Source organism: Amycolatopsis vastitatis, from assembly GCF_002234595.1.
GTDB classification, from domain to species: Bacteria; Actinomycetota; Actinomycetes; order Mycobacteriales; family Pseudonocardiaceae; genus Amycolatopsis; species Amycolatopsis vastitatis.
The window spans coordinates 169422-225842 of sequence record NZ_NMUL01000038.1 but is presented as its reverse complement, the minus strand read 5'-3'; the positions used below and the strand labels follow the sequence as shown (position 1 = coordinate 225842).

The 56421-nt window shown below is 71.1% G+C and carries 53 protein-coding genes and 1 pseudogene (2 of these 54 running past the window's edge); 33 read left to right on the top strand and 21 right to left on the bottom strand.

The window, feature by feature from the left end; genetic code table 11:
- The 5 genes in view from CF165_RS53685 to CF165_RS32415 are tightly spaced (each overlapping or abutting the next) and all read left to right on the top strand, a layout consistent with a single transcriptional unit that may run on beyond the window.
- A protein-coding gene (locus CF165_RS53685) for a sugar phosphate isomerase/epimerase family protein (protein WP_093951383.1) crosses the window boundary here: on the top strand, positions 1 to 55 show its end. The gene continues 767 nt to the left of window position 1, outside the view; 55 of the gene's 822 nt are visible here — the last part of the coding sequence; the start codon falls outside the window, past its left edge; it ends in the stop codon at positions 53 to 55.
- Positions 52 to 597: an EboA domain-containing protein gene (locus CF165_RS53680; RefSeq protein WP_093951382.1), complete on the top strand. Its 546-nt coding sequence runs from the start codon at positions 52 to 54 to the stop codon at positions 595 to 597. Before CF165_RS53685 ends, CF165_RS53680 begins: the two co-directional genes overlap by 4 nt.
- Positions 597 to 1448: a TatD family hydrolase gene (locus CF165_RS32425; protein ID WP_093951381.1), complete on the top strand. Its 852-nt coding sequence runs from the start codon at positions 597 to 599 to the stop codon at positions 1446 to 1448. The genes CF165_RS53680 and CF165_RS32425 overlap by 1 nt, the downstream gene beginning before the upstream one ends.
- The gene (gene eboE / locus CF165_RS32420) at positions 1445 to 2572 is read left to right on the top strand and encodes a metabolite traffic protein EboE (RefSeq protein ID WP_093951380.1); all 1128 of its coding nucleotides are present in this window, start codon (positions 1445 to 1447) and stop codon (positions 2570 to 2572) included. The genes CF165_RS32425 and eboE overlap by 4 nt, the downstream gene beginning before the upstream one ends.
- Positions 2569 to 3948 carry an alkaline phosphatase family protein gene (locus CF165_RS32415; protein ID WP_093951379.1) on the top strand — a complete coding sequence of 460 codons (1380 nt, stop codon included), beginning with the start codon at positions 2569 to 2571 and terminating at the stop codon, positions 3946 to 3948. The genes eboE and CF165_RS32415 overlap by 4 nt, the downstream gene beginning before the upstream one ends.
- Here the strand turns inward: CF165_RS32415 and CF165_RS32410 are convergent.
- Both CF165_RS32410 and CF165_RS32405 read right to left on the bottom strand, forming a co-directional pair.
- Complete coding sequence (locus CF165_RS32410) at positions 3899 to 4669, bottom strand: VOC family protein (RefSeq protein WP_240521900.1); 771 nt, start codon at positions 4667 to 4669, stop codon at positions 3899 to 3901. The two genes, CF165_RS32415 and CF165_RS32410, sit on opposite strands and share 50 nt — an antisense overlap.
- Positions 4666 to 4974 carry a hypothetical protein gene (locus tag CF165_RS32405; protein ID WP_093951378.1) on the bottom strand — a complete coding sequence of 103 codons (309 nt, stop codon included), beginning with the start codon at positions 4972 to 4974 and terminating at the stop codon, positions 4666 to 4668. The genes CF165_RS32410 and CF165_RS32405 overlap by 4 nt, the downstream gene beginning before the upstream one ends.
- 78 nt (positions 4975 to 5052) lie before the next feature.
- Between CF165_RS32405 and CF165_RS32400 the strand changes: the two genes are divergently transcribed.
- Positions 5053 to 5652: a TetR/AcrR family transcriptional regulator gene (locus tag CF165_RS32400; protein ID WP_240521899.1), complete on the top strand. Its 600-nt coding sequence runs from the start codon at positions 5053 to 5055 to the stop codon at positions 5650 to 5652.
- A gap of 69 nt (positions 5653 to 5721) precedes the next feature.
- Here the strand turns inward: CF165_RS32400 and xylA are convergent, their stop codons facing one another.
- On the bottom strand, positions 5722 to 6870 hold the full coding sequence (gene xylA / locus CF165_RS32395; protein WP_093951376.1) for a xylose isomerase: 1149 nt from the start codon (positions 6868 to 6870) through the stop codon (positions 5722 to 5724).
- 98 nt (positions 6871 to 6968) lie between these two features.
- Here xylA and CF165_RS32390 point away from each other — a divergent pair, with 98 nt between their 5' ends.
- Positions 6969 to 8126: an ROK family transcriptional regulator gene (locus CF165_RS32390; RefSeq protein ID WP_093951375.1), complete on the top strand. Its 1158-nt coding sequence runs from the start codon at positions 6969 to 6971 to the stop codon at positions 8124 to 8126.
- A 63-nt stretch (positions 8127 to 8189) separates the two neighbouring features.
- Here the strand turns inward: CF165_RS32390 and CF165_RS32385 are convergent, their stop codons facing one another.
- Positions 8190 to 11423: a S8 family serine peptidase gene (locus CF165_RS32385; protein ID WP_093951374.1), complete on the bottom strand. Its 3234-nt coding sequence runs from the start codon at positions 11421 to 11423 to the stop codon at positions 8190 to 8192.
- Positions 11424 to 11659: 236 nt separating this feature from the next.
- Between CF165_RS32385 and CF165_RS32380 the strand changes: the two genes are divergently transcribed.
- From CF165_RS32380 to CF165_RS32365, 4 genes are all read left to right on the top strand, one after another.
- Positions 11660 to 12289 (top strand): TetR/AcrR family transcriptional regulator, encoded by a 630-nt coding sequence (locus CF165_RS32380; RefSeq protein ID WP_093951373.1) that lies wholly within the window; start codon positions 11660 to 11662, stop codon positions 12287 to 12289.
- Positions 12282 to 13190, top strand: coding sequence for an ABC transporter ATP-binding protein (locus CF165_RS32375; RefSeq protein ID WP_093951372.1), 909 nt, complete (start codon positions 12282 to 12284; stop codon positions 13188 to 13190). The genes CF165_RS32380 and CF165_RS32375 overlap by 8 nt, the downstream gene beginning before the upstream one ends.
- On the top strand, positions 13187 to 14743 hold the full coding sequence (locus CF165_RS32370) for an ABC transporter permease (protein WP_093951371.1): 1557 nt from the start codon (positions 13187 to 13189) through the stop codon (positions 14741 to 14743). Before CF165_RS32375 ends, CF165_RS32370 begins: the two co-directional genes overlap by 4 nt.
- A gap of 224 nt (positions 14744 to 14967) precedes the next feature.
- The gene (locus CF165_RS32365) at positions 14968 to 16416 is read left to right on the top strand and encodes an amidohydrolase (RefSeq protein ID WP_093951370.1); all 1449 of its coding nucleotides are present in this window, start codon (positions 14968 to 14970) and stop codon (positions 16414 to 16416) included.
- A 2-nt stretch (positions 16417 to 16418) separates the two neighbouring features.
- Here CF165_RS32365 and CF165_RS32360 read toward each other — a convergent pair whose 3' ends face one another.
- Positions 16419 to 17753 (bottom strand): erythromycin esterase family protein, encoded by a 1335-nt coding sequence (locus CF165_RS32360; protein WP_093951369.1) that lies wholly within the window; start codon positions 17751 to 17753, stop codon positions 16419 to 16421.
- Complete coding sequence (locus tag CF165_RS32355) at positions 17754 to 18548, bottom strand: MerR family transcriptional regulator (RefSeq protein WP_093951368.1); 795 nt, start codon at positions 18546 to 18548, stop codon at positions 17754 to 17756.
- A 127-nt stretch (positions 18549 to 18675) separates the two neighbouring features.
- On the opposite strand from CF165_RS32355, the gene CF165_RS32350 reads away from it, so the two are divergent.
- Both CF165_RS32350 and CF165_RS32345 read left to right on the top strand, forming a co-directional pair.
- Positions 18676 to 21006, top strand: a complete 2331-nt coding sequence (locus tag CF165_RS32350) for a GH92 family glycosyl hydrolase (RefSeq protein WP_093951367.1) — start codon at positions 18676 to 18678, stop codon at positions 21004 to 21006.
- An 86-nt stretch (positions 21007 to 21092) separates the two neighbouring features.
- The gene (locus tag CF165_RS32345; protein WP_093951366.1) at positions 21093 to 21572 is read left to right on the top strand and encodes a DUF2127 domain-containing protein; all 480 of its coding nucleotides are present in this window, start codon (positions 21093 to 21095) and stop codon (positions 21570 to 21572) included.
- 23 nt (positions 21573 to 21595) lie between these two features.
- Here the strand turns inward: CF165_RS32345 and CF165_RS32340 are convergent, their stop codons facing one another.
- Positions 21596 to 22309, bottom strand: coding sequence for a PP2C family protein-serine/threonine phosphatase (locus CF165_RS32340; RefSeq protein ID WP_093951471.1), 714 nt, complete (start codon positions 22307 to 22309; stop codon positions 21596 to 21598).
- 114 nt (positions 22310 to 22423) lie between these two features.
- Here CF165_RS32340 and CF165_RS32335 point away from each other — a divergent pair, with 114 nt between their 5' ends.
- A complete protein-coding gene (locus CF165_RS32335; protein ID WP_240521898.1) occupies positions 22424 to 23158 on the top strand; it encodes an AfsR/SARP family transcriptional regulator in 735 nt (244 codons plus the stop codon).
- Here CF165_RS32335 and CF165_RS52880 read toward each other — a convergent pair.
- The gene (locus CF165_RS52880; protein WP_240521897.1) at positions 23146 to 23310 is read right to left on the bottom strand and encodes a hypothetical protein; all 165 of its coding nucleotides are present in this window, start codon (positions 23308 to 23310) and stop codon (positions 23146 to 23148) included. The two genes, CF165_RS32335 and CF165_RS52880, sit on opposite strands and share 13 nt — an antisense overlap.
- A gap of 20 nt (positions 23311 to 23330) precedes the next feature.
- On the opposite strand from CF165_RS52880, the gene CF165_RS52875 reads away from it, so the two are divergent.
- Entirely contained in the window at positions 23331 to 23963 is a 633-nt protein-coding gene (locus CF165_RS52875) for a hypothetical protein (protein ID WP_240521896.1), read from the top strand.
- 60 nt (positions 23964 to 24023) lie between these two features.
- On the opposite strand, the gene CF165_RS32325 is transcribed toward CF165_RS52875, so the two are convergent.
- The 4 genes from CF165_RS32325 to CF165_RS32310 form a co-directional block, all read right to left on the bottom strand.
- On the bottom strand, positions 24024 to 25862 hold the full coding sequence (locus CF165_RS32325) for an ArnT family glycosyltransferase (protein ID WP_093951365.1): 1839 nt from the start codon (positions 25860 to 25862) through the stop codon (positions 24024 to 24026).
- Entirely contained in the window at positions 25862 to 27118 is a 1257-nt protein-coding gene (locus CF165_RS32320; RefSeq protein ID WP_093951364.1) for a bifunctional glycosyltransferase family 2/GtrA family protein, read from the bottom strand. The genes CF165_RS32325 and CF165_RS32320 overlap by 1 nt, the downstream gene beginning before the upstream one ends.
- A gap of 105 nt (positions 27119 to 27223) precedes the next feature.
- Entirely contained in the window at positions 27224 to 27808 is a 585-nt protein-coding gene (locus CF165_RS32315; RefSeq protein ID WP_093951363.1) for a hypothetical protein, read from the bottom strand.
- Complete coding sequence (locus CF165_RS32310) at positions 27805 to 28077, bottom strand: hypothetical protein (RefSeq protein WP_240521895.1); 273 nt, start codon at positions 28075 to 28077, stop codon at positions 27805 to 27807. Before CF165_RS32310 ends, CF165_RS32315 begins: the two co-directional genes overlap by 4 nt.
- Before the next feature lie 380 nt (positions 28078 to 28457).
- Between CF165_RS32310 and CF165_RS32305 the strand changes: the two genes are divergently transcribed.
- From CF165_RS32305 to CF165_RS32290, 4 genes are read left to right on the top strand one after another with little or no spacing between them, the layout of a single operon-like run.
- Entirely contained in the window at positions 28458 to 29681 is a 1224-nt protein-coding gene (locus CF165_RS32305) for a helix-turn-helix transcriptional regulator (protein WP_093951361.1), read from the top strand.
- 15 nt (positions 29682 to 29696) lie between these two features.
- Positions 29697 to 30458, top strand: a complete 762-nt coding sequence (locus CF165_RS32300; protein ID WP_093951360.1) for a hypothetical protein — start codon at positions 29697 to 29699, stop codon at positions 30456 to 30458.
- On the top strand, positions 30455 to 31087 hold the full coding sequence (gene dcd, locus CF165_RS32295) for a dCTP deaminase (protein ID WP_093951359.1): 633 nt from the start codon (positions 30455 to 30457) through the stop codon (positions 31085 to 31087). Before CF165_RS32300 ends, dcd begins: the two co-directional genes overlap by 4 nt.
- Positions 31071 to 32120 carry a thiamine-phosphate kinase gene (locus CF165_RS32290; RefSeq protein ID WP_093951358.1) on the top strand — a complete coding sequence of 350 codons (1050 nt, stop codon included), beginning with the start codon at positions 31071 to 31073 and terminating at the stop codon, positions 32118 to 32120. The genes dcd and CF165_RS32290 overlap by 17 nt, the downstream gene beginning before the upstream one ends.
- Here CF165_RS32290 and CF165_RS32285 read toward each other — a convergent pair.
- Together CF165_RS32285 and CF165_RS32280 are read right to left on the bottom strand one after the other, a co-directional pair.
- On the bottom strand, positions 32117 to 32740 hold the full coding sequence (locus CF165_RS32285) for a hypothetical protein (RefSeq protein ID WP_205661025.1): 624 nt from the start codon (positions 32738 to 32740) through the stop codon (positions 32117 to 32119). The two genes, CF165_RS32290 and CF165_RS32285, sit on opposite strands and share 4 nt — an antisense overlap.
- Positions 32737 to 33006, bottom strand: a complete 270-nt coding sequence (locus CF165_RS32280) for a hypothetical protein (RefSeq protein WP_093951357.1) — start codon at positions 33004 to 33006, stop codon at positions 32737 to 32739. The genes CF165_RS32285 and CF165_RS32280 overlap by 4 nt, the downstream gene beginning before the upstream one ends.
- A 357-nt stretch (positions 33007 to 33363) precedes the next feature.
- Here CF165_RS32280 and CF165_RS32275 point away from each other — a divergent pair, with 357 nt between their 5' ends.
- Both CF165_RS32275 and CF165_RS52870 read left to right on the top strand, forming a co-directional pair.
- The gene (locus CF165_RS32275; RefSeq protein ID WP_093951356.1) at positions 33364 to 34434 is read left to right on the top strand and encodes a helix-turn-helix domain-containing protein; all 1071 of its coding nucleotides are present in this window, start codon (positions 33364 to 33366) and stop codon (positions 34432 to 34434) included.
- The gene (locus CF165_RS52870) at positions 34431 to 35699 is read left to right on the top strand and encodes a hypothetical protein (protein ID WP_240521894.1); all 1269 of its coding nucleotides are present in this window, start codon (positions 34431 to 34433) and stop codon (positions 35697 to 35699) included. Before CF165_RS32275 ends, CF165_RS52870 begins: the two co-directional genes overlap by 4 nt.
- A gap of 28 nt (positions 35700 to 35727) precedes the next feature.
- Here the strand turns inward: CF165_RS52870 and CF165_RS52865 are convergent.
- The 3 genes and pseudogenes from CF165_RS52865 to CF165_RS32260 all read right to left on the bottom strand — a co-directional run.
- Positions 35728 to 36111, bottom strand: a pseudogene (locus CF165_RS52865) (GNAT family N-acetyltransferase); the annotation flags it as partial.
- 101 nt (positions 36112 to 36212) lie between these two features.
- Positions 36213 to 38057 carry an ArnT family glycosyltransferase gene (locus CF165_RS32265; protein ID WP_093951354.1) on the bottom strand — a complete coding sequence of 615 codons (1845 nt, stop codon included), beginning with the start codon at positions 38055 to 38057 and terminating at the stop codon, positions 36213 to 36215.
- 97 nt (positions 38058 to 38154) lie between these two features.
- The gene (locus tag CF165_RS32260) at positions 38155 to 39690 is read right to left on the bottom strand and encodes a sensor histidine kinase (protein ID WP_093951353.1); all 1536 of its coding nucleotides are present in this window, start codon (positions 39688 to 39690) and stop codon (positions 38155 to 38157) included.
- Positions 39691 to 39866: 176 nt separating this feature from the next.
- On the opposite strand from CF165_RS32260, the gene CF165_RS32255 reads away from it, so the two are divergent.
- Positions 39867 to 40424, top strand: a complete 558-nt coding sequence (locus CF165_RS32255) for a hypothetical protein (protein ID WP_093951352.1) — start codon at positions 39867 to 39869, stop codon at positions 40422 to 40424.
- 96 nt (positions 40425 to 40520) lie between these two features.
- On the opposite strand, the gene CF165_RS32250 is transcribed toward CF165_RS32255, so the two are convergent.
- Positions 40521 to 42629 (bottom strand): fatty acid desaturase, encoded by a 2109-nt coding sequence (locus tag CF165_RS32250; protein ID WP_093951351.1) that lies wholly within the window; start codon positions 42627 to 42629, stop codon positions 40521 to 40523.
- A gap of 139 nt (positions 42630 to 42768) precedes the next feature.
- Between CF165_RS32250 and CF165_RS32245 the strand changes: the two genes are divergently transcribed.
- From CF165_RS32245 to CF165_RS32215, 7 genes are all read left to right on the top strand, one after another.
- Positions 42769 to 43359: a TetR/AcrR family transcriptional regulator gene (locus tag CF165_RS32245; protein ID WP_093951350.1), complete on the top strand. Its 591-nt coding sequence runs from the start codon at positions 42769 to 42771 to the stop codon at positions 43357 to 43359.
- Positions 43360 to 43488: 129 nt separating this feature from the next.
- Positions 43489 to 44868 carry a trigger factor gene (tig, locus tag CF165_RS32240; protein ID WP_093951349.1) on the top strand — a complete coding sequence of 460 codons (1380 nt, stop codon included), beginning with the start codon at positions 43489 to 43491 and terminating at the stop codon, positions 44866 to 44868.
- Positions 44869 to 45006: 138 nt separating this feature from the next.
- On the top strand, positions 45007 to 45612 hold the full coding sequence (locus CF165_RS32235) for a ClpP family protease (RefSeq protein ID WP_086839928.1): 606 nt from the start codon (positions 45007 to 45009) through the stop codon (positions 45610 to 45612).
- A gap of 25 nt (positions 45613 to 45637) precedes the next feature.
- On the top strand, positions 45638 to 46291 hold the full coding sequence (locus tag CF165_RS32230) for an ATP-dependent Clp protease proteolytic subunit (protein ID WP_093951348.1): 654 nt from the start codon (positions 45638 to 45640) through the stop codon (positions 46289 to 46291).
- A 232-nt stretch (positions 46292 to 46523) separates the two neighbouring features.
- A complete protein-coding gene (clpX, locus tag CF165_RS32225) occupies positions 46524 to 47819 on the top strand; it encodes an ATP-dependent Clp protease ATP-binding subunit ClpX (protein ID WP_093951347.1) in 1296 nt (431 codons plus the stop codon).
- A 180-nt stretch (positions 47820 to 47999) separates the two neighbouring features.
- Positions 48000 to 48413, top strand: a complete 414-nt coding sequence (locus tag CF165_RS32220; RefSeq protein ID WP_093951346.1) for a hypothetical protein — start codon at positions 48000 to 48002, stop codon at positions 48411 to 48413.
- A gap of 53 nt (positions 48414 to 48466) precedes the next feature.
- Positions 48467 to 49387, top strand: coding sequence for a sensor histidine kinase (locus tag CF165_RS32215; protein WP_093951345.1), 921 nt, complete (start codon positions 48467 to 48469; stop codon positions 49385 to 49387).
- A gap of 16 nt (positions 49388 to 49403) precedes the next feature.
- Here CF165_RS32215 and CF165_RS32210 read toward each other — a convergent pair whose 3' ends face one another.
- Both CF165_RS32210 and CF165_RS32205 read right to left on the bottom strand, forming a co-directional pair.
- On the bottom strand, positions 49404 to 50357 hold the full coding sequence (locus tag CF165_RS32210) for an alpha/beta hydrolase (protein WP_093951344.1): 954 nt from the start codon (positions 50355 to 50357) through the stop codon (positions 49404 to 49406).
- A gap of 77 nt (positions 50358 to 50434) precedes the next feature.
- Complete coding sequence (locus CF165_RS32205) at positions 50435 to 51142, bottom strand: TetR/AcrR family transcriptional regulator (RefSeq protein ID WP_093951343.1); 708 nt, start codon at positions 51140 to 51142, stop codon at positions 50435 to 50437.
- Positions 51143 to 51215: 73 nt separating this feature from the next.
- Between CF165_RS32205 and CF165_RS32200 the strand changes: the two genes are divergently transcribed.
- The gene (locus CF165_RS32200; protein ID WP_093951342.1) at positions 51216 to 52667 is read left to right on the top strand and encodes a carotenoid oxygenase family protein; all 1452 of its coding nucleotides are present in this window, start codon (positions 51216 to 51218) and stop codon (positions 52665 to 52667) included.
- Between the two features lie 174 nt (positions 52668 to 52841).
- Here CF165_RS32200 and fdhD read toward each other — a convergent pair whose 3' ends face one another.
- Positions 52842 to 53666, bottom strand: a complete 825-nt coding sequence (gene fdhD, locus CF165_RS32195; RefSeq protein WP_093951341.1) for a formate dehydrogenase accessory sulfurtransferase FdhD — start codon at positions 53664 to 53666, stop codon at positions 52842 to 52844.
- A 104-nt stretch (positions 53667 to 53770) separates the two neighbouring features.
- Here fdhD and CF165_RS32190 point away from each other — a divergent pair, with 104 nt between their 5' ends.
- The 3 genes from CF165_RS32190 to CF165_RS32185 form a co-directional block, all read left to right on the top strand.
- Positions 53771 to 55126 carry an L-lactate MFS transporter gene (locus CF165_RS32190; RefSeq protein WP_093951340.1) on the top strand — a complete coding sequence of 452 codons (1356 nt, stop codon included), beginning with the start codon at positions 53771 to 53773 and terminating at the stop codon, positions 55124 to 55126.
- Positions 55126 to 55251: an MFS transporter small subunit gene (locus tag CF165_RS53495; RefSeq protein WP_439098532.1), complete on the top strand. Its 126-nt coding sequence runs from the start codon at positions 55126 to 55128 to the stop codon at positions 55249 to 55251. Before CF165_RS32190 ends, CF165_RS53495 begins: the two co-directional genes overlap by 1 nt.
- A gap of 113 nt (positions 55252 to 55364) precedes the next feature.
- A protein-coding gene (locus tag CF165_RS32185) for an LCP family protein (RefSeq protein WP_093951339.1) crosses the window boundary here: on the top strand, positions 55365 to 56421 show its 5' portion. The gene runs 353 nt beyond the window's last position; the window shows 1057 of its 1410 coding nt (coding positions 1-1057); the start codon lies at positions 55365 to 55367; its stop codon lies beyond the right edge, outside the window.

The window sequence follows — 56421 nt, the reverse complement described above, 5'->3', positions numbered from 1 at the left end:
CCCGCGGATCGCCCGCGAGTCCCTCGAGTTCCTGCGCAAGGCGGTGACCGCGTGAACCTCTGGCTGGACAAGGCACTGAACGACGTCGCCGCCGACGCGACGGCGTTGCGCACGCTGTTCCCGGCCGTCGGCCGCCGCTGCGGCCGCGGTCCGTCGGACGTCCCGGGCCGGACGGTCGACGACGTGGCCCGCGTCCGCCTGCTCGAAGCCGCGCCGGGCGCGGCCGCGGAAATGCCCGGTCTCTACCGCTACGGCGACGCCGCGGAGAAGCGTGCGGTCCTCCATGGACTGTCCGTCATGGATATCGGAGACGCCGGGCTCGAACTGGTCGCGGACGCTCTGCGGACCAACGACACCCGGCTCGTCACCGCGGCGATGGGCGAGTACGCCGCGACGCACCTCGACGACGCCGCGTACCGCCACGGCGTCCTCAAGTGCGTCTTCATGGGCATCTCGCTGGCGGGTGTGGCCGGGCTCGACCGCCGGGCCGACGACGAGCTGCGGCGCATGCTGCGGTCGTTCGCCGCCGAGCGCACCGCCGCGGGCCGCGACGTGCCCGCCGACCTCCTCCCGCTGCTGGCAGAACAGGACGCCTGATGCGCATCTTCGATCCCCACATCCACATGAGCTCCCGGACCACCGACGACTACGCGGCGATGCACGCCGCGGGGGTCCGCGCGCTCGTCGAACCGGCGTTCTGGCTGGGCCAGCCCCGCACGAGCGTCGGCAGCTTCACCGACTACTTCGACGCCCTGGTCGGGTGGGAGCCGTTCCGCGCGAGCCAGTTCGGCATCGCCCACCACTGCACGATCGCGCTCAACCCCAAGGAGGCCAACGACCCGCGCTGCTTCCCGGTCCTCGACCTCCTGCCGCGCTACCTGGAGAAGGACGGCGTGGTCGCGGTCGGCGAGATCGGCTACGACTCGATGACGGCGGAAGAGGACAAGGCGTTCGCGGCTCAGCTCGCCCTGGCCGTCGAGCACGACCTGCCCGCGCTGGTGCACACCCCGCACCGCGACAAGGCCGCGGGGACCGAGCGCAGCATCGCCGTCGTCCGAGAGTCGGGCATCGCGCCGGAGCGCGTGGTGCTCGATCACCTCAACGAGATGACCGTGCGCATGGTCAAGGAATCCGGCTGCTGGCTGGGGTTCTCCATCTACCCGGACACGAAGATGGACGAAGACCGGATGGTCGCGATCCTGCGCGAGTACGGCCCGGAGCGGGTGCTGGTGAACTCGGCGGCCGACTGGGGCAAGAGCGACCCGCTCAAGACCCGCAAGACCGGCGACGCGATGCTCGCCGCCGGCTTCACCGAGGACGACGTCGACCGGGTGCTGTGGCGCAACCCCGTCGAGTTCTACGGCCAGAGCGGGCGCCTCGACCTGGAATCGGACGCCGCGCCCGCCGAGTTCGCGGGCAACTCGATCCTGCGAGGGGCGCGCAAGTGAGGTTCCGGCACCGCGACGGCTCGCTGGTCCACCTCGCCTACTGCACCAACGTGCACCAGGCCGAGGACCTCGACGGCGTGCTCGCCCAGCTGGCCCGTTTCGGCGAGCCGGTCCGGGAACGCCTCGGCGCGGACCGGCTCGGGCTCGGCCTGTGGCTGGCCCGGCCGGTGGCGTCCGAACTGGCCGCCGACCCGGCCGCGGTGGGCCGCCTCAAGCGCGAGCTGGCCGCGCGCGGCCTGGAAGCCGTCACCTTCAACGGCTTCCCGTACCAGGGCTTCCACGACCCGGTCGTCAAGCACAAGGTGTACCGGCCGGACTGGGCCACACCCGAGCGGACGCGCTACACCCTGGACCTGGCGCGGCTGCTGGCCGAGCTGATGCCGGACGACGCCGCGCGCGGCAGCGTCTCGACGTTGCCGCTCGGCTGGCGGACGGAATGGCGCGATGATCGTGGCCAGCTCGACTTGCTGGCCAAAGGGCTGGCGGAGCAGGACCGCCCGGTGCGCGTGGCGTTCGAACCGGAGCCGGGGTGCGTCATCGAGACGACCGCGCAGGCGGCGTCGCTGCTGTCCGAAGTGGACAAAGATTGGCTGGGCGTCTGCCTCGACACCTGCCACCTGGCGGTCGGGTTCGAGGACCCGGCGGCCGCGTTGGGCCGTCTCGAAGCCGCCGGGCTGGACGTCGTCAAGCTGCAGGCGTCGGCCGCGCTGGAGGCGGCGAACCCGGCGGACCCGTCGACACGGCGGGTTCTGGAGTCCTTTGTGGAGCCGCAGTTCCTGCACCAGAGCAACGAAGGCGCTCCGCCCGGGGCCGACGACCTCGACCTCGCGCTGGCCGGTGGCCTGCCGGGCGAGTCCCCGTGGCGGGTGCACTTCCACGTGCCGCTGCACGCCGACCCGGCGCCGCCGCTGACGTCGACCCGGCCGGTACTGGCCGGAACCCTGGCCGAGCTGTTCGGCGGTGAGACCGCGCGCACCGACCACGTCGAGGTCGAGACGTACACCTGGCAGGTGCTCCCGGACGCACCCGCCGACGACGCCGGGCTGGTCGCGGGCATCGCGGCCGAGCTGGAGTGGACCCGGCGGGAACTGATCACCCTTGGCCTGGAAGAGGTTTCCGAATGAGTTTGCTGGTCCTCGACGTCGTCGGGCTGACCCCGCGGCTGCTGCCGCACATGCCCAACCTGCGCAGGATGGCCGAACCCGGCTTCACCGCGCAGCTGGACACGGTGTTCCCGGCGGTCACCTGCTCGGTGCAGTCGACGTTCCTCACCGGGCTCACCCCGGCGGAGCACGGGATCGTCGGCAACGGCTGGTACTTCCGCGACCTCGGCGAAATCTTCCTCTGGCGCCAGCACAACAAGCTCGTCCAGGGCGACAAGTTCTGGGACGCGGCCCGCCGGGCGCAGCCGGGGCACAAGGTCGCCAACGTCTGCTGGTGGTACGCGATGGGCATGGACGTCGACCTGACGGTGACCCCGCGGCCGATCTACCACGCCGACGGCAAGAAGTCCCCGGACGCCTACACCCACCCGCCGCAGCTGCACGACCGGCTGGTCGGCGACCTCGGCGAGTTCCCGCTGTTCACCTACTGGGGCCCGACGGCGTCGATCACGTCGTCGCAGTGGATCATCGCCGCGGCGCGGAAGATCATGACCGAGGACAAGCCGGACACCACGCTCGTCTACCTCCCGCACCTGGACTACGACCTGCAGCGCTTCGGCCCGGACGCGCCGCAGGCCGCGGCCGCCGCGCGGGAGATCGACACCGCTCTGAAGCCGCTGCTGGACTTCGCGGCCGCGGGCGGGCACACCGTCGTCGCGCTCTCGGAGTACGGCATCACCAACGCGAGCCGGCCCGTCGACGTCAACCGGGCGCTGCGCCGCGAAGGCCTGCTCAACGTGTACGTCCAGGCGGGCATGGAGTACCTCGACCCGTGGACGTCCCGGGCGTTCGCGGTGGCCGACCACCAGGTCGCGCACGTCTACGTCGCCGACCCGGCGGACATCCCGCGGGTGCGCGACATCGTGGCCGGACTGTCCGGGGTGGACGTCGTCCTGGATCGCTCCGGACAGGCCGGAATCGGGATCGACCACGAACGGGCGGGCGAGCTGGTCGCGATCGCCGAGCCGGACGCGTGGTTCACCTACTACTACTGGCTGAGCGACGACCGCGCGCCGGACTTCGCGAAGACCGTCGAGATCCACCGCAAGCCCGGCTACGACCCGGCCGAGCTGTTCTTCGACCCGGACGACCCGATGGTCAAGCTCAAGGCCGCGTCCGCGCTGGCCCGCAAGAAGCTCGGCCTGCGCTACTCGATGCAGGTCGTCCCGCTCGACCCGGCGCCGGTGCGCGGCAGCCACGGCCGCCTGCCCGACGCACCCGAGGACGGCCCGGTGTTCCTCTGCTCGGACCCGGCCCTGGCCCGCGAAAAGATCCACGCCACCGAGGTCAAGGACCTGCTCCTGACGGCGGCCGTCCGTACGCCCCACCGGTCGTGAGTGCAAGGCCGAACAGAGCGCCGGTGGGATCGCGCATGACGACGTCTCCGCCGGGGTCCTGGCGAACTTCGGTGGCACCGAGCCGCCGGGCCCGCTCGACGTCGGCGGCCGGTCTGTCGCTGGCGAAACCGACCAGCCAGAGTGATCGCTGCGGTGTCGGTTTCCCCGGCGGCTTGCCGGTGGTGGCGATGGAGTCGTCCGGCAGCCGGAACTTGGTGTGCCGGGGATCGGAGTTCCAGTGCAGTGCCGGCCGGTAGAAAGCGGCGGCACGCGCGGACTGGTCGGTGAGGAGGCTGATGCGGGCGAAGGTCCCCGGTTCGTGGTGCAGCTGCATGCCGTCATGGGTTCCGGGCTGCCAGAGTGACAGTGGTGCGCCGACGGGGTCGATCGTGACGGCGGCGTGACCGAGCGTCCCGACTCGGGTGGGTGCCACGATGATCCGGGCGCCCAGGTTCGCGAAGCGAGCGGCGGTGGCTTGGATGTCCGCCACGGTGACGTTGGTCGTCCAGTAGGGTGCGCCGGCGTCCTCGGCCGGCCCCAGGGCGGCGACGAGCTGCCCGCGCAGCGAGCAGAGCCGGTAGCCGTCGGCGTCCGGCGGGGCGACGGTCCAGCCGAACAGCGCGGTGTAGAACGCCGTCGTCGTCCCCATGTCGGGGGTGCCGAGGTCGATCCAGCTCACGGTGTTCTCGGGGTGCCGCGTGATGTTCACCTGCGGTGTCACGCGTAGTAGGGCGAGTTCAGATCGACACTGGCGTCTTCGACGATGTCACCGTCGAACAGCCGGGTCGTTGCCGGGGCTCCGGCTCGGCGGGCTTCTTCGGCGAAGGGTCCCTGGGCGAAGGCCAGGGCGTTCCGGGCGCTGTCGAACTCGTAGAAACCACCGACGGTGTGGGTTCCGATGCCGGACAGCCACGTCTTGCGGATCAGGCCCGGTGCGGTCTTCAGCGCGGCATTGACCGGGCGCCAGTCGAACTGGTCGAACGGCACTGCTGCCTGGATCTCGGTGTAGAGAAACGTCTTGCCCATCACGAACCTCCGGTTTCGGGGGCCTGTTCAGCCCCGACGACTAGTACGCGCGTCCTAGTGGGCTGAGCATGGACTAGGATGGCCGTACTAGTCAAGGGGGTCTCGATGGCCGCGGACACGAAGTCCCGCATGATCAGGGCAGCGATCGGGCTGCTGCAGCGCCACGGCCTGGCCGCGATGTCCTTCACCGGCGTCCTGGCCGAAAGTGGTGCCGCGCGCGGAGCGATCTATCACCATTTCCCGGGCGGCAAGCAGCAACTCGCCCTCGAAGCCGCCCGCCGCAACGCCGAAGACGTCCGCGGCCACCTGCACGAACTGCCGGCCCGCACGCCACGCGAAGTCGTGGAGGCGTTCCTCGGCAATGTCCGTCCCGTGGTGCAGGCGTCCGCCGAAGGCGGTGGCTGCGCGATCGCGGCGGTCACCGTCGACGGCGGTGCGGCCATCGCCGACCAGCGCAGCCTGCGCACTGTCGCGGCCGAAGCATTCACCGGATGGGGCGGCGAACTCGCCGGAAAACTCACGGACGCCGGAATGCACTCGTCCCAGGCCGCTGACCTGGGCACCCTGATGATCGTCACCCTCGAAGGCGCCCACATCCTGTGCCGCGCCGCGGGAAGCATCGCCCCTTTCGACAGGGCTGCCGCGGCCCTGCTCTCCGGACTCGCGAGCTCGGGTTGAACCGGCGCTGACAGATGCCGCAGAGCGCCCAGCCGGGCGCGATCACGGCTGGACGCTCTGGGGTGGACTTCAGCGGACGCCGAGGAGGTGCTCCAGGGCCAGCTGGTTGAGCCGGGTGAAGTGGTAGCCGCGCGCGGCCGCCGCGTCGAGGTCGAACTCGTCGTTCAGCAGGTCGTCGAAGGTCTCGCCCGGCGCCAGCGTCGGCGTCGCGAGTTCCGTGACCCGGGACGCCGCGAGGGCTTCGGCGACCTCGGGGTCGGCCCGGAACGCCGCCGCCTTCTCCTTAAGGATCAGGTACGTCCGCATGTTCGCCGCGGCCGACACCCAGACGTCCTCGGCGTCCTCGGTGCGCATCGGCTTGTAGTCGAAGTGCCGCGGGCCGTCGTAGCCGGCGTTCTCCAGCAGGTCGACCAGGAAGAACGCGCTCTTGAGGTCGCCGTGGCCGAAGATCAGGTCCTGGTCGAACTTCGGGCCGTGCTGGCCGTTGAGGTCGATGTGGAACAGCTTGCCCTGCCACAGCGCCTGCGAGATGCCGTGCACGAAGTTCAGCCCGGCCATCTGCTCGTGCCCGACCTCCGGGTTGAGCCCGAACATCTCCGGCCGCGCGAGCTGCGAGATGAAGCCCAGCGCGTGCCCGATCGTCGGCAGCAGGATGTCGCCGCGCGGCTCGTTCGGCTTGGGCTCCAGCGCGAACCGCAGCGAGTAGCCCTTCTCGACGACGTAGTCGGCGAGCAGGTCCAGGCCTTCCTTGTAGCGGTCCAAGGCCGCGCGGACGTCCTTCGCCGCGTCGGACTCGGCGCCTTCGCGCCCGCCCCACACGACGTAGGTCTCCGCGCCGAGCTCGGCCGCGAGGTCGAGGTTGCGGCGCACCTTCCGCAGCGCGTACCGGCGGACGTCGCGGTCGTTGCTGGTCAGGCCGCCGTCCTTGAACACCGGGTGGGTGAACAGGTTCGTCGTCGCCATCGGGACCTTGAGGCCGGTCTCGGCGAGCGCCTTGCGGAACCGCTCGATCGCCTTGTCGCGGTCCGGCTCGGTGGCCAGGAGGTCGTCGTCGTGGAAGGTCACGCCGTAGGCGCCCAGCTCCGCGAGCCGGTGCACGCTCTCGACCGGGTCGAGCGGCGCCCGCGTCGCGACCCCGAACGGGTCGTTCGCCGGCCAGCCCACGGTCCAGAGGCCGAAGGTGAACTTGTCGGCCGGCTGGGGAGCGTAGTCGCTCATGACTGTCCCTTCATTTAGTTCACGTTGTAGACTAAATATGCGCCGAGGGGGTCCCGGGCGTCAAGAGGCCGGTTGAAGTGCTTCGCAGGAGGGTCACGATGACGCAGGCCGTGCGGCACGAAGAGATGCGCGCCCGCAACCTCGAGGTCGTGCTGGGCGCGGTCAGCCGCGGCGGCCCGCTCACCCGGGCGGCGCTCGCCGAGGTCACCGGGCTCACCAAGTCCACGGTCTCGAAGCTCGTCGGCGACCTGGTCGACGCCGGGCTGCTCGCCGAGACCGGGCCCGCCCGCGCCGGCGAACGCGGCCGGCCGGGGGTGGCGGTCGTGCTCAGCGGGGCGCGCGTGGCGTCGCTGGGCCTGGAGATCAACGTCGACTACCTCGCGGTGCGCGTGCTCGATCTCACCGGCGAGGTCAGGTTCGCCGCGCGCCGCGAACGCGACAACCGCGGCTCGAGGCCGAAGAAGGTGCTGGGGGAGCTGCAGGACCTGGCCACGGAAGCCCTCGCCGAGACCCACCGGCTCGGGCTGGAGGTGGCGGGCGCGGTGCTCGCGGTGTCCGGCCCGGTCGGCGACGGCGTCCTGTTCAGCGCCCCCAACCTCGGCTGGCAGGACGTCCGCCCGGCCGACCTGCTGCGGCTGCCGGTCCCGGTCGAGCTGGACAACGAAGCGAACCTCGCCGCCCTGGGCGAGTTCTGGTACGGCGACGGCGAACGAGACTTCCTCTACGTCTCCGGCGAAATCGGCATCGGCGCGGGCCTGGTCGTCGGCGGCGCGCTGTACTCCGGCGCGAGCGGGCTGGCCGGCGAGCTGGGCCACGTCGTCGTGGCGCCCGAAGGATCCCCGTGCAGCTGCGGCGGCAGCGGGTGCCTGGAGACGTACGCCGGGCAGGAAGCTTTGCTGGCGGCGGGAAACGCCGTCTCGGTACCGGCTTTGCTGACCGCTCTCGAAGGCGGCGACGAGACGGCGCTGGCGGCGTGCGCGTCGGCCGGACGGGCCCTCGGCATCGCCCTGACGTCGGCGGTGAACCTGCTGGACCTCGACCGGATCGTGCTGGGCGGGGTGTTCACGCAGCTGTACCCGTGGCTGTCCGGCCCGGTGGCGGAGGTCCTGGCGGCCCGTCTCGGCGGCCTCCGCGGCGCGCCCCCGCTGTTGTCGGCCTCCCGCCTCGGCGGGGACGCGGCCACGCTCGGCGCCGCGGGCCGGGTCGTCCACCGCGTCCTGGCGGATCCGGCACCGTTCGTCACCCGCGCGTCGTGAGTGGGAAACAGCGTTCTAACCCTGTTTCCCACTCACGACAACCTGCGCCGAGCCTAAGCCGCGCTAGCTCACCGAGGTGATCTGCACCAGCGAGGTGCCGACGGTGACGCCGGTGTCGGTCTGCACGGCCAGCTGGCCGCGCAGGGTCCGGCCCGCGCCCGGGACGGCCGTGGCCGTCACCGTCGCCGGCACCGTCCACGAGCTGCCCGACGCCCGCAGCGCGTTCGCGTCGGTCACCGCGACCGAACCGAACGCCGGGTTGGTGAACACGTCGAGGTAGTCGTAGGCGGTGGTGCCGCCGGGCACCGCGTACCCGTCGACGAGCGCGACCCACACCCCGGGCGCCGGGTTGGGCACGGTCACCGACTCCTCGGAGTCACCGTCCGCGCTGACGCCCGCCTGCACGCAGGATCCGGTCGTGCAGTTGTACAGCACCAGGTCGAGGTCCGTGCCCACGACGGCGGGGTTGCCGATCGTGGCGGTCAGCGACGTCGAGCCCGGCGTCACCGCGATCTGGTACTGCTGCTGCGTGCCTTCGGTGATCGTCGGCCGCTGCGTCTTGGCGCTGCCCAGCGTGCCGCCGTTGAGCTTGCCGGTGAACGCGCCGAGCGAGTTCTGCACGGTGTAGGACCGCGGGATCGGCGTGTTCAGCGTGGCCGAGGCGATCGTGTCCGGGTTCGGCGAGATCGACGTGCCCAGCACCGTCGCCGACAGCTTGTACGCCGCATCGTCCACATCGGACGTCCGCCGCGCTTCGACGACGATCTCCCACACGCCCGGCAGCGGGTTGGCGATGGTCCGGCTGGTCGGCGTGCCGCCGGCGCAGCCCGCGCCCGCGTCGGGCAGGTAGCACGCGGTCGTCGCGGTGCTGGCCTCGGCCGGGACACCGGTCGGGTCGTACCGCAGGAACCGCACCTGGCCCTTGCCGGGAGCGCCGCCGCCGGCGTCCAGGTCCACCTTCAGCGCGCTGGCGCCCTGCGGCACCCGCACGAAGTAGGTGGTCGCCTGGTTGCGGGCGATCTTGCCGGAGGCATCGACCTTGAAACCGTTGCCGGCGGTGAACTCCTGCGGCGCGAAGACCGTGTTGAGGGTCTGCACGTCGATGCCGATCGTCAGCGGGTTGTCCAGGTACAGCAGGGCCGAGTGGACGCCCGCGTTCTTCGGGTTCACCTTGACGTCGAACTTCACCGGGGTGTTCAGCGGAAGGACCACTGTGGACCCCGAGGAGAACGTGCCGTCGTTGCCGACCCACCGCACGAAGTACGGCACCGGGTGCGCCGAGCCCGTGGTCCGGGTGATCGTGTAGGTCCGGGTGTACGCCTTGCCGGTGGTCACGCCCTCGCGGTCGTGGATGCCCACGCCGGTGTTCGGGGTGGGCAGCAGGCCCGACAGCGCGGTGTGCACCTCGACCGACGTCGAGACGGCGTCCGGCTTCGGGTTGAGCGAAAGCGCGACGAACGCGGCGGGGACGTTGAACAGGCCCGCGCCCTGGGCGTACGCGCCGATGCCCGGCACGAACCGCGCGGTCGACTTGATCGCCGCCCGCAGCTGCGCCACCGGCGGCCGCCGGCCGTTGTGCGTCGCCTTGTACGCGCTCACCAGCAGTGCCGCCGCGCCGGTCGCCTGCGGCGCCGCCATCGACGTGCCCTGCAGCATCGCGTAGCCGGCCGGCAGGGTGTACGTGCCGGCGACCGGGCTCCCCGCTTCCCACCGCGGCGTGGTGGAGATCGCCGCGCCGGGCGCGATGATGTCCGGCTTGAAGCCGCCGTCCTCACGCGGGCCGCGCGAGGAGAACGGGTGCAGCGACTCGGGGTTCTTCGTGACCGAGCCGTAGTTCGACAGCCAGGTCTCCTTGGTGATGTACGAGCCGACCGAGATCGCGTCCGTGGCCACCGACGGGTCGCCGACGGTGTTCGCCCCGGCGCCGCTGTTGCCCGCCGAAATGAAGATCTGGACGTTGTACTCGGCGATCGTGCGGTTGTAGAGCTCCGCGCGGGCGTTGTTGCCGTCGTTGAGCGCCGGCAGGCCGCCGATCGAGATGTTGATGACGTCGGCGCCGTGGCTGGCGGCGTAGACGACGCCGTCGACCAGGCCCGAGGAGGTGCAGGCGCTGCCGGTGAGGCAGACCTTGACCGCGAGGACCTTCGCGCCCGGGGCCGCGCCGTCCATCTTGCCGCCGAACAGGTCGTTGCCGGTGGCGATGCCCGCGACGTGCGAGCCGTGCTCGGCGCCGGCGATGCCGATGCCGACGTAGCCCGGCTTGTCGGTCTGGACCACGAACGCCATCCGCTCGGCGACGTCGGTCGCCGGGTTGTCCGTGCCGAAGAAGCCGACGTCGTACTTCTTGTTGTAGTCGGTCATCGGCTTCTCGTCGGTGAAGTCGCCGTTGCCGTTGAGGTCGACCCGGACCTCCTTGGTCGCCGGGTCGAGCAGCACACCCCAGGAGTCGGCGCGGTCGCCGTCGCGGTTGACGTCACCGCCGGTCTCGCTGTCCGCGGCGCCCAGGTCGCCCGCGGTCTCGCCGAAGAGCCCGAACGTGTACGGACCGCCGGTCGCCGGGGCCGTCCAGGTCTTGCCGTTCGCGGTGAAGGTGCCGGTGTAGGTCTGGGTGGACTGCTTGACCCAGGTGCCGTCGCCGGAGTTGGTGGCGTTGGCGTTGTACCAGTCGACGATCTTGCGTTCGCCGTGGCTGGTGGTGGCCAGCGCGGGGGAGTCGAGGTCGACGCCGGAGTCGAGCACCGCGACCGTGGTGTCCTTGCCGTCCCAGCCGGGCAGGACCTGGCCGAACTGCGCCGCGTAGGTGTCGCCGGTCGGCAGGTAGGGGTTGACGCGCGGGGTGTTCTTGCCCGGGGCCGGCTGCGGCAGCGGGGTGGTCGCGCCGTCGGGCTTCGGGTCGTCGCGCACGATGAGGCCGTCGACGTCGACGGCGTTCACCGACTTGAGCTTCGCGGCCTTCTCGGCCTTGTCCGGCGGGATGCTGACCTTGACGTAGTCGAGCTTCGCGTCGGTGGACTGGACGACCCCGCCGAGGGCCTTCAGCTCGTTCACGGCGGTGCCGGTCTGGCCCTTTTCCGCGGCGATCAGCAGCGTGACGTCGGGCTTTCCGGCCTTCTCGGCTTCGGCGACGAGCGCGCGGTCGTGCTCGTCGAGCGTCTTGCCGTCGGCCGCGCCGTTGGACGGTGGGGCCTGCTGGGCGGAGGCCACCGGAACGGCGATGCCGAGGACGGAGGCGCCGAGTGCGGTGGCGAGGACGGTGATCCCGGCCCGCCGTCTCCAGCGCGATCTGTGCTGTGTCACTGAACTGACCCCTTCGTGGAGATGTGCGTCCGTGCAGTACACAGGGTGGGATCTTCGTCAGCAATCAGACACTTAGCCCAGAGACCGCACTTGGTTGCGAGCCGAATGGCCCAACCGGCTCGGCGGTTAGGCGGTCACCGGAATGCCTCCGGATCGGTCAGGGCGCCCCATTGCTACACGTGCGTATAGCAGGCTATATTGACGTGTAGTCGACTACATGCACGTATAGGACACTGATGAGCACCGAAGACCTCACCGCCCGAGCCCGGATCCGCGACGCCGCCATCCGGCTGTTCACCGAACGCGGCATGGAGAAGACGTCGATCCTGGACATCGCGAAGGAGGCCGGGGTCTCCGGCGGCCTGATCCGGCACCACTTCGGGTCCAAGGACGGCCTGCGCGAGGTCTGCGACGACCACGTCCACGACCAGCTGCTGAAGTTCAAGATGGAGGCGCTCGAGAAGGGCGGCGCGGACACGGGGTTCCTGCCGGCGTTCGACGAGCGCCAGCTGCTGCTGCGGCGCTACCTGGGCCGGGCCATGGTCGACGGCTCCGAGGCCGCGGCCCGGCAGTTCGCCGAGATGGTCGACGAGACCGAGGCGTACTTCCGCGCCGCGGACATCGGCGGGCCCGACCCGCGCGGCTCCGCGGCCGCGCTCGTCGCGATGACCGCGGGCCTGTTCGTCTTCCACGGCCCCATGGCCGACGTGCTCGGGGAAACGCCGAACACCCACGAAGCCACCCTGCGGATCATGGCGGCCGCCGGGTACCTGCTCACCCACCCGCCCGCGGGGCCGGAGATGCTCGAAAAGGCCCGCGCTGCTCTGTCCAAGATGGACAGCCGAGAAAGGAACGAAGATGGCTGAGGCGATCACCGCCGACGGCCTCACCAAGGCGTTCGGCCGGACGCGGGCCCTCGACGGGCTCGACCTGACCGTCCACACCGGCGAGGTGCACGGCTTCCTCGGGCCCAACGGCGCCGGCAAGACCACCACGATCCGCGTCCTGCTGGGGCTGATGCGGGCCGACGGCGGCCGCGCCACCCTGCTCGGCGGCGACCCGTGGACCGGCGCCACCGAGCTGCACCGGCGGCTCGCGTACGTGCCCGGCGACGTCACGCTCTGGCCCAACCTCACCGGCGGCGAGGTCATCGACCTGCTCGGCCGCCTGCGCGGGGGCCTCGACACCGCTCGCCGCGCGGAGCTGATCGAGCGCTTCGACCTCGACCCGCGCAAGAAGGGCCGGACGTACTCGAAGGGCAACCGGCAGAAGGTCGCGCTCGTCGCCGCGCTGGCGTCCGATGTGGAGCTGCTCGTCCTCGACGAGCCGACGTCCGGGCTCGACCCGCTGATGGAGGAGGTGTTCCGGCAGGTCGTCGGGGAGGAGCGGGAACGCGGCGACCGGACGGTGCTGCTGTCCTCGCACATCCTCTCCGAGGTCGAGGCGCTGTGCGACCGCGTCACGATCATCCGGAGCGGCCGCACCGTCGAGTCGGGGACCCTCGACGAGCTGCGGCACCTGGGCCGGATCACCATCGACGCGTCGCTCGCGCGGCTTCCGGCGGATCTGGCGTCGCTGCCCGGGGTCCACGACCTGAGCACGTACGGCTCGCACGTCCACCTGTCCGTCGACCAGACGTCGCTGGACGACGTGATGCGGCACCTCGCCGAGGCCGGGCTGCGGAGCCTGGTGAGCCGCCCGCCGACGCTCGAGGAGCTGTTCCTGCGTCACTACCGCCACGACGAGCCGGTCGGAGCGAGGCGATGACCGGGACCTGGGCGCTGCTGCGGCTGGTGCTGCGGCGCGACCGGCTGCTGATGCCGGTGTGGATCGTCGGTCTCACGCTGGCGCCGATCGGCTACCTGTCGTCGATCAAGGCCGCGTACCCGGATGCCGCGTCCCGGCAGCACTTCTACGACCTCAACGCTTCGAGTGCGACGTTCGTGGTCCGCAACGGCCCGCTGTACGGCTCTTCCGCAGGGAACCTCCTGGCGTGGCAGTGCGGGTTCGTCCCGGTCGTCGTCGGCCTGATCGCGCTGCTCACCGTGGTCCGGCACACCCGGACCGAGGAGGAGGCGGGCCGCCGGGAGCTCACCGGCGCGACCGTCGTCGGACGGCACGCCGGGCTCGCGGCGGCCGTGCTCGCCGCCTGTGGCGCGTGTTCGGTGTGCGGGCTGCTGGTGGGCTTCGGTGTGGCCGCGCAGGGCGTCCCGGCGGTGGGGGCTTTCGCACTCGGTCTCGAGTTTTCCTTGGTGGGCTGGGTGTTCGCCGGCGTCGGCGCGGTCGCCGCCCAGCTCACCTGGGGCGCGGGCGGGGCACGCGGTATCGGGATCGGCGTGCTGGTGCCGGCCTTCTTGCTGCGCGCGGCGGGCGACAGCAGCGCGTCGGAGGGCTGGCTCGCGTGGCTGTCGCCGATCGGGTGGGCGCACCGGCTGCGGCCGTTCGCCGGGGAGCAGTGGTGGGTGCTCGCCTTGGCCGTCGTCGCGACCGGCTTGCTGGTGGTCGTGGCTGTCGCGTTGGCCGCGCGCCGGGACCTCGGCGCGGCGCTGCTCCCGGCCCGGCCCGGGCGTTCCGGCGCGAAGGCGTCACTGCGGTCGCCGCTGGCGCTGGCCTGGCGGCTGCAGCGGGGGACGCTGCTGGTCTGGACCGTGTGCCTCGGGCTCGTCGGCCTGCTGATGGGTGGCGTCGCGAAGAACGTCGCGGAGATGATGCGGGACAACAAGGCGGTCGCGGAGGTGTTCTCCCGGATGGGCGGCGGTGGCGTGGTGACGGACGCGTACCTGGCCGGGACGATGACGTTGTTCGGCCTCGCGGCGGCGGGTTACGCGGTGCAGGCGACGCTGAAGCTGCGGGCCGAAGAGGCGGCGGGCCGGGCGGAACCGGTACTGGCGACGGCGGTCGGCCGCCTCGGCTGGGCGCTCGCGCACTTGACGTTCGCCGTGGCCGGCCCGGCGTTCGTGCTGGTGGTGACGGGCTGGGCGACCGGCGTGACGTCCGGTGTGCCGCTGGTCCCGGCGGCGCTGGCCCAGTTGCCGGCGGTGTGGGTACTGGCGGGGCTGGCGGCGGCGCTGGTCGGCTTCGTCCCGCGGTTCGCGGCGGCGGCGTGGGGGCTGCTGGCGGCGTTCCTGCTGCTCTCGCTGGTCGGCTCGGCACTGCGCTGGAACGACGTGGTGCTGGGGATCTCGCCGTTCTCGCACCTGGCCCGCCTGCCGGGCGGAACGTTCAGTCTCGCACCGGTGCTCTGGCTGCTGGCGATCGCGTTGGTGGCGGCCATCGGCGGCTTGGCGGCGTTGCGCCGCCGCGACATGCCGGTGGGCTGACAGCGAGGTCTGTGCGCGCTTTCCGCGCACAGACCTCGCCCCGAGAATCGCGTGGCAACCGAGGGAGTCGAACCCTGCGCGGCTTGTGAAGGCGGCGCCCCTAGACCGGCCCTGGCCCTTCGGCGGGCGACGGCTGCCAATGGTTACAACGGTTTCTGATACCCCGATATTTCAGGACTTACGCGTGTTTCACCCGGATGGGGTGGGCTGGCACAGTGGTCCGCATGGATGATCTCCTGCTGCGTCGCGTGCGCCCCGGCCTCGGCGGCGACCTCGCGGACGTCCGGGTGAACGACGGCCGGGTCACGTCGGTCACCGAACCCGGCTCGGCCGGTTTCGCGGCGCGCGTGGTCGACGGGCACGGCGGCACGCTGCTGCCGGGGCTGGTCGACGCCCACGTCCACCTCGTGCAGTGGGCGACGTCCCGGCGCCGGATCCCGCTGGACGCGGCCCGCTCGGCGGGGGAGGCGATCGAGCTGCTGCTCGCGCACCTGCTGGCGACGCCGGCGGCGCAGACGGAACTCGTCGTCGGCGCGGGGTTCCGCGACGGGCTGTGGCCGGACAAGCCGCACAAGGACCTGCTGCAGCGGGCGCTGCCCGGCCGGGCGGTCGCGTTGTTCAGCGCGGACCTGCACACGCTGTGGCTGAGCCCGGCGGCGCTGAAGCTGATCGGCCGCGACCACCCGACCGGCGTGCTGCTGGAGGGCGACTGCATGACCGCGACGGCCCAGCTCCCGACGGCGGCGATCGACGTCCAGGACCGGTGGGTGGCCGAAGCGGTGGCCGCGGCGGCCGCGCGGGGCGTGACGCAGATCGCCGACTACGAATACGCGGACACGGTGGCGGACTGGACGCGCCGGGGCGCCCCGGCCGCGCGGATCTCCTGCGTCATCGCGAAACACCTCCTGGACCAGACCATCGAACGCGGCCACCGCACGGGCGACGTCCTGCCGGATTCGGACGGGCTGCTGACGGTCGGGCCGTTCAAGCTCTTCGTGGACGGTTCCCTCAACACGCGCACGGCCTACTGCCACGACCCGTACCCCGGCGGCGATTCGCCGGGCTCGCTGGAACTGCCGCCTGACGAACTGATTCCCTTGCTGCAGCGGGCTTTCGACCACGGCCTGATCCCGGCGGTGCACGCGATCGGCGACCGCGCGAACACGATCGCGCTGGACGCGTTCGAGGAGGTCGGCTGCCCCGGCCGCATCGAGCACGCGCAGCTGCTGGCGCCCGCCGACATCCCGCGTTTCGCCGCCTTGGGGGTGATCGCGTCGGTCCAGCCGGCCCACCAGCCCGACGACCGCGACGTCGCGGACCGCCACTGGCACGGCCGGACGTCGCGGGCGTTCCCCTACCGCTCGCTGCTGGAGTCGGGCGCGCGCCTGGAATTCGGCTCGGACGCCCCGGTGGCGCCGCTGGACCCGTGGGACGGCATCGCCTCGGCGGTGGCCCGCACGGACGACGACCGCCCGCCGTGGCACCCGGAGCAGGCGCTCTCCCTCGCCGACGCCTTGGCCGCTTCCTCCGGCGGCCGTCGCGGAGTCGCCGTGGGGGACGTCGCGGACCTGATGGTGACGGCGGCGGACCCGTCGGTCCTGTCCCCGGCGGACCTGCGCACCCTGCCCGTGACGGCGACGATCCTCGGCGGGCACGTCACGCACCAGGTCTGAGCTCACCGTTCGGCGTGCTCGCCGCGCCCCGGCGAATCGATGAAGGTGTGCCAGGGGGTGATCTTGTCGATGTGCACGACGGCGTCGAACGCGACGAGCGGGTTCACCAGCTGCTTGTACGGTCCCTGCCGGGTGCCGTCGATCCCGGCGAAGCCACGGGCCACCGCGTCGTCCTCGCGGACGGCACGCAAGTCGAGCAGGGCGAGCGGCTCGGCGGTGCTCGCGAGCAGGACGTCGAGGCTGCCCGGCTCGGTGAAGGGGGCGACGTCCTCGTAGAACACCTCGGTGTGGCCGGGTGGCCCGTCGGCGAGGGGACGGTGGCCGAACACCCGGCCGCCGTCGTAGGTCGTCGCGATGACCACCATCCGGTCGCCGAGCGAGCGGGCCAGGTGCTGGCCGAGCATGACCTGCTCCTCGTTGATGATCGGGGGTACGCGGTACGGCCAGCGCTGCAGATGCCCGTTCGCGGCCCCGACGACGACGCGTTCCTCCCGGCCGAGAATCCATTCGACGTTGTCGGCCATCGCCGCGTCCCGGACGTTGGCGCCCCGGTAGGTGCGTCCCGGCGCGGCGGCCATGGCGGCCAGGAAGGCGTCCGCGTGCCTCGCGGTGATCGCGCACTGCAGCGCGACGTCGGCCCTCGTCGCGTCCACAGTGGAGTAGGGAACTCGCAGGGCACGGAGGCGTTCGGTCAGCTCGCCGATCCGGGCGGTCAGCTCGTGGCGGTGGGCCGTGCCGAGGGCCAGGTAGGCGTGGATCGCGGGCGCGGCCCAGGCCAGCCCGGTCCGGTCGGCGGGCAGGTAGCCGAACAGCGGCAGCAAGTCCCGGCGGGCCGCCGCGGCGTAGGCCGGGTCGGCCTCGTCGAGGAACGCCAAGGCGGCCGTGACGCCGGGCAGGGCGGACGCGCTCGAGTCCGGCAGGTCCATGCCGTAGAAGCGGATCTCGCGGTCGTGCGTGCGGTTGTACTCGCGCATCCACACCAGCTGGTCACGCATCTCCGCGCACTTGCCCATGTGGTAGGTGATCCCGGTGTGCAGGAGCCGGTCCAGGTCGCCGTCGCCGCCGAGCACCCAGTCGTGGACCGCCCAGCCCTCCGGGAAACCGGACTCCATCGCGAACCCGGTGAACCCCATCTCCTCGGCGAGGAACCGGGTCACCAGGTGGCGGAGCTGGTAGAACTCGTGCACCCGGTGCGTGCTCTCGCCGATGGCGACGACGCGGGCGTCGCCGACGATGTCGCGCAACGGCTCCAGCTCGTCGTAGCCGGCGCCGTCCGGCTCGAGCGTCCGCAGGCGGACGAGGTTCTCCCGCAACCACCCGGTGATGTCGGCGTCCATTCACTCGTCCTTTTCCTCGAGGGTGTCTTCGCCCGCGGCACGGGCCTTGCGCAGGTAGTCGACGACCTCGGCGGCGCCACCCGGCCCGGACCAGCCGATGCGCTCGTCGAGCTCCCGGCCCAGCCCGGCCCGGTTGTCCTCCCACAGCGCCGTGGTCGCGGCCTCGAACCGGTGGTCGGCGGGGTGGAAGGCGGCCGACATCGCCCGCCAGCGATCGGCCAGCTCCCGCACCGCCGGATCGTCGACCGGAGTCCCGTCGAGCAGGTGCCGCCGAAGCCGGGCGAACAGTTCGAGCCATTCGGTCTTCAGCGTCTCGACCGCCTCGCCGCCCAGCTTCGCGGCCCGTTCGGTGATCGTCGTGAGCTGGCCGCCGGACAGGTACCGGCCGGCGTCGGCGGACATCGGCTCGAGGATGGCGAGGAACTGCTCCGGTTCCGGCATGGCCGCCTCGGCCAGCCGGGCGAGCAGACCCCGCAGCCGCTGGGCCGACTCCTCGATCCGCGCGGCCCGGGCCTCCAGATCGGCCAGCTGAGCGGTCAGCAGGCCGCGCAGCGAGCCGAGATCGTCTCCCGCGTTCCGCAGCACGACGGCCACCTCGTCCAGGGAAAAACCCAGCCCGCACAAGGCCCGCACCCGGTAGAGCCGTCGCACGTCCGCCTCGGCGTAACGCCGGTGTCCCGAGGGCGTCCGTTCGCCCGGTGACACCAGGCCGATCCGGTCGTAGTGGTGCAGCGTGCGCACCGTGACGCCGCTGGCCCTGGCCAGCTCACCGATGCTCCACCTGCGTTCGCTCATTCGTCGACCGTAGAACCTGACGCGACGTCAGGTTCAAGCCCGAAGCCGCCGCCCGGGTCTTGATTTGTCCACCGGACAACGGAAAAGATCCCACCGTGTATGTGACAACGTTGTCAGGAGGACACGGATGAGACCGCGCACGCGCGTCCTGGCCACCCTGCTCGCCGGAGCCACGACGATGGCTCTCGCCACCCCCGCCGGGGCGGCACCCGGATTCGCCGGCGACCCCACCACGCTCGTCGACACTTCGATCGGCAACAACGGGGACGGCACCACCTTCCCCGGCGCCACCACGCCCTTCGGGATGGTCCAGCTCAGCCCGGACACCCAGCTCAAGAAGTACGCGTCCTACGACTACGCGCAGGACACCACTCTCGGCTTCAGCCACACCCACCTCTCCGGCGTCGGCTGCCAGACGATGGGCAACTTCCGGTTCATGCCCACCACGGGCGCGGTCACCAGCAGTGATCCCGCGAAGTACGGCGCCAAGTTCAGCCACGCCGGCGAAACCCGCGAGCCGGGGTACTACGGCGTCAAGCTCGGCAACGGCATCGACGCCGAGCTCACCGCCACCCAGCGCTCCGGGCAGCACCGCTACACCTTCCCGGATGGTGCCACCAGCGAAAACGTGCTCATCGAGGTCGGCGAGAGCAACGGCTACACCTACGCCGGCGATGTCCACGTCGTCGGCGACGACACGGTCGAAGGCTGGCTGCAGGGCGGCAACTTCTGCTGGGAGACGCAGAAGGAGCGCTACAAGGTCTTCTTCAGCGCCAAGTTCGACCGCAAGTTCACGAGCTTCGGCACCTGGACCGACAGCAAGCTGACGCCGAACCAGCGCGACGCCGAGCTCGGCGCCCAGCGCACCGGCGCCTGGCTCACCTTCGACACCGCGGAGAACCAGGTCGGCGCCTCCGTCGGCCTCTCCTACACCTCGATCGACGGCGCCCGCCTGAACCGCACGGCCGAGCAGCCCAGGTCGTTCGACAAGGCGCGCAAGGCCGCCCACGACACCTGGCAGGACGAGCTGAACCGCATGCGCGTCGCCGGCGGGACGACCGCCGACCAGCGCACCTACTACAGCGCGCTGTACCGGTCGCTGCTGCACCCGTCCGTCGGGTCCGATGTGGACGGTTCGTACCGTGGCTTCGACGACCAGGTCCACCGCGGCCGGGACACCTACTACCAGATGTTCTCGCTGTGGGACACCTACCGCTCGCAGAACCAGCTGGTCGCGCTGCTGCACCCGGACAAGGCGGCGGACATGACCAAGTCCGTCCTCAGGATCTACCAGGACGGTGGCTGGGTCCCGCGCTGGGCGCTGGCCGGCGGCGAGACGAACGTGATGAGCGGCGACCCCGTCACGCCGTGGGTGGTCGACAACTACCGCCGCGGCCTCCTCGACGACCGGACCGCGCGTCAGCTGTTCGAGGCGTTGTGGCGCAACGCCAACGAAGTGCCGAAGGACCAGTCGATCTTCCGCGGCCGCGACGGCAACCCGACGTACGTGAAGAACGGCTGGATCGGCTACCAGGACCTGCCGGGCTACACCTACGGCGACACGCGTCAGGCGGGCTCGGCGACCCTCGAGTACGCCCTCGCCGACTGCGCACTGTCCACAATGGCGTCCGGACTGGGCTACGGCGACGAGGCCGCGACGCTGCGGGCGCGCTGCGGCAACTTCGCGCACCTGTGGGACACCGGCGTCGAATCCCACGGCTTCACCGGGTTCCCGCGCACCAAGGCCGCGGACGGCACCGGCGTCGGCGACCCCGACCCGGCGAAGTCCGCCGGCTTCCACGAGGGCACGCCGTGGCAGTACCAGTGGCTGGCCCAGCAGGACACCGCGAAGCTGTTCGGCCTGATGGGCGGCCCGGCGCAGGCGGAGAAGCGGCTCGACACCTTCTTCGACATGCCCCTGCTGCTCACCGACCCGGCGAAGGCCGCCAAGGACTCGTGGGTCCACGGCGCGTACGACTACCACAACAACTTCGCCTTCAACCCGAACAACGAACCCGACCTGCACGCGCCCTGGATGTACAGCTGGACGGGCGCGCCGTGGAAGACGTCGGCGGTGCTGCGCGCGGCGCGGACGTTGTTCACCGACACGCCCTACGGCATGCCGGGCAACGACGACCTCGGCACCATCTCGTCGTGGCTCGTCTTCGGCATGACCGGCGTCTTCGAAGCCCAGCCGGGCTCCGGGACGTACCTGCTGAGCACGCCGATGTTCGAGAAGGTCGAGATCCGCCCGGCCGGCGGCCGCGAGATCGAGATCGAGGCGCCCGGCGCGAGCGCGGCCAAGCTCCAGTACACCAAGGACGTGCGGATCGGGCACCGCGGCTACGACCGCGGCTGGATCTCCCACGCCGACCTGCTCCGCGCGGGCACGATCCGCTTCTCCCTGAGCGACACCCCCACCACCTGGGGCACGAAGGCGGCGCCACCCGCCATGTAAGGCAAGGTCAATCGGACAGCTCGGCACGAACGGCGCGAAATGGGCCTCCACGTGCGCTGACCCGGAGTTTCTGCTGAGCTGGAGGCATGTCCGACACGAAAACGACCGCGACCGAGAAGTTCTTCCGGGTCGCGATCGCGGTCAAAGGCCTCGACGGCGCCCTGCAGGTCGTCGGTGCGCTGATCCTCGCCTTCGTCCCGGCGGCGGCCGTCAGCGGGTTCACCCACGCCGTGATCACCCGCGACCTGCTCGGCGACCCGTCGGGCACGCTGGCGCGCCACCTCGAGTCGGCGACGGAGAACTTCCTCCACGGCGACACGAAGACCTTCGCCGTCGCGTACCTGCTCGCCCACGGGCTGATCAAGCTCGGCCTGGTGTGGGCGCTGGCCCGCAAGATCGTCCGCGCCTACCCGGTCGCGGCGGTGATCCTCGCCGCGTTCGTGGTCTACGAGATCTTCCGCGCGGTGCACACCCACTCGATCGCGTTGCCGTTCTTCGCCGCGCTCGACGTCGTGATCATCGTTCTCGTGCTGCGCGAGTACCGTCAGCTGAAGCGGGCCAGCTAGGTTTTGCGGCAGTTTCTGCGGCGCTACGCGGCGACGGGAAATCGGACCGTGGTGCTGTCGGCCGCCTCCAGGGGTTCGACGTAGATGGCGGTCGCGTTGTCCGAGCCACCGCGGGCGAGCGCGGCGTCGACGAGCTCGGCGGCGCCGGTGCCGGGCTGCGCCAGCACGGCCCGGATCCCACCGCCGGCGAGGGGCTTGTGGACGCCGTCGCTGGTCAGCAGCAGTCCCGCGCTCGTGGTCTCGGCCGTGCCGATCTCGTGCGGCTCGGTGGTGCGCACGCTGGTCGTGACCACGTGCTCCATCCGCGGCGTCACCGGCTGGTGGTGGGCGCGGAAGTACTCGGCGAGCGTGTGGTCGGTGGTCAGCTGGGTCAGCGCGGTGCCGTCCCAGGTGTACGCGCGGGCGTCGCCGACCCAGGCGATGCGGTACCCGCCGTGCTCGGCGGGCATGGCGACGACGAGCACGGCGTCCCCGGTCGTCTGCTCGCGAACCGCCCGCTGCGCGGCGAGAACGGCCTCGACAGGTCCTTTGTGGACGGCCGTGCGCGCGGCGGCCGCGGCGGCGGTGCGGGCGGCCCGTGCGGCGGCGGGATCATCCCCGACCCCGTCGGCGAGAGCGAACACGATGCCTGGCCCGCCGGCGGCGGCATACGCGCCGACGGCATCGGCGTTGAGTGAGCGCGGCCCCTGCGCGCTCGCGGTGTGCCACCGCGGGTAACCCGGACGTGTGGTGATCATCGCGGCCTCCTCGTCCCCTCTGACCTCCATGATCCGCGCCGAACCTAAGGGGCGGCTGAGACTTTCCTGTGCCGGCGGTGTCGGTCCCCGCGTACCGTGGGAACGGGGTGGGGCATGGAGTTCCGGATTCTCGGGCCGCTGGCGGTGTCGCGCGCCGATGGCCGCCCGGCCGCGCTCGGCGGGCGCAAGCCGCGGACGCTGCTGGCGGCGTTGCTGCTGGCCCGCGGCCGGGTGGTGCCCGACGAACGGCTGGTTTCGCTGCTGTGGGACGGCGAACGGCCGTCGACGGTCGACGCGCAGGTGTGCACCTACGTCTCCCGGCTGCGCAAGGCCCTCGGACGGCCGGCGCGGCTGGTGCGCACCGGCGGCGGGTACCTGCTGACGCCGGGCGGAACCGTCGACGCCGAGGAGTTCTCCCGGCTGGCGTACCTGGGCCACGACGAGCTGCGCGCGGACCGGCCGGCCCGCGCGGCGGGGCTGTTCCGCGCCGCACTGGAGCTGTGGCGCGGTCCGGTGCTCGCCGACGTCGCCGAACCGCTCCGCGCGGGCGAGGCGGCGCGGTACGACGAACTGCGGCTGGCGGCGCTGGAGGGCCGTATCGAAGCCGAGATCGCGTCGGGCGACCACCTGCGCGCGGTGCCCGACGCGACCGCGTTCGTCCTCGAACACCCGCTGCGGGAACGCGCGCGGGCCCTGCTCATGGCCGCGCTCTGCGCGAGCGGACGGCCGGCGGACGCGGTGGCGGTGTACCACCGGGGCCGCCGCCTCCTCGACGAGCGGCTCGGGATGGCGCCGGGCCCCGCGCTGCGGGCGGCGTACCAGCGGGTGCTGGACGCTCAGGCCGGATAAGGAGCCGACTGGAAGTCCTGGTCGAGCTGGGCGGGAGAGCGCGGCAGCCAGTACCGGGCCAGCGCGCGGACCTGTTCGCGCGGCAGGCCGGGGTTGACGTGCCGCTGGCCGGGCTTGGCGATGGACTGCAGCGCCCAGGCGAAGCCGAGCAAGGGTCGATCCGCGCCCACCGGTGCCGGTCGATGCCGAGGAACATCTGCCCGCGCAGAATGGCGTGCCAGAAGTGGTAGCCGTTCGGCGGGTTGCCGTTCATGGTGTGCACCTCCGACTCGACCGGCTCCCGTCGCGGGTCGAAGAGGATCCCCTGCCCGAAGGCGGCGAAGGCGGTGACGAGGCCGGCCTCGTCACCGCGGTAGAAGCGGTCGAAGTTGTCGAGCTGCAGCTTCGAAAGCACCTGCAGCGGCTGTTCGACGGGCTTGACGAACTCGGCGTAGTTCTTCGGGTACGCCGGCTCCCGGCTCAGCTCGCGCCACTTTTCGTACAGGCCTTCCGGAGCGTTCTCCTGGATGAAGGGGAAGAGGGCGGCGTAGGCGTCCTGGACTTCCTGGGACGGGTGGTAGAGCGCGATTTCGTCGAGCTGGTACCAGAGTTCGTTGGCGCGGCGATCCCCGAGCATCCCGGGAACGGGCAGAAGCCCGGTATCGGCGAAGGCGGTCCCCGTCCCGCCGAGCACGGCGGCCCCGGCAGCGGCGGCAACCCCGATTTTGAGCAGACTACGGCGATCCATGGTGCACCCCCTGGCGCGGCGGCCCCCTGCCGCCGTTCGCTCGCCAAGGTACGGAAGATTTCTATACTTTCTCTGTAAAGACCCCTCGGTCACCACCGGCTGATGCCCGGACTTCGGGGGAAGCCCGGGCACCGGCCGTCAGCTCTGCAGGTCGTAGACCGTCTGGCCGTCGACCGTGGTGGCGGTGAAGTTCGCCGTCACCCACTCCGTGATCTCCGACGAACCGCCGCCCGGGCCACCTCCTCGGCCGCCCTCGACGAAGTACTTGACCTCGCCCGCCGCGACGTACGCCTTGAACTCGTCCAGCGTCGGTGCCGGGTCCGAACCGCTCCAGCCGCCGATGCCGATCACCGCCTTGCCGCTCGCCAGCTCCAGCGAAGCCGCGCTCTGCGAACCCGACGTCGCCGCCGCCCACTTCGTCGTCGTCTTCGCCAGCAGGGAGCCGATCTCGCTCGACGAGGAGTCGTCCCCGGAGCCGCCGAAGCCACCCATGGCGCTCGACGTCGGCCCCGAGGTCGGGATCGACCCGCTGTGCGCCACCGACGCCGTCTCGACGCCGTAGGCCGCGGACGACACGCCGATCGTCAAGACCACCGCGGCCGCCACGACCGTCGCGGCGCGCCGGAGCGAAGGCACGCCCATCACCAGCACCGTCCCGGCCAGCACACCGAGCACCGCGACGATCCAGCGCAGCGCCGGGAACCACTCCGGCGTCCGGTCGAGCAGGATGAACGACCACACCGCCGTCGCCACGACCATCCCGGCCAGCGCCGCCCGCGGCGCGAGGTTCGCCCGGCCCTGCCAGAGCGCACGGCCGGAAATCGCGACCAGCGCGGCGATCGCCGGCGCCAGCGCCACCGAGTAGTACGGGTGCACGATGCCGCTCATGAAGCTGAACACCAGCGCGGTGACGACCAGCCAGCCGCCCCACAGGACCAGCGCCAGGCGCATCCGGTCCGTCCGCGGCGCCCGGCGAGTGAACCACAGGCCGGCGACCAGGCCGATCAGCGCGGCGGGCAGCAGCCACGAGACCTCCGTGCCGAAGCTCGAGCCGAACATCCGGAACAGCCCGGACGCACCGCCGAAGCCGGTGTTCCCGCCGCCCCCGCCACCGCCGGGGCCGTCGCCCTCACCGCCGCCGAAGATGCGGCCCAAACCGTTGTAGCCCAACGCGAGTTCGAGCAGACTGTCCCCTTCGGACCCGCCGATGTACGGCCGCGACGACGTCGGCCACAGGTCGACCAGCGCGATGTACCAGCCCGCCGAGACGACCAGCGCGACGACCGCGCCGCCGAGGTGCAGCAGCCGCTTGCCCCATGACGTCGGCGCGGCGATCAGGTACACGAGGCCGAACGCCGGCAGCACGAGGAACGCCTGCATCATCTTCGTCAGGAAGCCGAACCCGATCGCGACCCCGGCGAGCGCCAGCCAGCGCGGGCTCGCCTTTTCCGTGGCGCGCACGACGAAGTAGGCGCCCGCGACCATGAGCAGCACCAGCAGCGCGTCCGGGTTGTTGAAGCGGAACATCAGCGCCGCGACCGGCGTCACCGCCAGCATCGCGCCCGCCATCAGCCCCGCGACCGGGCCGGCGGTCCGTTTCACCGTGAGGTACAGGATCCCGACGGACGCCACGCCCATCAGCGCCTGCGGTGCCAGCACGGTGAAGCTGGAGAACCCGAAGATCCGCGCGAAGGCCGTGCCGACCCACAGTGCCGCGGGCGGTTTGTCGACGGTCAGCACGTTGCCCGAGTCGAGCGACCCGAACAGCCAGGCCTTCCAGCTCTGCGTCCCGGACTGCACGGCGGCGGCGTAGAACGAGTTGCCGTAGCCGGACGCGGTGAGGTTCCAGAAGTACAGCACGGCGGTCGCGGCAAGCAGCCCGAACGCGGCCGGGCGGACCCAGCGCGGTGGCGCGTGCGCACCGGAATCCTCGCGGTGCCGGGGTTCGGAAACCGGGGCGGGCAGGACGGTGGTCATCAGTACTCCTTCTGGGTGGTGGCCTGGCGGCGGGGGTTGAACACCCAGCCGCGCAGGAGCAGGAACCGGAGCACCGTGGCGGCGAGGTTCGCCAGCACCAGCACGGTGATCTCCAGGACGAGGCCGGGGGTGGTGGAGCCGTTGAGCAGGGCGAGCGACCCGCTGGTGAGCGCGAGCCCGAGGCCGAAGACGAGCAGCCCTTCGAACTGGTGCCGCCCGGCGCCGGCGCGGCCGCGGATGCCGAACGTCAGCCGCCGGTTCAGCGCGGTGTTCCCGACCGCGGTCACCAGCAGCGCGGCGAAGTTCGCCGGCTGCGCGCCGACGGCGGTCCGCAGCAGCAGGAACAGCAGAAGGTAGGCGAGCGTGCTGCTGACGCCGATGGCGGCGAACCGCACCAGCTGCGTCACCAGCCGCGGCGGCACGCCGGGCGCCTCGACGCCGATCGGCTGCCTGCCGAGCTGTTCGCGCAGCCTGCTGATGGGGATCTCCCCGGTGAACGTCGCCTTGGTGACGCGCGCGATGCCCTTGAGGTCCGCGGTCGCCGTCTTGACGATGTTGACCGAAGAGTTCGGATCGTCGACCCAGTCGACCGGCACCTCGTGGATCCGCAGCCCGGCCCGTTGCGCCAGGACGAGCAGTTCGGTGTCGAAGAACCAGCCGGTGTCCTCGACGTGCGGCAGCAGCTCGCGCGCGACGTCGGCGCGGATGGCCTTGAAGCCGCATTGCGCGTCACTGAACTTCGCGGCGAGCGTCGAGCGGAGGATCAGGTTGTAGCAGCGGGAGATGAACTCGCGCTTCGGGCCACGCACCACTCGCGCCCCCCGGGCGAGCCTGCTGCCGATGGCGAGATCGGAGTGCCCGGACAGCAGCGGCGCGACGAGCGGCCCGAGCGCGGCGAGATCGGTGGAGAGATCGACGTCCATGTAGGCGAGCACGGCGGCGTCGGAGGCCTGCCAGACGGCGTTGAGCGCGCGGCCACGGCCCTTCTCGTCGAGGTGGTGGACGGCCACCTCGGGGAACTCCCGGGCGAGTCTTTCGGCCACCTGCAGCGTCGCGTCGGTGCTCGCGTTGTCGGCGACGGTGATCCGGTACGGGTAGGAGACGTGCTCGGCCAGGTGGTCGTGCAGCCGGCGGATGCACGGTTCGAGGTCGGTCTCTTCGTTGTAGACCGGGATGACGACGTCGAGAACCGGCCGCGGGCCGGCCAGATCGACCGGGACGGTCCCGGGCCGCGATGCGGAGGCGGTGGCTGTCATGCCGTCTACCGTCGCGGGCGCCGCTTTGGTGACCGTGTGATCTCTCTGTGCACTTGCTGTGTGCCGGGCCCCGGGCCCACCAGGTGGACGCCGGGCCCGGAAACCTCAGCTGTGCGCCCGCAACGGCACGACCTCACCGGGCGACGCGGCCCGGCCGGGCTCGTGCCGGGCCGGCGTGGTGCAGACGGTCAGCGTGACGAACGAGGCGTACTTCGGGTGGCGGTCGGCGTAGACCTCCGTGGCGAAGCACGCCGCGGCGAGCAGGTCACGGCGGGCGTGGATCTGCTCGAACCCGATGCCCGCCGGGCAGAACAGCGAGACCACGATGTCGCCGTCGACCGGGCGGGTCCACAGGATCGCCGGGCGGCGGCCGTCCATCGTGCAGATCCGGGCGCCCGCGAAACCCGTGCGGAGCCGGTGCTGCACCACGATCGCGCGCAGCCGGCCACGGACGTGCCGGCGGGCGGCGCGCCAGTAGAAGACCCAGTTGAACGCCGAGATGAACGCGACGACCGACCAGATCGGCCCGAGCCACAGCACGAGGTTCACCAGGGCGTAGGGCAGGAGCGTCGCGGCGAGGATCTCGTAACGCCAGTGGTAGAGCCACAGCACCGGGTTGGGCCGCTTGACGTGGGTCAGCTGCCGGGCCAGTTCGGTGATCTGGTGGTCGGGGGTCCGCCTGCGGGTCATGTCCGTGCTCCTTTCCTGCCGTCGGCGACCGGGACGGCGGCCGCGGGCGTCGATCGGACGACTCCGGTACCGGCGCAGGCCGGGCAGGCCGCGCCGTCGGTGAGGCTGAGCCCGTGGCCGCCGCAGGAACTGCAGGCGTGGACGGTGTCCCAGCGGGGATCGCGATAGGTGCGGGTGCCGCGGGGCCCGCGGCGGACCTCAAGGCCGCGGGCTTGGGCCCGGGCGTCTTCCTCGGCGGCGAAGAGCCACTCGCCGAGTCGGTCCAGCAAACGATCGAACCAACCGCGTTGGCCGGACGTAGGTAAGTTGTGATCCATCGTGACACCCCCGGAAGAACGCACGGACTCGGAAGGCGCCCACTCGGGAGGGGGCCCGCGGGCGGCTCGGGGAAGCCGCCGGACACGTTGGGTAGTGCCCCAGGCGCGCGTGGTCGTGGCTACTCGGCCGAACAGGGGGCGCGCGAGCTGCGGATCCAACCCGTTCGGGCGAGTCGCGGCGAGTTCGCAACCGCAGAGCGAGGGGGGTGGGATAGGCTGCGTTCCGTGTCCACATATTGTCACCTCCTACACTCGCCTACTGGGTAGGTAAGGTCGGCGCGAAGCGCCTACCTACATAGTATTCGGCCAAGGCGGAATCGGCAGGTCTTGATGTGGTAACAGAGGCTGAACTGGTCGGGGCGGAGCTGCGCAGGCTGCGCAAAGCGGCCGGGCAGACCCAGGCCGACGTGGCCCGGATCGTCGGTGTGAGCCGGGCGAACCTGACCCAGTGGGAGACCGGGCGTTACCTGCCGTCGGCGGAGAACGCCCGGCTGCTCGACGACCACTTCCGGGCGGCGAATGCGCTGGTCGAGCTGACCGAAGCGGCCCGGTCGCCCGCGCCGGTGGCCGGCGGGGCCCTGTCCACCGGCGGCTCCCTGCTCGAAGTCTTCCGGCGGGCGGGCCAGAGTCTCGCCAGTGAGCTGATCCGCGACGGGAGCGGTCGCGCGGTCGGCTGGCGGCACAACCTCCAGAAGCGGGGCAAGCACACGACGCTGGCCACCGCCTACGGCATCTCCGCGATGGTCGTGGCAGGCGAGCCCTACATCGACCTACATCCGGTCGTGGAAGACCTCTACGCCAAGCGTTCGGAGTTCGGCTGGCAGGGCCGGTCCGGAGGCCGCCGCCCCGAGGTCACGGCGGCGGTGGTGGACGCGCTGTTCCAGGCCAGCACCGTCCTCTCGGCCGAGGAAGGGCTGGACCACCTCGAGCACTCGCTCGACGACTACAGCCGGACGCGGCCGTTCCTGCTCTCGGCCGCGTTGCGCACGTCGGTCCGGCTCCGGCCGGACGCCCCGCTGACCCGGCGCCTCACGGACGACCTCCTCGCGGCGCGGCTCGACTTCGGCGACGTCCCGCTCTGGGGCGAGAAGAAGGAGCCGGGGCTGGTGGCGCCGGAGCCGTCCACCGCGCACACCGCGCGGGCGGTGGTGGCGCTGCGCGAGCTGCTGCGCTCCGGGCACGGCGGCGAAGACGTCCGGGAAGCCGTCGAGGTGGCCACGCGGTGGCTCATCGAGCGGACCCATCCGGACGACGGCGTGTCCGAAGATCTCGCCCTGCCCCAGCCGGACGGCCTGCCGCAGGTACGGCTCACGATCAGGCACTTCACGTCCGCCTGGGTGCTCCAGGCGCTGGCCGAGGCGCCGCAGGTGCCCTTGGCCAGGTTGGGCCGCGCGCTCAATTCCTTGTGGGAACGCTACGAACCCGGGCGCGGCCTCTGGGCCTGGGGCAGCGGCGACCTTCCCATCTGGATGACCCTCGACGCCGTCACGGCCTTGCGCTCGGCTGCGCTGGCCTTCGCGGCGCCTCCGTTACTTCCGCCTCCAGTCGCAGAATAGAGAAGCTCCAGCACGATGAGCACAGCTCTTTCCGCCGTCGCCGCCGAGCGCACGGCCGGTCACCCCTTCCCGCGGCGGCTCGCGGAAGCGTTGGGCGGCAACGGTTCCCGTCCCGGCCTGGCCGAGCTCGAAGCGGCGGCCGAGTACCTCCGCGCCGACCGCGGCGCGTTCGCGGCCTGGCTGCGGGACCTGGCCGCCGATCCGGCCGCGGTGGCCGAGATCGCGAAACGCTCGTACTGGCACCCCAACGGCTTCGCCAAGATCGTCCTCCACACCGGCGCCGAGCCGGAGTTCCGCGTCCGCCTGCACGTCTGGCCGCAGAGCGAGACACCGTCGCGTGGCGAGTCCAACCCGCACAGCCACCGCTGGGAGTTCGCCTCTCACGTGTTGGCCGGGACCGGGATGCACATGGTCGAGTTCACCGAGACCGCCGAAGGCGGCAAGCCCTTCCGGCGCTACCGCTACGGCGCCGACCCCGCGAACCCGGCAGCCCTGACCGCCGAGGGCGAGGTGCGGCTCAAGCGCCGCGCGGTCCCGCACGTCCAAGGCGGCGACGTCTACGCGTGCGGCACGTCGATCGTGCACACGGTGCGGCCGATCGACGGCGGGCTCACCGCGACGGTCGTGGTCCAGGGTCCCCGCCGGACTCCTACGACGGTCGTCTACTGCGCGCCCGGCGAAAGCGACGACCAGCCGAACTTCGACCTCACCGAAGCCGATTTCGGAGAACTCGTGAGCGAAGTCCTTTCGAGCCTCGACCGGGCGGTCTCATCATGACGTCGGTGCAGCCGGAACCCCAGGTCAAGAAGCGCCGGATCCCGCTGTGGCGCGCCCGTCGCGGCGTGCTGACCGACCGGGCCATCCGGCGCGCGCATAGTAGCGGCGAGCTGCGCATCGAGCCCTTCGACGCGGCCCTCGTCCGCCCGGCCGCGCTCAGCCTGAGGCTCGGGCACGAGGCGTTCAGCCTGGTCACCCACGGTCCGGTCGACATCGCCGATCGATCGACCTATCCCGGGCTGGTGCGCAAGGAACCGGATCCGCGCGGCAGGCTCGTCGTCGAACCAGGCGAAGTCGTGCTGGCCCCTACCCTGGAGAAGATCGGTCTCTCCGAGAATCTCGTCGGCCTCGTCGACGGCACCAGCGACTACGCGCGGCTGGGCATCAGCGTCGTCTTGTGCGGTCAGGTGAGCCCGGGTTTCGGCCACGGCAAGCTGGCGGTGATCACGCTGGAGATCGTCAACCACCTCCGGCACCCCGTGCTGTTGTATCCCGGGACCCGGATCTGCAACTTGATGCTGTTCGCTTCGAGCGGGAGCGAGCTGCCCTACGGCGAAATGCCGCACAACTACTCGAGCGACCACGCGGTCGTCGCGTCCCGATTGGCGGATCATGTCCGGCACAACTGAGCTTCACCTCGGAGACCTGGGGGAGCGGGGCATCCAGGAACACGTCCTGCGGCCGAGATACGGCGACACGGAAGGCTTCGGCGACGACAGCGCGTTCCTGGCGACAGTCACCACGCCGAGCGAGCTCGTCGCGACGACCGACAGCTGTCCGACCCCGGTGGTCAACCTCCTCGGCGAACCGGACCTGTACCACGCGGGCTGGCTGCTGGCGACGATCAACCTGTCCGACCTGGCCGCCGCCGGCGCCGAGCCGCTCGGCCTCGTCGTCAACTACACGCTGCCCAAGGCGACCACAGTCGGGGAGTTCGAGCGGCTGCTCGACGGCGTCGACGACTGCTGCGCCGAGCACGGCACGAAGGTCGTCGGAGGCGACCTCCGCGACGGCGCCGCGACGCAGCTGACGGCGACCGCGGTCGGCAGCTGTGTTCCGGGCAGCAGGTTGCGGCGGTCCGGGGCCCGCGCCGGGGACCGCCTGCTGCTGACCGGTTCCCCCGGCTACCTCTGGGCCGCGGCCCTGCTGGCGACGGGGCGGGCGACGCTCCCGGCGTCGGAGCGGGACGACATCTGGCAACGCGCCTGCCGGCCGATGGCTCAGCTGAAGGCGGGAAAGGTGCTGGCGGCCAACGGTCTGGCGCGGGCGGCGATGGACGTCTCCGACGGCCTGTTCGCCACGGTCCGCACCCTGGGCGAGGCGAACGGCCTCGGCGCGGCGGTCACCGGGGAGTTCGACCTCGACGAACCGCTGGCGCGGGTGTGCGCCCAGGCCGGCCTCCGGCCGTTCGACCTGGCCCAGACCTGGGGCGACTGGGGACTCGTCGTCGCCGTCCGGGCCGAGGACGTCGGGCTGGCCACGAAGATGTTGCGCGAAGAAGGCGTTGCGGTACAGGAAATCGGGACGCTCACGGCGGACGCGGGGCTCACCGCGGGAACCGCTCCTTGGCGCGGGATCGCGCAGGAGCGGTTCTCGGCGAATTCGTGGCACGGCGGTGAGTTGTCCACTTTGGTGCCCGAGGTGCTGAGCGTTCCGGCTTAGCTGTGGGCGCGCAGGGGAACCACGTTGCTCGGCAGGGAAGCGCGTCCCGGCTCGTGGTGCGCCTCGGTCGGGCTGATGGTCAGCGTCACCAGGCTCGCGTACCGCGGGTGGCGGTCCACGTACACCTCCGGAACCGAGCACGCCGCCGCCAGGACCGTGCGGTGGCGGTGCAGGTGCTCGAACGCCTCGCGACAGAACAGCGACACCACGATGTCACCGCCGCGGGGACGGCTCCACAGGATCGCCGGATGACGGCCGCCGGGCAGGCTCAGTGCGGGGAACGCCGCCCGCAGCCGGTGCTGCAGCCGGATCGCGTGGATCCGGGTCCGCACTTGGCGGCGCCGCAGCACCGCCAAGCCGGCAGCGGTGGCGAAGACCGCCGACGCCCACAGCGGGCCGGCCCACAGCGCGAAGGTCACCACGCCGTAGGGGAGCAGCGTCACCGCCAGGATTTCCCACCGCCAGTGGTACAGCCTCAGCGGGAAGGCCGGTTGCCTGCTGGTCATTTCCGTGCTCCTTCCGGTCGCCCGGCGGCGGAGGAGGCCGCCGAGGTGGCGCGAGAGACGTCCGGCACCGATGCCCAGCACGAGGGCGGCGACGATCGCCGGCGCGGACGTCATGTCGGGATCCGGGTCTTCGGGGCGGGCTCGGGCCAGCCGTCCCGGTTACGGCCGAGCCGCCAGGCCCAGCGCCATCCGGCCCAGATCGCGACGATGGAACCCAGCAGGACGAGGACGAAGGCCTGACCCACCAGCCCGTCCAGCGGTGCGAGGCGCAGCAGCACCAGCAGCGCCCACAGCTGGGAGGCGGTGAAGGGAATGACGAGACCGGCCGCGTAGACGCCCCGGCGCCAGCGGCTGCGCGGAGCGGGGGTATAGGGGTCCATGAGGTACGCCTCCCTCTGCTGTGGATCCAGGAAACCTCCGGGTCGTCCCGTCCCGTATGCCGGTTGACACACAACGCGGGATTTTTCAGTCCGCCAGTCGCCGAGGGAGCGCAGGAGAGGCATCCGCCCTGCGGCCGTTCGGCCCACCTTCACTCAATTTCAGTCCCTAGACTGTAGGTGCTGAACTGAGCTGTAAGCAATGCGGAGGACGCCAGTGTTACTGGTTCGCTGCCGGAAAAACACGCAGTCACCAGCGCTCGGTTACGGTCGCGATGCGGCTTCGAGCGAAACTCGTCCATCCGTGTACAATTGTGCCTCTGCTCACGTTACTGAAATTTACTGAAGGGCGGCTCAGCCGTGTCCCCAGCCGAGTCGCGCCGGCCTGCGCTCGCTCGGCGTCTGCGTGCGCTGAGGGAGGAGCAGTGGCCCGACGCGGGCATCACCCAGGCGCAGCTGGCCCAGGCGCTCGGCGGGAGCAGGCCCCTCAGCGTCTCGCTCATCTCCTCGTGGGAGAACACCGACCGGCCTGTCGCCCCACCGGTCCGGCGGTTGAACGCCTACGCGCTGCTGTTCGCCACACGGCGGTCCGTGAGCGGGACGTCCGTGCATGTCCTTTCACTCGATGAGCTGACGGACGACGAGCGGCAGCGGCACGACGAGTTGCTCGAGGAGCTGCTGTGGCTCCGCGACGGACGTGAGCACACCGCCGAGCCTGAACTGGACGTCTGGCGGTTCCCCGAGAACGAGGACGTCACGATCGTCTGCGCCCTGCTCCCGGCGGTACTGCGGCAGCATCTGTCCTATGCGGACCCGGAAAGTGCGGACTTCACCACTCTGTACACTTACGCCGATCCCGACGCCTTGATCGAGTTGTTCGGACACATCAGGTCTGTCAACCCCAAGAACCATGTCAGCTTCCACACGACGGACCAGCTGACCCCGGACCACTACACGACCCACCTCGTACTCCTCGGTGGCGTCGACTGGAACACCGTGACCCGCGACGTCATCGAGCGCGTCGACCTCCCGGTGGAACAAGTCGTCCGGAACGACGATGCGCCGACCAGTGAGCCCGGCGGGTTCCTGGTGCAGCGCGAGAGCGGGTCCGTGCTCTTCCCACCTCAGCTGGACAGTAAGGGTCACCTGTTGGAAGACGTGGCACATTTCTACCGCGGGGTGAGTCCGTTCAACCGAAAGCGCTCCGTGACCGTATGCAATGGTATGTACGGACGTGGCACGCTCGGCGCGGTCCGCGCGCTGACGGACGAGCGGTTTCGTGATCGAAACCGCGAATACCTGCGGAAACGGTTCGGCGAGGCCGAGTCGTTCAGCATCATCAGCCGGGTTCCGGTGGTGGCCGGTCAGGGATTGACTCCCGATTGGACACTCGAGGAAAACCGGTTGCACGAGTGGCCTGAGGCCGAGTGAACGCGCGGCAACACCGAACGCACGCCGGCCTGCTGACCAGCGTCGAGGCCGGCGAGGCCCCGCGGGCCGTCCTGGATGCGATCATCGTGCCCCACGGACGCGCCGTCTCCGAGTTGCCGGCGGCCATCAGCGCGGCCAGGCAGGCCAACGCACACCTGGTGCTGCTGTGCAGCCTGGAGGCCAACGCCTTGAGCGCCGCGCTGGCCGCAAGGCAGGCCGGCGTCCGGGTGACGGCGATTGACACCGATCTTCTGCCCCGGTGGCTCGTGCCTGCGTTCGCGACCGACAAACTGCTCCGTGGCACCGAGTTCCACCGGAAAGTGGACACCAGCCTCAAGCGCAACCTCGGCCTGCTCATCGCGCTCCTCACCGGCTGGAAGCGGATCCTCTTCCTCGACGACGACATCGTGCTGCCCGAGCCCGAGGACCTGGCCGCGGCGGCAGGATTGCTGCGGGATCACCCGGTGGTCGGCCTCCGGAACGCGGGGATGCCGGACAACTCGGTCGTGTGCCACGCGCTCCGCGGCGTCGGCGCGCCCCAGGAGTCGTTCATCGGCGGTGGCGCGCTCGTGGTCGGGGAAGAGGCCTTCAGTTCGTTCTTCCCCAACATCTACAACGAGGACTGGTTCTTCCTGCTCGACGGCCGGACTCTCCGGTCGCCGGCGGTGACCGGAACGGCGATCCAGCGTCCCTACGATCCCTACAACCCCCGGCGCGCCCGCGCGGAGGAACTGGGCGACACGCTGGCCGAGGGGGTTTACGGCCTGCTGCACAGCGGTCGTGCGCCGGCCGAAGCGAATGACGTCTACTGGGCCGAGTTCCTGGCCCACCGGCGGCAGACCATCAGTACGACAGTGGCCCGGATCCGGGACTCGGCGATCGCCCCGGCGGAGAAGGCGAAGATGGCCCGCGCTCTCGAAGCGGCGATCAGCAGCAGTAAGGAGATCACGCCGGACCTCTGCGTGCGGTACCTGCGTGCCTGGCAAGCGGACTGCGTGCGGTGGCGCAATCACGTCACCTGGCTCCGGCGGGACTACGGTGAGCGCGCCGATATCGAGCACACCCTCGCCATGTTGGGGATCGCCGGCTTCGCCCAGCCGGGCATCGACGGCCGGATCACCCCTGGCGGGAAACGCCGACCACGCTCGACTCGGTACGAGGGGGCGGCGCCGAAGGCTTCGCCAGGTCTTTCGTCAGCACATGGCACCGTTCAGGTTCTTCAAGGATCCCGCCGCCAGGGAGCCTTCTCTGGGCGTAGCAAATGACCTCACCGTGGCCCCAGTCCCGGTAGTCGAGCCGGTCGTAGAGGCGAGCCGCGTCGTGGTTGTCCGTCAGGACGGCCAAGGCGACCCGGTCGCGACCCGCCTCCACCAGCCGTCGCTCGACCGCGGCGACCAGGGCCTGTCCCACGCCGCGGTTGCGGAGCTCGTCGCGGACCTGCAGGTGGGTCAGCAACGCGACGCCGGGCAGCTGCTCGCGGATCGGCCGTTCTTCGGCCTCTTCCAGCCACAGGTAGACGTTGCCCGCGAGGCTGTAGTCCAGCCACGCCAGGAACAGCACGCCGCGGCCATTCTTCTGACGAGTGAGCCGATCGGTGAAGTAGCGGTGGTCACCGAAGGCCGCGGCGAAGGGTTCAAGGTCCGCGGAGCAGGCCGACCGTATGTAGAGCTCGGTCATCGCCGTGACTCCTGTTCGCCTGGGCGCCGCACCGACCAGTCTGCCGGAGTGAGCCGGTCTTTGACCAGGTCGGAGCCGTCACACCCTGCTTTCGTCGTGTGTCACACGGTCGCGGTGAGGTCGTAAACCGTTACACCGTCGACCGTCGACGACGGGAAGCGCGAAGCCACCCACTCGGCGATCTGCTGGGCCGCGTCCGAGCCGCTCGAACCCTGCATCGTCATGCCGTCGCCAAGGAAGTAGTGGATCTGCCCGGCCGTGACGTACTGCTGGAACTGCTCCAGCGTCGGATATGGATCCGTCCCGTTGAACCCGCCCACAGCCATCACCGGCGCCCCGCTGGCCAGCTGATACCCCGCTGCCGCGTTCGAGAGCACCGTGGCGGCCACCCACTTGTAATGCGACGCGCCCTGCTGGAGCAACGCGGCGAGCGAAGCGCCCGGCGAGGTCGTCGACAGCAGGGCCCCAGGGCCGCCGCCACGACCGCCGCCGAAGCCGCCAGGGCCGCCGCCGAAGCGGCCGCCGAAGCCGGACGAAGGCCCAGCCGACGGGATCGCTCCGCTGTGCGTGGTCGCCGCTGTGGCCAGTGTGTACGCGCCCGTGCCGGACAGCAGCACCACGAGCGCGAGCGCTGCGACGAAACCGGCCGCCCAACGCGTCAGGTGCGCCGCGAAGAACAGCGCCACCGCCGCGAGCAGCCCGCCCACCAGCACCGTCGGTGCCAGCCACGGCTGCCAAGACGACCCCGACAGCACCAGGTATGTCGTCACTGCGGTCAGTGCGACGCCGCCGCTGAGCAGGCCGGATGCCAACGCGTGCGAGCGGAGGCGCCACAGCTGGACCGCTGCCGTACCGACGAGCGCGCCCACCGCCGGGGCCAGTGCCACCGTGTAATACGGGTGGATGATGCCGCTCATGTAGCTGAACACCAGCGCCGTCACCAGGAGCCAGCCGCCCCACAGCAGGAGCGCCGCGCGGGAGCGGTCGGTGCGCGGGGCCCGGCGGGTGAACCACAGGCCCGCGCCCAGCGCGAGCAGCGCCGCCGGGATCAGCCAGGCGATCCCGCCCGCCATCTCGCTGCCGAACAGCCTGGTCAGCCCGGTCGAGCCCCAGCCGCGGCCCGCGCCGCCGCCGACGCTGCCGACCTCGTCGCCGGTGATGCGGCCGAAGCCGTTGTACCCGAAGACCAATTCCCACAGCGAGTTCGTCTGGGATCCGCCGATGTAGGGCCGCGAAGCCGCCGGCCACAGTGCGACGACCACCAGGTACCAGCCCGCCGCCAGCAATGTGGAGACAAGCGCGCCCAGCAGGTGCAGCAACCGCTTGCCCGGGGACACCGGCGCGGCGACGAGGTAGGCGACCGCGAACGCGGGCAGCACGAGGAACGCCTGCAGCATCTTGGCCAGGAAGCCGAAGCCGACGGCCACGCCGGCCAGCGCGAGCCAGCGCGGGCTCGCCTTCTCCAGCGCGCGGACCACGCAGTACGCGCCCGCGACCAGCAGCAGCACCAGGAGCGCGTCCGGGTTGTTGAACCGGAACATCAGCGCCGCGGCGGGCGTCAGGGCCAGCACCAGCCCGGCGACCAGCCCCGCGGCCGGCCCGGACGTGCGGCGCACGGTCGCGTACAGCAGCCAGACCGAGCCCACGCCCATCAGCGCCTGCGGCACCAGGATGCTCCACGCGTCGACGCCGAACAGCCGGGCCGACAGGCCCATGACCCACAGCGCCGCCGGGGTCTTGTCGACCGTGATCGCGTTCGCCGCGTCGCTCGAGCCGAAGAACAGCGCCTTCCAGCTCTGCGAGCCCGCCTGGGCAGCCGCGGAGTAGAACGCGTTGGCCCAGCCGGAGGCGCCGAGGCCCCACAGGTAGAGCACGGCGGTTCCGAGCAGCAGGACGGCCAAAGCCGGGCGGTGCCACGAAGAGCGGGCGGGAGCTGAAGGAGCCACAACGGTTTCGCGGGACGCGAGAGCGGCTTTCCGGGGGTTCCGGGTGGCGGAGCCCCCGGCCCGGGGCGAAGCCCCGGATGTCACAGCGGTCATGAGATCAGCTTCCGGTGCCGAGCTGGGGCCGGGTTGTGCCGATGCTGTGCACCCGCTGTGCGGGAACGGCCACGGGGAGGCGCACCGCGAACTCGGTCCGGCCGGGACGGCTGTGCACCTCGATCGTGCCGTGGTGGGCGACGACGACGGCCGACGCGATCGCCAGCCCCAGCCCGGTGCTGCCGGCGGTGCGGGAGCGCGAGGAGTCGCCGCGGGCGAACCGCTCGAAGACGTCCGGCAGCAGGTCCGGCGGGATGCCGGGTCCGTTGTCGGTCACCGTGAGCACGCTGCTGCCGTCGGCCGAGCGCGCCAGCGCGGTCACCACCGTGGTGCCGGGCGGGGCGTGCGTGCGGGCGTTCGCCAGCAGGTTCGCCAGCACCTGGTGCAGGCGCTGGACGTCGCCGAGCACGAGCACCGGCTCCGGGGGCAGCTCGAGCAGCCACCGGTGGCCGCGCCCGGCGACCTGGGCGTCGCCGACGGCGTCGGCGACGAGCCGGGTGAGGTCGACCTCCCGCACGTCCAGGGGGCGGCCCCCGTCGAGCCGCGCGAGCAGCAGCAGGTCCTCCACGAGCGCGGTCATCCGGACGGCTTCGGACTGGATCCGGCCCATCGAGTGCGCGACGTCCGGCGGCACCAGCGCGCTGCCGCGGGCGGCCAGTTCGGCGTACCCGCGGATCGCGGCCAGCGGCGTCCGCAGCTCGTGGCTGGCGTCCGCGACGAACTGCCGGACGCGGATTTCGCTGTCATGGCGCACTTCGAGGGCCTGCGCGACGTGGCCGAGCATCAGGTTCAAGGCCGAACCGACCTGGCCGACCTCCGTCCGCGGGTCGGTGTCGGCCTCGGGGACGCGGATGGACAGCGCCACCTGGCCGCGGTCGAGCGGCAGCTCGGTGACGCGCCCGGCGGTGGCCGCGACGCGGTCGAGCGGGCGCAGCGTGCGGCGGACCGCGAACGCGCCGAGGAAGGCCGCGCCGAGCACGCCCGCGGCGGCCACGCCGAACAGGATCAGCCCGACCGTGAGCAGCGTGTCGTCGACCGGTTTCATCGGCAGGCCGGTCACGACGACATCGGACGTCCCGGTGACCGGCAGCGCCATCAGCCGGTACTCGCCAAGGTCGTCGAAGGACATCGTGTGCGGCTTGCCGTCGGCGGGCACCGAGAGCATGACGGCCTGCTGGGCGGGGCTGAGGTCCAGCCATCCGCCGTGTTCGGAGATGCTGTCGTCGCGGACGAGCAGCTGCCCTGAGAAGGTGGCGCTCACCGTGCCGACGTTCTGCCCGAGCGGGTGCTGGCCCAGCTGGTCCGGCGGCGGGCCCAGGTTCTGCGGCGGGGCGTTGCTCGCGAAGACCAGCGAGCGGTTCGCCGCGGCCGACAGCTGCTGGTCGACCTGGCGGGTGAGGAACACGTCGAGCGCGAACTCGCTGACGACCCCGATGATCAGGCACACCACGGTGAGCAGCACGACCATCGAGCCGGTCAGTTTCGCGCGCAGCGAAAGCCGCCCCCGGCGGGGGCGTGGCGGGACGGTTCGCGCGGCCATGGATCCAGCGTCGGTCCGTGCCGTGTGTGCGGCTTGTGTGCTGCCTGTGAGGCCGCTGTGACCGGCCGGTGCCCGAATTCTCCGGTCACAGGAACGGCTGACGGCAGGCACAGTCCGCGCACAGCCGGTGACTCCACCGTGGATCGCACCGAACGATCTCGTTGAGGAGCACCATCATGACCACACCGCACGCACCGTCCACACCGGAACAGACGTGGGGCGCGGCGCCCGCGCCGGGCACGGCCCCGCGGCCGGGCTGGTCGCCGGGCAAGAAGATCGCCGCGGGCGCCGTCGCGGCGGCGATCGTGGCCGGCGGGGGAGCGGCGGTCTGGGCCGCTTCGTCGTCGTCGGCCGCGACGGATTCCCAGGCGGGGCCGGGCGGCATGACCGGCGGCCCGCGCGGCGCCGGCGGCTTGGGCTCGGCACTGCACGGGGAATACGTGTCGTCCGACGGAAACGGCGGCTACGTCACCAAGATCATGCAAACGGGCGAGGTGACGGAGCTGAGCGCGACATCGCTGACCGCGAAGAGCGACGACGGGTTCTCGAAGACGTACACGATCACGTCGGCGCAGGCGACGGGCCTGGCGACCGGGGACACCGTCACGGTGGTGGCCACGGAGTCCGGCAGCACGGCGACGGCGACGTCGGTGACGGACGGGGAAACCGGCGCCCAGGCACCCGGTGGCGGCCAGGGCACCCCGCCCTCGGGAGCGCCCACCCGGACCGGTTGAGCCCGGCGCCCCACGTCATGAACGACTCTTCCTGTCGCCGGATGACAGGAAAGAGTCGTTCATGACATCCGGGGCGCCGCAGGCAAGGGAGGCGGGTCAGCGGCGGTCGTAGTCGACCGTGACCTCCGGCGTCGTCGCGCGGGAGCGGCAGGTGAGGATCCGGCCCGCCGCGACGTCGTCCTCGGTCAGCGCGTAGCGGACGTCCATGTCGACCTGGCCGTGCCGCAGCGTCGCCCGGCAGGTGCCGCACGCGCCGCCCGTGCACGAGTACGGCACCTCGAACCCCGCCCGCAGCGCGGCGTCCAGCACCGTTTCGCCGGCTTCGGCGCGTACGCACGTCGTCGTCCCGCCCAGCGTCACCGCCACCCGGGCCGCCGTGCCCGCCGGGTCGAGCGGGGGCGCCGCGCCGCGGAACAGTTCGAAGTGGACGTTCTCCTCCGGGACGTCCGCGTCGGCCAGGGTGCGCCGGGCGAGGTCCACCAGGCCGCGCGGCGCGCACAGGAACCACTCGTCGACCTTCGCCGGGTGCAGCCGGTTCTGGAGCAGCGCGCGCAACCGGGTCGCGTCGAGCCGCCCGCGCTGGTACCGCTCGTGCGAAATGGCGAGCGCCTCGCCGATCGTGTCGAAGTGCCGGGGCCGGTGGGTGTGCAGGTCGGGGTCGCGCTCGTCGGTGCGGTAGTGGACGACGTGCAGCCGTCCGCCGAAGCCCTCGGCGAGCGCGCTCAGCTCCGGCGCGAACAACGTCGTGGCGCCCGAGGTGTTGACGTACAGCAGCGTCGCCCGGCTGTGCGGTTCCTCGGTCAGCGCGCTGACCAGGATCGACAGCACCGGCGTGATGCCGCTGCCGGCGGCCAGCGCGACGTGGTGCGCGGCCCGCGTTGGCTCCGGGGTGAACGTGAACGCGCCGGAGGGCGGCAGGACGTCGAGGAAATCGCCCGCGGCCAGCGTCGTGGTCGCGAAGCCGGAGAACGCGCCGCCGGGACGCCGCTTCACCGCGATCCGCAGCTCACCCGAGCCCGCCTGCGCGCAGATCGAGTACGTCCGCCGCACCGGGTTGCCGTCGAGCACCGCGCGGACCGCCACGTGCTGACCCGGGCGGAAGCGGAACTCCGGCGCCAGGTGCTCCGGCACCTCGAAGGTGATCTCTACGGCGTCCGCGGTCAGCGCCCGCACCCGCCGCACGCGCAGCCGGTGGAACCGGCTGGGGCCCAGCGGCGGCAGTTCCGGGGAGGCCTCGGGGCAGCCGAGGTCCTCGGTCAGCCGCCGCCACGCGCGGTACTCCGACGGCGTCAGCTCGCGGCCCCACGCCGTGATGATCGGGACGTCGCGGGCCAGGTACGCCTCGCGGTTGTCCTTCCACGCCCGCAGGTAGCGGTAGAACGGCACGGCGGGGTGGAGGTGGTGCACCAGGTGGTAGTTCTGGAACAGCATCATCGGCGTCATCAGCCATTCCAGCCCCACCCGCACCCGCGTGGTGCCGAACTTGTCCCGCGGCTTCGCGGCGGGCAGGCCGTGGTGCGGCAGCCAGTCGAACCACCAGGCCAGCACGGCGAGCCCGATCCGCTGCGGCAGCACGTACCCCAGCAGCAGTGCCCGGCCGTGGCCGCAGGCGAGCAGCGCCGCGGCCGCCGCGAACGCCACGGACAGCACCAGGATCGTCTCCGCCCGTTCCGATGCCGGGCGGCTGCGCACGCGAGCCGTGTAGAAGCGGGCGTACCAGAAGTCGATGGTCAGCCAGCGGAACGGCAGCGACCACCAGGATCCCTGCGACGTCCACGCGTCCGGATCGGTGTGCGAGTCCGCGTTCGTGTTGCGGTGGTGTTCACTGTGGATGAACCGGAGCAGGGGGAACGACGCGTAGACGGCGACGAACGGCATCGCCAGCCTGCCCAGTGTCTCGTTGACCCACGTCAGCTTTCCTGCGGCGTGGTGCGCGGATTCGTGCACCACGGTGAACATCGTGAAGGTGACGATCGCGTGCAGGGGCACGGTGAACACAGCAGGCGCCACTCCGGCGAGCAGCAGCCAGGTCGCGGTGACCCACAACGCGACGCCGCCGGCGAACAGCAGGAGGGTCGGCACCGACACGCGGGGCAGCGGGATGCGGGGCGAAGGCACCGCGGGGGAGGCCGGCACGCCGGTCGCGGGCGCCGGGGACGGTGCGGACGTCCCGGAGCCACGCGGCGGGGTATCGACGACGGGCATCGAGCGGTCTCCTCGGTCGAGAAGCTCCTGGCGAGGCGGGAGTCACCGTAGACAACCCCGGGATGTTTGTAAACGTTCTGGCAGGCTTCGAAAAAAGGTGTCCGCCAGCCTGAATGCAAGCGGCGGGTAAGCTTGCCTTGTGAACGTCGCCACCCCTCCCGCCCCCGTGCGCACCCGGGAACGGCTGCTGGCCGCGGCGTCCGACCTCATCGCCGCGGAGGGCTGGGCCGCCGTGACGATGGGCAAGCTGGCCGCGCACGTCGGCGTCAGCAGGCAGACCGTGTACAACGAACTCGGTTCCAAGGCCGAACTCGCCGAGGCGCTCGTGCTGCGTGAGACCGGCCGCTTCACCGAGCGAGTGACCGAGGTCGTCGCCGCCTACCCGGGTCATCCCGTCGACGGCGTCACCGCCGCGTTCGGCCAGACCCTCGAAGCCGCCAGGGGCAACCCGCTGCTGGTGGTCGCGCTCGGCTGCCCGAAGGGCGGCCGCGACGACTTCCTCCCGCTGCTCACCACCCGGTCCGAGGGGGTGCTCGAGCGGTCCGTCGACACCGTGGCGGCGGTGTTCGCCCGGTGCTACCCCGAGGTGCGGCTGAGCCCGTCGGAATGGACGGTCGCCGTCGAAGCCATCGTCCGGCTGCTGCTGTCGCACCTGGTGCAGCCGAGCGGGTCGGTCGAACACGCGACCGGGCAGATGCGCTGGGTGATCGGCCGGATGCTCGGCGCCTGACGCTGCAGGTAGCCCCCGCCCCGGCGGCCGAGGCCACTGGCCTAGACTCGGACGTCCCGGTCCGAAGGCGACCAGGGGACGTTTCCGCAGGATTGTCCAGCACAATCGTTACCGCTCGAGGAGAAGACCTTGAAGAGCACCGTCGAGCAGCTCAGCCCGACGCGAGTGAAGATCAATGTCGAGGTGCCGTTCGACGAGCTTCAGCCGAACTTCGACCGCGCCTACCGCAAGATCGCCCAGCAGGTGCGCATCCCGGGCTTCCGGCCCGGCAAGGCGCCCGCTCGCGTCCTGGAAAGCCGGATCGGGCGCGGCCCGGTGCTCGACGAGGTCGTCAACGAGGCCATCCCGGCGAAGTACATCGAGGCCGTCCGGGCGAACGAGGTGCGCACGCTCGGCAACCCCGAGTTCGACGTCACCAAGCTCGAGGACCGCGACGTCCTGGAGTTCACCGCCGAGGTCGACGTGCGCCCGGAGATCGAGCTGCCCGACCTGGAGGGCTTCGAGATCACCGTCGACGACGTCGAGCTGACCGAGGCGGAGGTCGACGAGCAGCTCGACGAGCTGCGCGCCCGCTTCGGCACGCTGACCGGCGTCGACCGCCCGGCCGAGAACGGCGACTTCGTCTCGATCGACCTGGCCGCGACCGTCGACGGCGAGGCCGTCGAGGAGGCCGCCACCTCGGGGCTGTCCTACGAGATCGGCTCCGGCCAGCTCGTGGACGGCATCGACGAGGCGATCGTCGGCGCGAACGCCGGCGACACGAAGACGTTCACCACCCAGCTCGTCGCCGGTGAGCACGCCGGCAAGGACGCCGAGGTGACCGTCACCGTCCAGTCGGTCAAGCAGCGCGAGCTGCCCGAGGCGGACGACGAGTTCGCCCAGATGGCCAGCGAGTTCGACACGATCGAAGAACTCAAGAACGACCTGCGCGAGCGCCTCGCCCGCGTCAAGAAAATGCAGCAGGGCGTCCAAGCCCGCGACAAGGTCCTCGACGAGCTCCTGGAGCGCACCGAGGTGCCGATCCCGGAGAAGGTCCTCGACGCCGAGATCGAGAACCGCAAGCACGACGCGATCCACCCGTTCGACCACGACGAGGCCCAGTTCGCGCAGGCCCTCGAGGCCGAGGGCCGCACGCTCGAGGAGTTCGACGCGGAGACCCGCACCGAGTCGGAGAAGGCCGTCCGCACGCAGCTGCTGCTGGACACCATCGCCGACAAGGAAGAGGTGTCGGTCAACGACGGCGAGCTCACCGAGCGGATCATCTACCAGGCCCAGCGCTTCGGGATCAGCCCGGACGAGTACGTCCAGCGTGCCCAGCAGTCGGGCCAGCTGACCGCGATCTACGCCGACGTCCGGCGCGGCAAGGCCCTCGCGTCCGTGGTCCGCAAGACCACCGTGACCGACGGCTCCGGCGCCGAGGTCGACCTCTCGGAGCTGTTCGGCACCGAGGAGCCGGCAGCCGAGGAGACGCAGGTCACCGACGAAACGGCCAAGACTCCGGCGGAGTGAAGCTGTGAGCGAACTTGGGCGGTGTCGGGCATTCCGCGCCGCCCAAGTTCGTTAGGGTCGGTTACAAGATCTCAAGCATCTGAAACGACAGCGGTGGCCGTCAGCACCGGGCCGCCGCCGGCGAAAAGGCAGGCAGACGTGACGCAGCACACGCCCGAGGCGCGGACCGGTACCGCAGGGCTCACCCTCACCGACTCGGTGTTCGAGCGGTTGCTCCAGGAGCGCATCGTCGTCCTCGGCTCCGAGGTCAACGACGAGATCGCCAACCGGATCACCGCGCAGCTGTTGCTGCTCGACGCGGACGACGCCGAGTCCGACATCCGCTTCTACATCAACTCGCCGGGTGGCTCGGTCACCGCCGGGTTCGCCATCTACGACACCATGCAGCTGATCCGCCCGGACGTCGCGACCTACGCGATGGGCATGGCGGCCTCGATGGGGCAGTTCCTGCTCTCCTCGGGCACGCCCGGCAAGCGCTACGCGCTGCCGCACGCGCGCATCCTGATGCACCAGCCGTCGGCCGGTGTGGGCGGTACGGCGTCGGACATCGCGATCCAGGCCGACCTGTTCAACAAGTGGAAGCAGGAACTGGCCCGGATCACCGCGGACCAGACCGGGCAGACGGTCGAGCAGATCATCAAGGACGGCGACCGCGACCGCTGGTTCACCGCCCAGGAGGCGAAGGACTACGGGTTCGTGGACCACGTCCTGACCGCCGACATCGCCCGCGCGGGCTCCCGCTGAGCCCGAAGCACCAAGGAGACTTTCGATGAGCAACTTCAGGCTCCCGGGTGACTTCCGGGCCCCGAACATCCCCCAGTCGCGGTACATTCTGCCGTCCTACGTCGAGCGCACCAGCTACGGCGTCAAAGAGTCGAACCCGTACAACAAGCTGTACGAAGAGCGGGTCATCTTCCTCGGCGTGCAGGTGGACGACGCGTCGGCCAACGACGTGATGGCCCAGCTGCTGCACCTCGAGCACGAGGACCCGGACCGCGACATCCTGGTCTACATCAACTCGCCGGGTGGCTCGTTCACCTCGCTGATGGCGATCTACGACACCATGCAGTTCGTCCGCCCGGACATCCAGACGTACTGCCTGGGCCAGGCCGCCTCGGCGGCCGCGGTGCTCCTGGCGGCCGGCACGCCGGGCAAGCGCTACGCGCTGCCGAACTCGCGCGTGCTGATCCACCAGCCGGCCACCGAGGGCACCTACGGCCAGGTCTCCGACCTGGAGATCCAGGCGAACGAGATCCAGCGGGTGCGGCGCCAGATGGAGGTCATCCTGGCCAAGCACACGAACAAGGACCCGGACCAGATCCGGACCGACATCGAGCGCGACAAGATCCTGACGGCCGAGGAGGCCAAGGCGTACGGCATCATCGACGAGGTGCTGCCGTACCGCAAGGCGTCGGCTCTGTAGCGATCCGCCGGGCCGGTGTGTGCCGAGAAGACGACACACACCGGCATCCTGGTTTAGGGTCGTCCTCTGACGTGCTGCCCGAAGCCCGTGGGTGTTCCCGCTCACGGCATCGGACGGGTACCGTCAGTGGCAATGCGTGAGGCCCCGCTCGTATCCACAGTGCGGCAGGGCCGCACCGTCGCAACACAGTCAGGCGTGGAAACCCGCGCCGGAGGGGACGAGGTCAACGGCCATGGCACGGATCGGTGACGGCGGAGACCTGCTGAAGTGTTCTTTCTGCGGGAAGAGCCAGAAGCAGGTGAAGAAGCTCATTGCCGGCCCCGGGGTCTACATCTGCGATGAGTGCATCGACCTCTGCAATGAGATCATCGAGGAGGAGCTGGCCGAGGCCGGCGACGTCAAGCTCGACGAGCTGCCCAAGCCCGCCGACATCCACGAGTTCCTCGAGCAGTACATCATCGGCCAGGAAGACGCCAAGCGGACCCTCGCGGTAGCGGTCTACAACCACTACAAGCGGATCCAGGCGGACGACAAGGCCGGGCCGAAGGACTCCAAGGAGGAGTCGGTCGAGCTCGCCAAGTCGAACATCCTGATGCTCGGCCCCACCGGGTGCGGTAAGACCTACCTCGCGCAGACGCTCGCGAAGCTGCTGAACGTGCCGTTCGCGATCGCGGACGCCACGGCGCTCACCGAGGCCGGTTACGTCGGCGAAGACGTCGAGAACATCCTGCTCAAGCTCATCCAGGCGGCGGACTACGACGTCAAGCGGGCCGAGACCGGGATCATCTACATCGACGAGGTCGACAAGATCGCCCGCAAGAGCGAAAACCCCTCGATCACCCGGGACGTCTCCGGCGAGGGCGTCCAGCAGGCGCTGCTGAAGATTCTCGAGGGCACGACCGCCTCCGTGCCGCCGCAGGGCGGCCGGAAGCACCCGCACCAGGAGTTCATCCAGATCGACACGACGAACGTGCTGTTCATCGTGGCCGGCGCGTTCGCCGGGCTGGAGAAGATCATCAACGAGCGGGTCGGCAAGCGCGGCCTCGGCTTCGGCGCGGAGATCCGCACGAAGTCCGAGATCGAGGAGAGCGACGTCTTCTCCGACACGATGCCGGAGGACCTGATCAAGTTCGGGCTGATCCCGGAGTTCATCGGCCGGCTCCCGGTCGTGGCGACGGTCAACCACCTGGACAAGGAATCGCTGGTCAGCATCCTCACCCAGCCGCGCAACGCCCTGGTGAAGCAGTACAAGAAGCTCTTCGAGATGGACAACGTCGAGCTCGAGTTCACCAAGACCGCGCTCGAGGCCATCGCCGACCAGGCGGTCCTGCGGGGCACGGGTGCCCGCGGGCTGCGCGCCATCATGGAAGAGGTGCTGCAGCCGGTCATGTACGACATCCCGAGCCGCGACGACGTGGCGAAGGTCGTCATCACCGAGCAGACGGTCCGGGAGAACGTGAACCCGACGATCGTCGCCCGGCAGCCGACGCGGCGCGCGCGCAGTGAGCGCGGCGAGAAGTCGGCCTGACCCGGAGCGTCACGATGTCTGTCGGCGAACCCGCGTCCGCGATCGCGTCGCCCTGGGCGGCGCGATCGCGGGGCCTGTCGGCCGGGCCGGGTTCGGGTGTGGTTGGCTTCGCCGGATCGTCGCCATGCACTAGCGCACTCTCCGGGCCGCACGGGCCCGGAGACCCGACAGGAAAGCTGAATGACTGCTGACTCTTTCCCGGGTCCCGGGGGCACCGCCTCCGGCGGAGGCGTGCAGGCGCCCCCGCCACCGGCCCCGGTGCCCACCGGGGATGCCCCGGCGGGGACGGTGCTGGGGTTCCGTGAGCTGAGCGAGCGCGTGATCGCGTCGGTCGTCGACCGGTACCCGTGGCTGAACCGCGTGCTGATGGGCATGCTGGCCGTGTTCACCGGCACGTGCGTCGTGGCCGTGGTGGCGCGGTTGTCGCCCTTGCCGCTGATTCCCGTCCCGTTGTTCGTCGTCGCGGGCTACGGCCTGTGGCAGGCCCGTGGGGTGACCGCGCGGCGTCAGCTGTTCAACTGGGTGCTGCTGTTCGCCCTCGCGACCATGGTCGGCTTCTGGCTGATCTCCGTCGTGGGCCGTTGGGTGGAGTGAATTCCCGCCATCAGCCGCGTTTGAACCGGCCGATGGTGGGGTAAGCCGCTTGCGTGGTAGATGCCCTCAGGCCGTTCCGGCATCCGGCGCTCTTCTATCGCGGTGACACCGAGTACGTCGACGGTGTCGTTCCGTTCCTCCTCGAAGGTCTCGACCGCGGTGAGCCGGTGGCTGTCGCCGTCCCCGGCCGCAACCTGCTGCTCATCGAGAAGGCGCTGGAAGACCGCGCGAACGAAGTCCGCCTGATCGACATGCAGCAGGCGGGCCGCAACCCCGGGGCCATCCTGCCGTCGGTTCTGCACGCCTTCGCCGGCGGGCACGCGGGCCCGGTGCGGATCGTGGGCGAGCCGATCTGGGCCGGCCGCAGCGACGTCGAATATCCCGCGTGCGTGGTGCACGAAGCGCTCATCAACAACGCCTTCGCGGGCCGCGACCTGGCCGTCCTCTGCCCGTACGACGTCGGGGCGCTGCCGCCGCCGGTCCTGGCCGACGCCGAACGCACGCACCCGGAGCTGTGGGGCCTGGCCGGGCCGTTCGTCAGCCCGCGCTTCGACCCCGACGGCGTGCGCAGGGACTTCACGCGGCCGCTCGTGCCGCCGGCGGGGGTCGTCGAGCGCCGGTTCGACCTGGGGCAGCTGGGGTCGTTGCGCGGTTTCGCGGAGATCTGGGCCGCGCGGCACGGCCTGCGCCGGCCGCGGCGGGACGACTTCGCCCTGGCCATCGCCGAGCTGACCACGAACAGCGTGCTCTACGGCGGCGGGACCGGCGTGCTGCGGCTGTGGGCGGAGCCGTCGCAGGTGGTCGGCGAGGTGAGCGACGGCGGGACGATCGCCGAGCCACTGGCCGGCCGCATCCCGCCGTCGCCGACGACCCTGGGCGGCCGCGGCCTGCTGCTGGTGAACCGGCTCGCCGACCTGGTCCGCACGTACTGGGTCCCGGGCCGCACGACGACCCGCGTCCACTTCGCCCGCTGACGGGCCGGCGCGGGTCTCAGTCGGCGCGGGGGACGTGCTTGCCGAGGAAGCTGATCAGGCTGGGCACCACCGTCCGGTTGAACGAGTCGCCGTGCTTGCCGTGCGCCGTGTGCGCCACCGCCGGGTGCGCCGCCTCGATGTAGCGGCGGACGCCGGTGATGAACGAGTCCTCCGTGCCGCACCAGATGCCGTTGGCCACGCTCTTCGTCTCGTCGATGTGCCGCAGGGGGTCGAGCGCGGTCCAGTCCTGGAGGCCGGTGAAGATGTGCCGCTTGGCCATCTCGTCCCACGACGTGATCAGCGCCGGGGCCAGCGTCGCGACGGCGGCCGGCGGCTGGCGCCGCTCGACCCGGCGGCGCGTGTAGACCAGCGCGCCGAACCCGCCCATCGACATGCCCGTGCAGGCGAACGGCTGGCCGGTCGGGCCGGCGAAGCCGCGGGCGCGCAGCCACTGCGGGACCTCCTCCAGCAGCATCGCCATCGGGTCGTCGCCCGGGTGCACCTGGTGCCAGTAGTTGTCGCCGCCGTCGACGGCCACGAAGCCGAACGCCGGGACGGCCTTGCGGGCGACGTCGCTGGCGAGCTGCTTGAGCGTGCCGGTGGGCACGGCGCTGCGGGCGTTGCCGTGCAGGCCGTGCAGCGCGAGCGACATCGGCAGCCCCTTCGGCGGGGTCTTCGACGGCAGGATGAACACCAGGTCGACCATCCGGCCGCGGGCCGCGGAGTAGACGCGCTCGACGCGGGTGCTGCCCAGCTGGGTCGTCGGGTTCGACGACGTGACGCCCAGCGTCCGCTGCAGGGCCTGGCTGAACGGCAGCGTGCCGGTCGCGGTCCCGACGGCGAGGCCGGTCACGGCCAGCCCGGACGCGCCCGCGATGAGCACCGAACGGCGGCTGAGCCACCGCCGGGCGCCCTGGACCGCCTCGACGACCGCCCTGGCGGGCTCCGCGTCCCCGTTTTGCTCGTTCACCCTGTCTCCGTCCCCCTGGCCCCTCGATAAGGACGCCGCGCACCCGCTCCGCGTTCCCTCGCGCCCCGTTCACCGGGTTATTCGTTATCACCCTGCCCGGCGTTTCGGGTCTTCGCCCGCCAAGCCGCCTTCGCGGCCTCGGCCGAGCGTCCCGCCCTCTCCACAGTGTCCCCGAGTCCGACCGCGAGGGTGATCCCGAGGGGTACCAGAATGTGGTCTATGCCCTGTTCGCCGGGGCCGAAGTGGCCGGAAGCCTCGAGCGTGACGAAGCCGTGCAGGGCGCTCCACAGCTGAGCGGCCGCCTGGTACTCGTCCGCCGGCCGGAACCGGCCCGCCCGGATGGCCCGCTCGGTCGCCCGGACGATGTGGCTGAACGCCTCCAGGCCCTCCTGGGCGGCTTCGCGGCCTTCCGCGGTGGTGAGGTCGGACAGCGTCGCCCGCTTGCCGCCGGGTGCGGTCTGGCCGAACGTCACCGCGAACAGTTGCGGCTGCTCGGCGACCGCTTGCCGGTAGGTGCGGGCCATCGTGAAGATGTCCGCCACCGGGTCGTCGGTCTCCCCGGCCTCGGCCAGGCGCTCGGACAGGCGCAGGAAGCCGACGCGCGCGACCTCGTCGACCAGCGCGGCCATGCCGCCGAAGTGCGTGTACACCGCCATCGTCGAGACGCCGACCTCGGCCGCCAGCTTCCGCGCCTGCAGGGCTTCGGGGCCGCCGTCGTCGATCAGCCGGATGGCGGCCTCGACCAGGCGGGCCTTGACGTCGGAGGCGCGCGGTTTCGGGCTCATGCTTGCCAGTATCCCATAACCCTGTTATACATGGAGACATAACCGAGTTATGGAAGCTGTCGAGGGGTCACGCATGGGCAACAAGTTCCTCGAAGGAAACTTCGCCCCGGTCAGCCGGGAGCACACGATCACCGAGCTCGCCGTCACCGGGCGCATCCCCGAGTTCCTCGACGGCCGTTACCTGCGCAACGGCCCCAACCCGCTGTCCGAGGTGGACCCGGCGGCCTACCACTGGTTCATGGGCGACGGCATGGTCCACGGCGTGCGCCTGCGCGACGGCAGGGCCGAGTGGTACCGGAACCGGTGGGTGCGCAACCCCGCCGTCGCGGCGGCGTTGAACGGCGAGGACGCGAGCCGGTTCTGCGGGCTGGACGCGCTCGGCGCCAACACCAACGTCATCGGCCACGCGGGCAAGACGCTCGCCCTGGTCGAAGCGGGCGCGCCGATCTACGAGCTGACCGACGAGCTCGACACCGTCGGCCGCTGCGACTTCGACGGCACGCTGCCGGGCGGCTACACCGCCCACCCCAAACGCGACCCGCGCACCGGCGAACTGCACGCCGTCTCGTACTTCTTCGGCCTGGGGAACAAGGTCCGGTACTCGGTGATCGACGCGGCAGGCCACGTCCGCCGCACGGTCGACGTCGAGGTGACCGGCTCGCCGATGATGCACGACTTCTCGCTGACCGAGAACCACGTCGTCTTCTACGACCTGCCGGTGACGTTCAACGCCGAGATGGCGGTCGCCGCCGGCGTGCCGGCCGCGCTGCGCACGCCGGCGAAGCTGGTGGTGTCGGCCATGGTCGGCAAGGTCCGCGTGCCGGACCCGGTGACCGCGATGATGGCAGGCAAGATCGGCGCGAACGGCGGCCTGCCCTACCGCTGGAACCCGAAGTACCCGGCGCGGATCGGCGTCATGCCCCGCGAGGGCGGCAGTGGCGAGGGCGGCAGTGGCGACGTCCGCTGGTTCGACGTCGAGCCGTGCTACGTCTTCCACCCGCTCAACGCCTACGACGACGGCGACAGCATCGTGCTCGACGTCGTGCGCCACCCGAAGATGTTCGACACCGAGCTGCACGGCCCGGGCGAGGGCGGCCCGACGCTGGACCGCTGGACCGTCGACCTGGCCGCGGGCAAGGTGCTGGAGGAGCGGCTCGACGACCGTGGCCAGGAGTTCCCGCGCGTCGACGAGCGCCTGGTCGGCCGTCGCCACCGCTACGGCTACGCGATGTCGGCCGACGGTGGCGCGGAGCCCGGCGGCTCCCTGTTCAAGCACGACCTCGAGACCGGCGCACGGGCCGAGCGCGCGTTCGGCGCGGGACGGCAGCCCGGCGAGTTCGTCTTCGTCCCCCGCCACGATGAGGCGGCCGAGGACGACGGGGTCCTGCTGGGCTTCGTCTTCGACCCGGCGACGCAGCGCAGCGACCTCACCCTGCTCGACGCCGGCACGCTGGAGACCGTCGCCGCGATCCACCTGCCGGACCGCGTGCCCCACGGCTTCCACGGCAACTGGGTGCCCGCCTGAACCGTGTCGACCCTCCAATCACGCGTGTCGACTCTCCAGTCACGCATGTCGACCCTCCGGACACGGCGCTCGGCGCGTCGGGCCGCGGACACCCGTGATCGAAGGGTCGACTCGCGTGATCGGAGAGACGACACGCGTGATGGGGGAGACGACACGACGGCGGCCGGGCCGGGCTCAGGTCAGGATGCGGTGGTCGCCGGTGTAGAGGTTCATCGAGTCGCCGCGCAGGAAGCCGACCAGCGTCATGCCGTTCTCCTCGGCCAGCTCGACGGCCAGTGACGACGGCGCGGACACCGCGGCCAGCAGCCCGATTCCGGCCATCGCCGCCTTCTGCACCAGCTCGAACGACGCGCGCCCGGACACCAGCAGCCCGTGACCGGGCGCCGGGATCCGGCCTTCGAGGACCGCCCAGCCGAGCACCTTGTCGACCGCGTTGTGCCGCCCGACGTCTTCGCGGACGACGGCGATTTCGCCGTCCGGGGTGAACAGCGCGGCCGCGTGGAGGCCGCCGGTGCTGGCGAACACCTTCTGCCGGGCGCGCAACGCGTCCGGCAGGCCGGAAAGCGTTTCGCTCTTCACCGCGAACGCGGCCCCAGCCGGGGGGAAGCGGGTGCGGAGCTTGACCGCGTCGAGCGCGGCCTTGCCGCAGACGCCACACGAAGAGGTGGTGTAGAAGTTGCGCTCGACGCCGGTGTCCGGTGGCGGCACGCCGTCGGCGAGCGCGATGTCGAGCACGTTGTAGGTGTTGCGGCCCTGGTCGTCCACGCCGTCGCAGTAGCGGGCGACGGCGATGTCCTCGCGGCCGCCGATCACGCCCTCGGACAGCAGGAAGCCGTGGGCCAGCTCGACGTCGTGCCCGGGCGTGCGCATCGTGACCGCCAGCGCCTTGCCGCCGACGCGCAGCTCCAGCGGCTCTTCGGCCGCGAGCGCGTCCGGGCGGCGCTGGTCCCCGGTCGCGGAAATCCGCCGCACCGGCCTGCGCACGGTCACCCTGCCCATCGGCACACCTTTCCCTGCCCGAAAGTTTGACACTCGTATGGTGCAACACCGGGTTTTTGGTAATACATTCCCAGCATCACTCATGAGAGTACGGAGGGGACTCGATGGCTCTCGGCTTCCTGGACCGATCCCGGACGGTGGCGCCGCCGGGCTGGACGCGCTGGCTGGTGCCGCCGGCGGCCCTGTCGGTGCACTTGTCCATCGGCCAGGCCTACGCGTGGAGCGTGTTCAAACCGCCACTGGAGAAAACGCTTCACCTGACCGGCACGCAGAGCGCGCTGCCGTTCCAGCTGGGCATCGTGATGCTCGGGCTGTCGGCGGCCTTCGGCGGCACGCTCGTCGAGCGCAACGGCCCCCGGTGGGCGATGTTCGTGTCGATGTGCTGCTTCAGCACCGGCTTCCTCGTCTCGGCGCTCGGCGTGGCCACCGGCCAGTACTGGCTCGTCGTCCTCGGCTACGGCGGCATCGGCGGTGTGGGCCTGGGCATCGGCTACATCTCGCCGGTGTCGACGCTGATCAAGTGGTTCCCCGACCGGCCGGGCATGGCCACCGGCATCGCGATCATGGGCTTCGGCGGCGGCGCGCTGATCGCTTCGCCGTGGTCGTCCTCGATGCTCGGCACCTCGCCAGACGCGGGCACCATCGCGACGGCGTTCCTCGTGCACGGTCTCGTCTACGCGGTGTTCATGTCGCTCGGCTGGTTGCTCGTGCGGGTCCCGGCCGACGGCTGGAAGCCGGCGGGCTGGGAGCCGAAGACCGACCACGGCAAGGCCATGATCAGCACCGCGAACGTCTCGGCCGCCAATGCGATCAAGACGCCGCAGTTCTGGTGCCTCTGGGTCGTCCTCTGCTTCAACGTGACCGCGGGCATCGGCATCCTGGAGAAGGCGTCGCCGATGATCCAGGACTTCTTCAAGGGCACGTCGACGCCGGTGGGCGTGGCGTCGGCGGCCGGGTTCGTCGCGCTGCTGTCGCTTTGCAACATGCTCGGCCGGTTCGTCTGGTCGTCCACTTCGGACCTGGTGGGGCGCAAGAACATCTACCGCACCTACCTCGGTTTCGGTGCGGTGCTGTACCTGGTGATCGCCCTGACGCAGAACTCGTCGAAGCTCGTGTTCATCCTGTGCGCGATGGTGATCCTGTCGTTCTACGGCGGCGGTTTCGCGACGGTCCCGGCTTACCTCAAGGACCTCTTCGGCACCTACCAGGTGGGCGCGATCCACGGCAGGCTGCTCACCGCGTGGTCGGTGGCCGGCGTGCTCGGCCCGCTGATCGTCAACCGGATCGCCGACGGCGAAAAGGCGGCGGGCAAGTCCGGCCCGGACCTGTACACGATGTCGTTCTACATCATGATCGGCCTGCTCGTCGTCGGCTTCGTCGCCAACGAGCTGGTACGGCCGGTGAAGGAGAAGTTCCACGAGCCCGCGCCGGCGGGCGCGGCCGTGAGGAGTGAGGCGTGATGGCGGAGGAGGAGACCGGCCCGAACCGGGTGCCGCTGATGGTGCTGGCGTGGGCGTGGGTCGTGCTGCCGTTCGGCTACGGCGTCTACCAGCTGTTCCTGAAACTGGTGCAGCTCTTCGGATAGCCCGGGTTCGTGAAGGCCACCTCGAGGTCATCGAGGTGGCCTTCACGGCGTCCGGGGGTCTGTGACCTGCCTCACTCATGCAGCAGACCACGGCGGCCAGGCGTCGGTAGGGCGTGCATCCACTGGGGAAGATCGTCGTCGCCGGGCTGGCCCTGGTCGTTTTCGGCGGCACGGCGTACGGCTACGCGAACCTCCGCTCCCTCGACGAAGTGACGCGCGACAGCGTCATCGACGCCGAAGGCGAGACGAAGCCGGGGGAGCAGCCCGCCGACGGCTCGCTCGACATCCTGCTCGTCGGGCGCGACTCGCGGAACGACCAGCAGGGCAAGCCGCTGCCGGCGGACATGCTGCGCGAGCTGCGGGTCGGCGCCAACGGCGACGACCTCACCGACACCCTGATGGTGCTGCGGATCCCCAATGGCACCAAGGAGGTGAAAGGGTTTTCCGTGCCGCGGGACAGTTACGTCTCGATGCCCGGCGGCAAGGGAAAGATCAACTCCGCGTTCGGACGGGCGAAGGCGGCCGAAGCGGCGCGGCTGCGCAAGGCGGGCGAGACCGACAAGGCGAAGATCGACCAGGCCGCGCTCACGGCCGGGCGGCGGGCGACGCGCCAGGCGGTGGAGGACCTCACCGGAGTGAAGATCGACCACTACGCCGAGGTCAACCTGCTCAGCTTCTACGAGATCAGCAAGGCCGTCGGGGGCGTGGACGTCTGCCTGAAGAAAGCCACGAAGGACGAGAACTCGGGTGCGGACTTCCAGGCCGGTCCCCAGCGCATCTCGGGTGCGGACGCGCTCGCCTTCGTCCGGCAGCGCGACGGTCTTCCCGGCACCGACCTCGCCCGCGTCCGGCGCCAGCAGGTGTTCCTCGCCGGGCTGGCGCGGCAGGTGCTGTCGGCGGGCACGCTGGCCGACCCGGGGAGGCTCTCGGACCTCATCGACGCGGTGAAGCGCTCGGTGGTGCTGGACGACTCGTGGAACCTGCTCGACTTCGTCGCCCAGATGCGCGGAGTCAGCGGCGGCGGGATCCAGTTCGCGACGATCCCCGTGGCGAACGTGGACTACCGGTACGACCCGGCCAACCCGAAAGCCACGGCGGTGCAGGTGGATCCGGCCGCGGTGAAGTCCTTCGCCGCGAGCCTGATCGGCTCCGCGGCGCCCAAGACGCCGG

Coding starts and splice junctions, on each gene's coding strand:
- CF165_RS32280 (WP_093951357.1), bottom strand. CDS start 33,006: ATGGACCCCTATACCCCCGCTCCGCGCAGCCGCTGGCGCCGGGGCGTC.
- CF165_RS32190 (WP_093951340.1), top strand. CDS start 53,771: ATGGCTCTCGGCTTCCTGGACCGATCCCGGACGGTGGCGCCGCCGGGC.
- CF165_RS32360 (WP_093951369.1), bottom strand. CDS start 17,753: ATGGACGCCGACATCACCGGGTGGTTGCGGGAGAACCTCGTCCGCCTG.
- CF165_RS32380 (WP_093951373.1), top strand. CDS start 11,660: ATGAGCACCGAAGACCTCACCGCCCGAGCCCGGATCCGCGACGCCGCC.
- CF165_RS32290 (WP_093951358.1), top strand. CDS start 31,071: ATGTCCGGCACAACTGAGCTTCACCTCGGAGACCTGGGGGAGCGGGGC.
- CF165_RS32320 (WP_093951364.1), bottom strand. CDS start 27,118: ATGACAGCCACCGCCTCCGCATCGCGGCCCGGGACCGTCCCGGTCGAT.
- CF165_RS32425 (WP_093951381.1), top strand. CDS start 597: ATGCGCATCTTCGATCCCCACATCCACATGAGCTCCCGGACCACCGAC.
- clpX (WP_093951347.1), top strand. CDS start 46,524: ATGGCACGGATCGGTGACGGCGGAGACCTGCTGAAGTGTTCTTTCTGC.
- CF165_RS32375 (WP_093951372.1), top strand. CDS start 12,282: ATGGCTGAGGCGATCACCGCCGACGGCCTCACCAAGGCGTTCGGCCGG.
- CF165_RS32200 (WP_093951342.1), top strand. CDS start 51,216: ATGGGCAACAAGTTCCTCGAAGGAAACTTCGCCCCGGTCAGCCGGGAG.
- CF165_RS32390 (WP_093951375.1), top strand. CDS start 6,969: ATGACGCAGGCCGTGCGGCACGAAGAGATGCGCGCCCGCAACCTCGAG.
- CF165_RS32415 (WP_093951379.1), top strand. CDS start 2,569: ATGAGTTTGCTGGTCCTCGACGTCGTCGGGCTGACCCCGCGGCTGCTG.
- CF165_RS32260 (WP_093951353.1), bottom strand. CDS start 39,690: ATGGCCGCGCGAACCGTCCCGCCACGCCCCCGCCGGGGGCGGCTTTCG.
- CF165_RS32255 (WP_093951352.1), top strand. CDS start 39,867: ATGACCACACCGCACGCACCGTCCACACCGGAACAGACGTGGGGCGCG.
- fdhD (WP_093951341.1), bottom strand. CDS start 53,666: ATGGGCAGGGTGACCGTGCGCAGGCCGGTGCGGCGGATTTCCGCGACC.
- CF165_RS53495 (WP_439098532.1), top strand. CDS start 55,126: ATGGCGGAGGAGGAGACCGGCCCGAACCGGGTGCCGCTGATGGTGCTG.
- dcd (WP_093951359.1), top strand. CDS start 30,455: ATGACGTCGGTGCAGCCGGAACCCCAGGTCAAGAAGCGCCGGATCCCG.
- CF165_RS32345 (WP_093951366.1), top strand. CDS start 21,093: ATGTCCGACACGAAAACGACCGCGACCGAGAAGTTCTTCCGGGTCGCG.
- CF165_RS32315 (WP_093951363.1), bottom strand. CDS start 27,808: ATGACCCGCAGGCGGACCCCCGACCACCAGATCACCGAACTGGCCCGG.
- CF165_RS32340 (WP_093951471.1), bottom strand. CDS start 22,309: ATGATCACCACACGTCCGGGTTACCCGCGGTGGCACACCGCGAGCGCG.
- CF165_RS32325 (WP_093951365.1), bottom strand. CDS start 25,862: ATGACCACCGTCCTGCCCGCCCCGGTTTCCGAACCCCGGCACCGCGAG.
- CF165_RS32220 (WP_093951346.1), top strand. CDS start 48,000: ATGACTGCTGACTCTTTCCCGGGTCCCGGGGGCACCGCCTCCGGCGGA.
- CF165_RS32300 (WP_093951360.1), top strand. CDS start 29,697: ATGAGCACAGCTCTTTCCGCCGTCGCCGCCGAGCGCACGGCCGGTCAC.
- CF165_RS32335 (WP_240521898.1), top strand. CDS start 22,424: ATGGAGTTCCGGATTCTCGGGCCGCTGGCGGTGTCGCGCGCCGATGGC.
- CF165_RS32365 (WP_093951370.1), top strand. CDS start 14,968: ATGGATGATCTCCTGCTGCGTCGCGTGCGCCCCGGCCTCGGCGGCGAC.
- CF165_RS32205 (WP_093951343.1), bottom strand. CDS start 51,142: ATGAGCCCGAAACCGCGCGCCTCCGACGTCAAGGCCCGCCTGGTCGAG.
- CF165_RS32285 (WP_205661025.1), bottom strand. CDS start 32,740: ATGACGTCCGCGCCGGCGATCGTCGCCGCCCTCGTGCTGGGCATCGGT.
- CF165_RS32370 (WP_093951371.1), top strand. CDS start 13,187: ATGACCGGGACCTGGGCGCTGCTGCGGCTGGTGCTGCGGCGCGACCGG.
- CF165_RS32230 (WP_093951348.1), top strand. CDS start 45,638: ATGAGCAACTTCAGGCTCCCGGGTGACTTCCGGGCCCCGAACATCCCC.
- CF165_RS32350 (WP_093951367.1), top strand. CDS start 18,676: ATGAGACCGCGCACGCGCGTCCTGGCCACCCTGCTCGCCGGAGCCACG.
- CF165_RS32355 (WP_093951368.1), bottom strand. CDS start 18,548: ATGAGCGAACGCAGGTGGAGCATCGGTGAGCTGGCCAGGGCCAGCGGC.
- CF165_RS32250 (WP_093951351.1), bottom strand. CDS start 42,629: ATGCCCGTCGTCGATACCCCGCCGCGTGGCTCCGGGACGTCCGCACCG.
- xylA (WP_093951376.1), bottom strand. CDS start 6,870: ATGAGCGACTACGCTCCCCAGCCGGCCGACAAGTTCACCTTCGGCCTC.
- CF165_RS32400 (WP_240521899.1), top strand. CDS start 5,053: ATGGCCGTACTAGTCAAGGGGGTCTCGATGGCCGCGGACACGAAGTCC.
- CF165_RS32405 (WP_093951378.1), bottom strand. CDS start 4,974: ATGGGCAAGACGTTTCTCTACACCGAGATCCAGGCAGCAGTGCCGTTC.